31 protein-coding genes (1 of these 31 running past the window's edge) are annotated in these 40,717 nt (G+C 68.4%); 21 read left to right on the forward strand and 10 right to left on the reverse strand.

Going from position 1 to position 40,717, the window contains the following annotated elements; genetic code table 11:
- From A9Z05_RS37145 to A9Z05_RS04120, 4 genes are all read right to left on the reverse strand, one after another.
- On the reverse strand, positions 1-72 hold the beginning of the coding sequence (locus A9Z05_RS37145; protein WP_124503071.1) for a hypothetical protein. It extends 132 nt beyond the left edge of the window; the window shows 72 of its 204 coding nt (coding positions 1-72); its start codon is at positions 70-72; its stop codon lies beyond the left edge, outside the window.
- Positions 69-533, reverse strand: a complete 465-nt coding sequence (locus tag A9Z05_RS04110) for an Lrp/AsnC family transcriptional regulator (RefSeq protein WP_012336653.1) — start codon at positions 531-533, stop codon at positions 69-71. Before A9Z05_RS04110 ends, A9Z05_RS37145 begins: the two co-directional genes overlap by 4 nt.
- A 135-nt stretch (positions 534-668) precedes the next feature.
- Complete coding sequence (locus tag A9Z05_RS04115) at positions 669-1,616, reverse strand: DUF4880 domain-containing protein (protein WP_069616983.1); 948 nt, start codon at positions 1,614-1,616, stop codon at positions 669-671.
- Positions 1,617-1,798: 182 nt separating this feature from the next.
- Positions 1,799-3,001 (reverse strand): sugar transporter, encoded by a 1,203-nt coding sequence (locus A9Z05_RS04120; RefSeq protein ID WP_069616984.1) that lies wholly within the window; start codon positions 2,999-3,001, stop codon positions 1,799-1,801.
- Between the two features lie 200 nt (positions 3,002-3,201).
- Between A9Z05_RS04120 and A9Z05_RS04125 the strand changes: the two genes are divergently transcribed.
- The 7 genes from A9Z05_RS04125 to A9Z05_RS04150 all read left to right on the forward strand — a co-directional run bounded on the left by A9Z05_RS04125 (position 3,202) and on the right by A9Z05_RS04150 (position 11,072).
- Complete coding sequence (locus A9Z05_RS04125) at positions 3,202-3,876, forward strand: HAD family hydrolase (protein ID WP_050013954.1); 675 nt, start codon at positions 3,202-3,204, stop codon at positions 3,874-3,876.
- Positions 3,877-4,455: 579 nt separating this feature from the next.
- Positions 4,456-5,418 (forward strand): cyclopropane-fatty-acyl-phospholipid synthase family protein, encoded by a 963-nt coding sequence (locus A9Z05_RS04130; protein ID WP_069617021.1) that lies wholly within the window; start codon positions 4,456-4,458, stop codon positions 5,416-5,418.
- A 13-nt stretch (positions 5,419-5,431) separates the two neighbouring features.
- Positions 5,432-6,526 carry a methyltransferase type 12 gene (locus tag A9Z05_RS04135; RefSeq protein ID WP_069616985.1) on the forward strand — a complete coding sequence of 365 codons (1,095 nt, stop codon included), beginning with the start codon at positions 5,432-5,434 and terminating at the stop codon, positions 6,524-6,526.
- Positions 6,527-6,538: 12 nt separating this feature from the next.
- Entirely contained in the window at positions 6,539-7,594 is a 1,056-nt protein-coding gene (locus tag A9Z05_RS04140) for a Rieske 2Fe-2S domain-containing protein (RefSeq protein ID WP_069616986.1), read from the forward strand.
- A complete protein-coding gene (locus A9Z05_RS04145) occupies positions 7,591-8,643 on the forward strand; it encodes a Rieske (2Fe-2S) protein (RefSeq protein WP_069616987.1) in 1,053 nt (350 codons plus the stop codon). Before A9Z05_RS04140 ends, A9Z05_RS04145 begins: the two co-directional genes overlap by 4 nt.
- A 555-nt stretch (positions 8,644-9,198) precedes the next feature.
- Positions 9,199-10,665, forward strand: coding sequence for a DUF6402 family protein (locus A9Z05_RS34025; RefSeq protein WP_256121836.1), 1,467 nt, complete (start codon positions 9,199-9,201; stop codon positions 10,663-10,665).
- Positions 10,641-11,072 carry a hypothetical protein gene (locus tag A9Z05_RS04150; protein ID WP_069616988.1) on the forward strand — a complete coding sequence of 144 codons (432 nt, stop codon included), beginning with the start codon at positions 10,641-10,643 and terminating at the stop codon, positions 11,070-11,072. The genes A9Z05_RS34025 and A9Z05_RS04150 overlap by 25 nt, the downstream gene beginning before the upstream one ends.
- A gap of 30 nt (positions 11,073-11,102) precedes the next feature.
- Here A9Z05_RS04150 and A9Z05_RS04155 read toward each other — a convergent pair whose 3' ends face one another.
- Together A9Z05_RS04155 and A9Z05_RS04160 are read right to left on the reverse strand one after the other, a co-directional pair.
- Positions 11,103-11,810, reverse strand: a complete 708-nt coding sequence (locus tag A9Z05_RS04155; protein WP_069616989.1) for a succinate dehydrogenase/fumarate reductase iron-sulfur subunit — start codon at positions 11,808-11,810, stop codon at positions 11,103-11,105.
- Positions 11,811-11,901: 91 nt separating this feature from the next.
- The gene (locus A9Z05_RS04160) at positions 11,902-12,144 is read right to left on the reverse strand and encodes a DUF6566 family protein (protein WP_069616990.1); all 243 of its coding nucleotides are present in this window, start codon (positions 12,142-12,144) and stop codon (positions 11,902-11,904) included.
- 176 nt (positions 12,145-12,320) lie between these two features.
- On the opposite strand from A9Z05_RS04160, the gene A9Z05_RS04165 reads away from it, so the two are divergent.
- The 14 genes from A9Z05_RS04165 to A9Z05_RS04235 all read left to right on the forward strand — a co-directional run bounded on the left by A9Z05_RS04165 (position 12,321) and on the right by A9Z05_RS04235 (position 38,526).
- Positions 12,321-13,016, forward strand: coding sequence for an MgtC/SapB family protein (locus A9Z05_RS04165; RefSeq protein ID WP_041492325.1), 696 nt, complete (start codon positions 12,321-12,323; stop codon positions 13,014-13,016).
- A complete protein-coding gene (locus tag A9Z05_RS04170; RefSeq protein WP_069616991.1) occupies positions 13,013-13,351 on the forward strand; it encodes a hypothetical protein in 339 nt (112 codons plus the stop codon). Before A9Z05_RS04165 ends, A9Z05_RS04170 begins: the two co-directional genes overlap by 4 nt.
- Positions 13,348-15,546 (forward strand): VTT domain-containing protein, encoded by a 2,199-nt coding sequence (locus tag A9Z05_RS04175; RefSeq protein ID WP_069616992.1) that lies wholly within the window; start codon positions 13,348-13,350, stop codon positions 15,544-15,546. The genes A9Z05_RS04170 and A9Z05_RS04175 overlap by 4 nt, the downstream gene beginning before the upstream one ends.
- Entirely contained in the window at positions 15,537-16,328 is a 792-nt protein-coding gene (locus tag A9Z05_RS04180; RefSeq protein WP_069616993.1) for an endonuclease/exonuclease/phosphatase family protein, read from the forward strand. The genes A9Z05_RS04175 and A9Z05_RS04180 overlap by 10 nt, the downstream gene beginning before the upstream one ends.
- Before the next feature lie 29 nt (positions 16,329-16,357).
- Positions 16,358-16,846, forward strand: coding sequence for a phage protein NinX family protein (locus tag A9Z05_RS04185; protein WP_069616994.1), 489 nt, complete (start codon positions 16,358-16,360; stop codon positions 16,844-16,846).
- 147 nt (positions 16,847-16,993) lie between these two features.
- A complete protein-coding gene (locus A9Z05_RS04190) occupies positions 16,994-20,386 on the forward strand; it encodes a maltotransferase domain-containing protein (protein WP_069616995.1) in 3,393 nt (1,130 codons plus the stop codon).
- Entirely contained in the window at positions 20,386-23,796 is a 3,411-nt protein-coding gene (gene treS / locus A9Z05_RS04195; RefSeq protein ID WP_069617022.1) for a maltose alpha-D-glucosyltransferase, read from the forward strand. Before A9Z05_RS04190 ends, treS begins: the two co-directional genes overlap by 1 nt.
- Positions 23,793-26,003: a 1,4-alpha-glucan branching protein GlgB gene (gene glgB, locus A9Z05_RS04200; RefSeq protein WP_069616996.1), complete on the forward strand. Its 2,211-nt coding sequence runs from the start codon at positions 23,793-23,795 to the stop codon at positions 26,001-26,003. Before treS ends, glgB begins: the two co-directional genes overlap by 4 nt.
- Before the next feature lie 32 nt (positions 26,004-26,035).
- Positions 26,036-28,150, forward strand: a complete 2,115-nt coding sequence (gene glgX / locus A9Z05_RS04205) for a glycogen debranching protein GlgX (RefSeq protein ID WP_069616997.1) — start codon at positions 26,036-26,038, stop codon at positions 28,148-28,150.
- A gap of 9 nt (positions 28,151-28,159) precedes the next feature.
- Entirely contained in the window at positions 28,160-30,031 is a 1,872-nt protein-coding gene (treZ, locus tag A9Z05_RS04210; protein WP_069616998.1) for a malto-oligosyltrehalose trehalohydrolase, read from the forward strand.
- The gene (gene malQ / locus A9Z05_RS04215) at positions 30,028-32,247 is read left to right on the forward strand and encodes a 4-alpha-glucanotransferase (RefSeq protein WP_069616999.1); all 2,220 of its coding nucleotides are present in this window, start codon (positions 30,028-30,030) and stop codon (positions 32,245-32,247) included. The genes treZ and malQ overlap by 4 nt, the downstream gene beginning before the upstream one ends.
- On the forward strand, positions 32,244-35,036 hold the full coding sequence (gene treY, locus A9Z05_RS04220) for a malto-oligosyltrehalose synthase (protein ID WP_069617000.1): 2,793 nt from the start codon (positions 32,244-32,246) through the stop codon (positions 35,034-35,036). Before malQ ends, treY begins: the two co-directional genes overlap by 4 nt.
- A 235-nt stretch (positions 35,037-35,271) precedes the next feature.
- Positions 35,272-36,885 (forward strand): Fic family protein, encoded by a 1,614-nt coding sequence (locus A9Z05_RS04225; RefSeq protein ID WP_069617001.1) that lies wholly within the window; start codon positions 35,272-35,274, stop codon positions 36,883-36,885.
- Between the two features lie 390 nt (positions 36,886-37,275).
- Positions 37,276-38,526, forward strand: a complete 1,251-nt coding sequence (locus A9Z05_RS04235; protein WP_069617003.1) for a phosphatidylserine decarboxylase family protein — start codon at positions 37,276-37,278, stop codon at positions 38,524-38,526.
- A gap of 22 nt (positions 38,527-38,548) precedes the next feature.
- Here A9Z05_RS04235 and A9Z05_RS04240 read toward each other — a convergent pair whose 3' ends face one another.
- The 4 genes from A9Z05_RS04240 to A9Z05_RS04255 form a co-directional block, all read right to left on the reverse strand.
- The gene (locus A9Z05_RS04240) at positions 38,549-38,776 is read right to left on the reverse strand and encodes a hypothetical protein (RefSeq protein ID WP_069617004.1); all 228 of its coding nucleotides are present in this window, start codon (positions 38,774-38,776) and stop codon (positions 38,549-38,551) included.
- 315 nt (positions 38,777-39,091) lie between these two features.
- The gene (locus A9Z05_RS04245) at positions 39,092-39,421 is read right to left on the reverse strand and encodes a DUF1488 domain-containing protein (RefSeq protein ID WP_069617005.1); all 330 of its coding nucleotides are present in this window, start codon (positions 39,419-39,421) and stop codon (positions 39,092-39,094) included.
- A 4-nt stretch (positions 39,422-39,425) separates the two neighbouring features.
- Complete coding sequence (locus A9Z05_RS04250) at positions 39,426-39,974, reverse strand: type 1 glutamine amidotransferase domain-containing protein (protein WP_069617006.1); 549 nt, start codon at positions 39,972-39,974, stop codon at positions 39,426-39,428.
- 272 nt (positions 39,975-40,246) lie between these two features.
- Positions 40,247-40,615: a DUF3022 domain-containing protein gene (locus A9Z05_RS04255; RefSeq protein WP_069617007.1), complete on the reverse strand. Its 369-nt coding sequence runs from the start codon at positions 40,613-40,615 to the stop codon at positions 40,247-40,249.
- Positions 40,616-40,717 lie beyond the last annotated feature (102 nt).

Genomic DNA, 40,717 nt, shown 5'->3' on the forward strand with positions numbered 1-40,717 from the left:
GGTTTCCGCCGCGCCGGTGAAATTCCGTCCTTCTCCGTCCTTGTCGATAAATTGCTCAGCCCGCGCGGTCACAGCATGTAATCGAGCGGTAATACGGTGGTCTGCTTAATGGTCTCCATCGCGAAGCTCGAACTGACGTCGAAGATATCGACCGCCCCAATCAAACGCCTGTATACGCTGTCGTACGCGTCGATATGCGGCACCACCACCTTGAGCATGTAGTCGATGTGCCCGCTCATGCGATGAACCTCCACCACCTCGGGAATCGTCGCCACCACGTCGCAGAAACGCCGCAACCACGCGGCGGTATGTTCCGCGGTCTTGATTTCCACCAGCACGGTCACGCCCACGTTGAGCTTCTTCGCGTCCAGAAGCGCCACGCGACGCGCGATCACGCCGTCCTGCTCGAGCTTCTGAATGCGTCGCCAGCATGGCGTCGTCGAAAGGTTCACGCGGTCGGCGATCTCCGCCACCGAGAGCGTGCTGTCCTGCTGCAGCACGGACAATATGGACTTGTCGATAGCGTCGAACACACTTCCTCCACTCGAGTGCACGGGTTGATGTCGAGCGATTCGATGCGCTCTTATTTACCTTGTGCAACGAGCGGCGAAAAGTGACACCGCAAATCGAAAAAAATTCGGAGGGGGGCTGGAGCGGCAGCTGCGGTTTCAGGCAGGTGTGGCGACGGCGAGCATCTTGCCGTACAGATTCAGGGAAAACCCGAGGCTTTCGGCCAGTTGCCGGAGTGCGGCCGGCGCGTCGTCGAGCGGAAAGACGCCGCTCACGCGGCGCGACAGCGCGGCCTCCGGGAAACGGATATAGCCGCCGAAGTAACGGCCCAGGGTTTCGATCACGTCCGGCACCGCGCGGTCGAGCACGACCAGCGTGCCGCGTGTCCACGAGAAGATGTCGGCCGACGTTTCGGGCATGCGGGCGATCTGTCCGCCCGACAGGGACCATGCCGATCCATCGGGTACCCGCAAGCGGCGCCCGCGACGCACGGCGAGCACCGCGTCGCCGCCTTGCACGGCCACGACGGTATGCAGGCGCAGAACGTCCACGCTCACGCGCGCCCGCTCGGTGCGAACCACGCCGTCGCGGGTGGTCACGACGACAGGCTGATAGCCTGCGCGATTCGGATCGGTTGCAACCTGGCCGGCGGCCAGATAGAGGTCGGCTTGCTCACGTGCATGGGTATACACCCGCGTGGCCGCGCCGGCCGTGACCGAAACATTGCCGTCGAACTGAACTCTTTGTGGGACCACATCGCCATTGTGGTAGTCCGCGTCGAGCGAAAACGTCGAAATGAGCTGGCGCGTGCCGATCCCGGCGAGCACGATGCCGCCCAGGCCCGCGCCGGCTTTCAGCCAGCGTCTGCGATGATGCGACGGCTCATCGAGCGCCCGCCGCACCGCCGCACTCGACGTGCCCTGCAACGGGCCGAGCCTGCCGAGCCGCTGCTGCAGCCGCGCCCACGCTTCTTCGTGAGCCGGATCCGCGCGCCGCCATGCCAGGAATGCATCGCGCTCGTCCGGCGAAAGCTCGCCGGAGCGCAGCCTCACTTCCCAGTCAATCGCCTCTTGCGCCACTGGATCGAGCGTGGAGTTACCGTTCATGAGCGTCAATCAATCGAGGGCGAACGGCCGTGCCGCACACGCGGCCCGTTGCCGAGCCGCTAATTCCGGAACACGGGTTTCGCGCGGAGCATAACATGCCGCATTCAGCGCGTCGCAACGAACGATGCGGCGAAATACGCGTGGATCAGGTGCGTAATCTCTGGCCTCGCGGCGCGGCGGCCTCAACGCACGGTGGCCGCGACCGCCGCTTCCCGTTTCGCGTGCAGGCGCAACGCGGCCCACGCGATCCCGGCCGCGAAGATCGCGACCACGCCGCCGAACGTGCCGATCCACGGCAACCCGAAGTCGCTCGCGATATGGTTGCCGAGCAGCGCGCCGGCGCCGATCCCGACGTTGTACAGCCCGGAGTAGATCGACACGGCCAGGTCGGTCGCCTCCGGCGCAAGCTTCAGCACCCACGCCTGCATCGCCAGCCCGAAACAGACGATCGCGCCGCCCCACACCAGCGTATGCACGGACAGCGTGACGATGTTCAGTGCGCTCGGAAACAGGATCAGCAGGCAGCCCGACAGCGCGACGATCGACGCCAGCAGGAAATCGTCGGGCCGGTGCGGATAGACGCGATTGAAGCAGACCGCGGCCGGCAGGCCGGCGACGCCGAACAGGATCAGCACGTACGTGATCCGGCTGTTGCTCGCATGGTTGACGCTCTGCACGAACGGTTCGATATACGTGTACGACGTGAAGTGCGCGGACACGACGAGCACGGTGATCGTGTACAGCGCGACCAGCGCCGGCTTGCGCAGGAACACCCCGATGCTGCTCAGCGACCCGGCGCCCTGGCTCGGCAGCAACGGCAACGTGGCGCGCAGCAACAGCAGCGTGACGCCCGCCGCGCCCGCGATGATCAGGAACGTGACGCGCCAGCCGAACGCCTCGCCGATCACGCGGCCGAGCGGAATCCCGGCCACCATCGCGATCGCGGAGCCCATCGCGATCAGGCTGAGCGCGCGGCTCTTGCGGTCGCTCGGCGCGAGCCGCACCGCGAGCGGGATCGAAATCGACCAGAACACCGCATGCGCGCACGCGATGCCGAGCCGGCCGATCATCAACAGCGTGAAATTCCACGCGACGCCGGTCACGACATGGCTGCCGACGAACACCAGCAGCGCGACGCTCAATAGCTTGCGGCGCTCGACGTGCCGCGTGACGAAGGTCAGCGGCAGCGACACGACCGCGACGGCCCACGCGTAGATCGTCAGCATCAGGCCGACGTCGGTCGGCTGCATGTGCAGGCTGTCGCCGATCGCGCTCAGCAGCGCGACGGGCACGAATTCGGTGGTATTGAAGATGAAGGCGGAAAGCGCGAGGGCCAGAACGCCCGACCACGATTGTTCGGAACTGACGGCGTCGGAGGTTGCCATACGGGGATTCGACGAAGGTTGGGCGCGCGGGCGGCCCGCCCGGCGCATCGGCGCGATTGTACCAGCGCCGTTCGACACGCTGCCGCCAGGCGCGGCGCGTGCGGTGCGGGACATGGCGGTGACACGGCCGCGCGCCGATAATGTGACGAACCGGGTTTTGCCGACGATTTGCCCGAAAACTATCGGGCCAGGAGATTTACATGCGCATTGAAACGTCATTTCTGTTCGATCTCGACGGCACGCTCGTCGACAGCGTCTATCAGCACGTACTCGCGTGGAAGGAAGCGCTCGATGCCGAAGGCATCGAACTGTCGGTGTGGCGCATCCATCGCAAGATCGGGATGAGCGGCGGCCTGTTCCTGAATCAGTTGTTGCGCGAGACGGACGGCGACATCGACGCCGACCGTGTCGAGCGGCTCGCGCGGCTGCACGCGGCCGCGTACCAGCGGCTGCGCGCGCAGGTCCGGCCGCTGCCGGGCGCGCGCGAGTTGCTGGCCGCGCTGTCGAACGCCGGCATTCGCTGGGCGATCGCGACCAGCGGGCGGATGGAAACCGCGGCGATCAATCTCGAGGCGCTCGGCGTCGATCCGGCGAAGAACGTCGTCGTCACGCGCGATCAGGTGAAGTATGCAAAGCCGGACCCCGACCTGTTCCTGACCGCCGCCGCGAAACTGAACGTGCCGATCGAGCATACGGTGGTCGTCGGCGACAGCATCTGGGACATGCTCGCCGCGAGCCGCTGCCGCGCGCTGGGAGTCGGGCTGCTGGCCGGCGGGTACGGCAGCGACGAACTGGAACGCGCGGGCGCGCTGCGCGTGTACGACGATCCGGCGGATCTGCTGTGGCATCTCGACGAGATTGCCGCGCGACCGTAGGCGCCGGGGGGCACGCCCGGCTTCGTCCGGCCGGGCAGCCGCGCGTGATCGTTCGCGGCGCGGCTGCCTGTTTCGATTCATCGAATCGAAACAATCCGGATTGCCATTGACGATCGCGATTTAAAATATTTTTTACCGATGCTTGTTTTCCCGTGTTTTTAAAACAGCCGGGAAGATTCTTGAAAAAACGAATCACCTCTCATATAACAAATACACCTCGCCTCCGGTTCACGATCGCAGTATCCGGATCGTGAAAGTGCGAGTGCCATACGGAGCCGAACCGCCCAGCCGGCGCAACCCCGCGTAGCCAGAAATTCTGTGCATGATATGGGGTCTGCATCGCGATACTGCGTCGCGGCGCCCTTTTCGCCATTTATTCGGGGCCCTATAAATGCGCACGGATCTTTCGCCTTCATAACGCTTCGACAGAAGCATTACATCGATTCATTCAATCGCACGAGCGCACGTATCGGCCGCGGAGCATTTTCGCGCCGGCGTTTCGTGACGGCGTGCGCTGCCGCTCGATCGGCGGGCATTGTTTTGTCCGGCTTGACGGAAATGGACGACGCGAGGATTTCGATGAATCAGATCAGCGAACAGGCAATCGCCGGCATGCGCGCGCCGCATCCGGAGCCCACCCTGCCTATCCGCGTGCTGCATGGCGAGACGGTGAGCGACTACGAGCAGAAAGTGCAGGCGACCTACGCCGGCAGTCCGGACGACTGGCGCAAGGCGATCGGCGAGTACCTGTTGTTCCAGTTCGGCGTCTACGACGATCCGCGCTCCACGCCGCCGATCTCGCTCGATGAATCGGGCATTCGCTACTTCGAACGTCAGCTTCGCCTCGCGGGCTTCGACGACCCCGTTCCCGCACGCGTCGAGCGCATTCTCGACATCGGCTGCGGCTGGGGCTACATCCTCAAGTATCTGGCGGGCCGCTTCCCCGGTTGCATGCGCCTAGACGGTATCAACGTCAGTCGCGAGCAACTCGAGTACTGCGCACGCTTTCATGCGCGGCACGGGCTCGCTGGACGCATCAACCTCTATCAGTGCAACGCGCAGGACGTCGACCGACTGCCCGATCCCGCGGCGCAGTACGATCTCGTGATCATTCGCGGCGTGATCTCGCATTTCCCGAACACGCTGTACGAAAAGGCCATGCGCGCACTGCATGCGCGCGTGCGCGGCGGCGGCTCGGTGATCATCTCCGATAACCTGTACAACGTCGCACTGAGCGAGTACGAGTCCGACACGCCGGACGAGATCGACCGGATCGCGTGCAAGCACCGGAAGACGCCCGACTATTTCAGACAGGTGCTGATCGACGCCGGGTTCGCGATCCGCGACATGCGCGTGCTGCCGTCGAACATCGACGTTGCGCGCTGGCTGATGGACGCCAAGGCCAACATCGACCGCCATTTTCCGCACCGCGCGCCGGACACGCTGGAGGAATTGCGCGTGCTCGCCGAAAACTGGTCCGTCGCGCTGATCAAGAACAAGGTGTCGACCTACAGCATCGTCGCGGTCAAACCGGACGCGTAACCCGGAGATCCGCATGCAAGCATCCGGAACGCCACACGCCGCCAGCGCTGCGCCGAGCACGACGCAAACGCTGGTGCTGCCGCTGCCGCGTCTGTCGCTGCCCGTCGCGCGGCACCCGCAGTACGAAGCGATCGAGCAGCAACTCGCGATCGACGACTATCCATACATCCTGCGGCACTATCGCAGCGACGCGGCGGCGCGCCGTTTTCTCGCGCAGCGCATTCCCGCGTATGGCAGCCTGTGCTATCCGAATGCGCGGCCCGATCGCGCGTACACGATCCATCGCATGATGAACGTCACGACGCTGATGGACGACGCCTTCACGCATCTGGCGCGCACCGGCGACCAGGCGGGGCTCGACGCGTTGCGCGATCATTTCCTTGCGGCCGTCGACGGCACGCCGCCGCCGGCCGATGTGCCCGCCGCTCGACTGCTGCACGACACGCTGCGCGCGATGCACGCCCGGTGCGACGCGCGCCCGGCCTTTTGGCAGCGGTTCGTCGAATGCGTCCGCGCGCAGATCCGCACGCAGGCCGATCCGACGGCGACCGACGCATCGCGCCTGTCGCTCGCCGACTATCTGGCGTTTCGTCGGGTCGAGGGCTTCGGCCACTGGATCACGCTGCTCACCGAATACGCGCTCGACGTCGACATGGGGCAGCGCCTCGCGCAACACGCGGCCCTGGCCGACGCGCGGGACAAGACGATCGATTCGGTGATCCTCGTCAACGACCTGTTTTCGTTTCGCAAGGAACGCTCCGCGCACGAGCGATTCAATGCCGTCTGGATCCTGATGCGCGTCGAGCAGTTGAACGTCCAGGCGGCGCTCGACCGGCTGGCAGCGCTCTGCACGTCGAACGAGCGCCGCCTGATCGACGCGCGCGAAGCGGTCGCGACCGGCGTGCTGGCGGACGACCCCGACACGCAGGCCTACGTGACGGAACTGGGCTACATGAGTGCGGGCAACGCGGAATTTCACGCGTTCAGCACCCGCTACCACGGCGACGATCTCGGCGGCGGCCGCTTCGCCGGCGGCGAAATCGCGATGACGGCGCTGCCGACACTCGAGGAAATCGCGGCGGCCGACCGGCAGGCTTCGCACCGGTGACTGGAGACGCGCATGCACGCATCGATCCCTGTTGTGCCCGAACCCGCCGCCGCTTCGCGACATCGCTATCCGGACGGCTGGTTCGCGCTGGCCTACAGCCGCGACGTCAAACGCGGCGCACTGGTCGTCACGCGCTTCATGGGCGAGGACGTCGTGCTCTATCGGACGGCATCCGGCCTGATTCGCGCGATCGCGCCACATTGTCCGCACCTCGGCGCGCATCTCGGGCATGGCGGCGTCGTGCGCGGCGAGGAGATCGTGTGCCCGTTCCATCACCTCGCATTCGCGCCGGACGGCACCTGCGTGCGCGCCGGGCGGGACGGCAAGCCACCCGCCGCCAGGCTGCGGCAGCGCCACGTGCGCGAATGGAACGGGCTCGTGCTCGCGTGGCACGACCGTGCGGGCGCGCCGCCATCGTGGTCGCTGCCCGAACTGGACCTCGACGGCTATTCGCGGCCGCGCGGCGCATGCCATACGTTGAACGGCAGCCTGCAGAATCCGGCCGAGAACGGCGTCGACGTCAACCATTTCAGCCCGGTGCACGGGTGGTCGAATCCGGTGCTCGAGCCGCCGCAAGCCGATGGCCACCGGATGACGATGCGCTCGACGCTCGTGCTGCTCGGCCAACGGCTGCTGCTGGACATCACGATGCACGGCCTGGGCTGCATGGCCGCGCGCATGGAACTGCCGGACCTCGGGCTGCACGCGCGGGTCGTGCTGTTCCCGACGCAGATCGAACCCGATCGCTGGACCTGTCGCGAATTCGTCGCGCTGCGCGTCGAACGCGTGTCGGCGTGGCCGTCGCCGCTGCGCCGGGCCGTGCACGAGATACTCGTGAGCGCCGCGTACCGATTGTGGTTCGTGCCGCAATTCAAACGCGACCTGCTCATCTGGGATCACCGCGACTACGACGCGCGCCCGACGCTGATGGCGGGCGAGATGCCGATCATGACGTTCCGGCGCTGGGCCGCGCAGTTCTATCCGGCGGCCGGCGGCAACGGGATCGACGGACAAGGCGACGTCGTGCCCGCAGCCCCCGCGCACGCCGATCGGGAGTTCGCGCGATGAGTGCCATGCCGATGCAGGCGCGCGCGATGCATGCAACCGGCCCGGTCGACGAAACCGCGCCGCTGCCCTATCCGGACGGATGGTTCGCGCTGTGTTTCAGCCGCGAGCTGAAGCCCGGCGCCGTGCTCGCGACGCCATTCATGGGACGCGATGTCGTGCTGTACCGGACGGCATCCGGCGTCGCGTGCGCGGCCGACGCGTATTGCCCGCACCAGGGCGCGCATCTGGGCCACGGCGGCACGGTCGACGGCGAGCAGATCGTCTGTCCGTTCCATCACTACGCGTATGGCCCCGACGGCCGGCGCACCGGCACCGGTTGCACGAAAGGCGGCCAGGCGCTGACGCTTCGCACCCGGCATGTGCGCGAGTGGAACGGCTTCGTGTTCGTGTGGCAGAACGCCGATGGCCTCGCGCCGACGTGGGAACTGCCGGAAGTCGACATGACAGGCTTCTCGGCGCCCGTCGGTCAGGCTTTCACGCTGCGCGGCGTGATGCAGAACCTGCCGGAAAACGGCTACGATCTCGAGCATTTCGGCGCACTGCACCGCTGGAAGGACATGAAGCCGCATGCGCCGGTGATCGACGGCCCGCGCATTTCGATGCAGGTGGACATGGCATGGAAGAACATCAAATGGAGCACGCTGATCGGCGTTCATGGCCTCGGCTGCGTGTCGTCCGACCATGAAATGAAGGCGATCGGCCTCGAAGCGAAGATCTTCGCGTGCGGCGTACAGATCGCGCCGCTGCGCTGGACCTTCCGGGACGGCATCTCGTTCCGCTTTTCGTGGCTGTCGCGATGGCCGGCCCCGTTGCAGCGGATCGTCTACGCCGCGCTCGGCCGGTTGCTGCACCGACTGTGGCTGGTGCCGGTGTTCAAGGAAGACATCATGGTGTGGAGCAATCGCGACTACACGGGCTACGGTACGCCGGTCGCAGGCGACGGGCCGTATCCGGTGTTTCAGCGATGGGCGCGGCAGTTCTATCCGGGCGAGGGTCGGCCGGCGGCGCAGCGGTGCGACACGCGTGTGGACGCGTTCGCCGAGAAATAGCGGGAGCCGGCGGTTGCGTCACTGACGAACTGGAACGCTCCAGCGCACTCCGCATGTACGACGCTCTGACTCCGCGGCATCTGGCACTTCGCACACCTCCAGATAGCGCAACCGGCGTGCAGGCGTCAAGAATGACCCGCCATATCCGTAAAAAATCGACATCGGGCCTCGCGGCCGGCGCAAAGAGCGGGACGCGTACAACGCCAGAATCGACGCTGGCTGCGACCCGCGCCTGTACGTTTTCCCGTGTTTTCAAGTCGCCAACGAATAACGCTCGTGCGTGAATATCTTTTGACCAGTAAATTTCCGCAATCCGATAACCTTAATTTTAAATTATCGAACAGACACGCCCCCTTAATTATTAAATTCAATTACAAGAACATTCCCCCAGAGGCCTGTTCCCGCACTTCTGCATCCGCGTAGACTAAACCGGTTTCGATGAAAGAATACCCGCACCCACCTGCAAGTTAACTTGGAACTCGGCAGGCTGTAGCAGAAGGCGGAAGCGCCGAGGCAGCAGGAATATGCGGCCGCCGTAGCCGATATCGAGGCCGTATGGAGCGGGACACGCCACTTGGCTTGATTTGCTCTTCGCCTCGGGCGGAAGCCGTGTCCGTGTCTTTTCGACCGTCGAGTACGCAGGCTGATGTAACAGTTGTTTTCATTGTTGCCGCTCCATTTTTTGAATATTTATTAATTTGGCACCATCTTATTTCAAAAATTACTATCAAAAACCCTATGCAGGAAATCAAAAAAGTTCCGTATTATGTAATAAAAACATCATCGATTCCATTCTCAATGCCAAAGTGGAAGGAATATGCTGGCACCAACGGATGTGTTCCCTTGAATACACCGTACGGGATTTGCATGGACAAGCTTGCTCCGGGCGAAGCCAAACCCTTCAAGCCTCCTGAGCCCGAACCAGCAAAGCCTGGGACGATGAAAGCGCCAGCGCCGGCAAAGCCACCTCCACCCAAGCAAGCGTCATCTAGCAAGTCGTCCGAACCAGCCGACGCGGAAGATTGCGAGAGTCCACCTCCCTTCGATCTGCTGGATGTTCCGGAGGCTATGGACCGAATGAAATGGCCTGTTGCGGCCAAGCTCGCCAGACGATGGTTCGGGGGCCCCAAGCATGTTTGGGACAACAGCTTCAAAACGGACCAGCCGTTTGACAATACCACTGTCACCCTTGATTGGGCCCTCAAGTTCGGGAAGGTCAAAGAGCGATACGAGGAGCTTATCTCGAAAAATATTTACAACGAAAATGCCATGGCAAGGTTGAGAGAACTGCTACGGCATGTGGTGAAAGAAAAGTTCGCATCTTCGGTAGCCTTCGATTTTAAGACGGTCGGCGACAAAGGCAATCCCGTCGAGTTTTGCAGGAAGTGGCAATTTCAACTCGTCAATGTTTCGAGCTTTGATACGACGGGAGGTCTCCCGTATGCGCCGACAGATTTGACTGCCGCTCTGGCTAACTTCAACATCTATGCCGCCATCGGGCGCGTGGAGTTTTCTGGAGACAGATATTACAAATACGACAATCATAACCAGACCAAATCCTATTGCACCGACTTGATCGCGTCCATAACACACGTTTACGCCTACATAAAAGACAGTTACTCCTTCAATGACGGGAAGTCCCCATCGAGCAGCCAATATTTGGGGCACTGGAATAAAAATGGCATGATCATCACGAACGGAGGACGAATCAGGGAGCTTCTATATCGAACCGGCGTCAGCTCGAACCTTGGAGACTCTCTCGAAATTGATTCGAGAATTAAATGGAAATATCTGATCGGTGATTTTCTGGATAAACCCATAGATACCCGGAAAGGCCTAGCCAAGAAATTCAGAGCCTGTGATGTACACTATCCTGTTTTCAACAAAACCTACAACGATTGGAGAATCAAGCATAATCGCGGAGAGGATTTCGTGATATATTCTCAATTTCGATATCTCAAGTTGACAAACCCCATTAAATTGAGCTTGGGCGAAATATGCAGGCCACCAGAAAAAATCTAATCGCGCTCGCGCTCATTTTGGCGCTGGCGATCCCGTCTATAGCGTTTCGGAAATCATATGGGGGTTGCGAAAACTATACCCAGGCGCTTAACGGGGGAACGAAAGAGTTCGAGGGCGAGAAATACAAAATCGAGCTGTGTGGCGCACGTCGCTCCTTTGGCGACGGCGACGAAATTCGGCTCCGGGTGATAGGCCCGGCCGGGGACGTGCTGGCGGAGCGGTATTTTGCGGTGCGCACGATCAACGATGCAGCCCCTCGGGAACTGGAGTACGGCGACGACACTATTTTCTACTACGACCAATCGAAGTCGTCTCCATTACGGTTCATCGCCATGCCGCCATCCAGGATGGACGGGTGGACGGCGCGAATACCGTTGCTGCAACGGCTTATCGCATCATTTTTATAATTTCGAGAGCAAGCAATCAGACGCCCTGCGTCACACCGTCCGCCTGACCAGCATCGTCCGGATCTCCGAAATCGCCTTCGTCGGATTCAGCCCCTTCGGGCACACGTCCGTGCAGTTCATGATCGTCCGGCAGCGGAACAGCCGGTACGGATCCTCCAGATCGTCGAGCCGTTCGGCCGTCGCCAGATCGCGCGAATCGGCGATGAAGCGGTACGCCTGCAGCAGCCCGGCCGGCCCGACGAACTTGTCCGGATTCCACCAGTAGCTCGGGCACGACGTCGAACAGCACGCGCACAGAATGCATTCGTACAGCCCATCGAGCTGGTCGCGCTCTTCCGGCGATTGCAGCCGCTCGCGCGCGGGCGGCGTCGTGTCGTTGATCAGGTAGGGCCGGATCGAGTGGTACTGGTTGAAGAAGTCGGTCATGTCGACGATCAGGTCGCGCACCACCGGCAGCCCGGGCAACGGCCGCAGCACGATCTCGCGCGGCAGCGTCTGCATGTTGGTCAGGCACGCGAGGCCGTTCTTGCCGTTGATGTTCATCGCGTCCGACCCGCAGATCCCGTCGCGGCAGGAACGCCGATACGACAGCGTCTCGTCGTCGCGCTTCACGCGCCCGAGCACGTCGAGCAGCATGCGGTCGTCCGGGTTCACGTCGATCTCGTAGCGCTGCATGTAAGGCGCCGTGTCGCGGTCGGGGTCGTAGCGGTAGATATGCAGGGTGCGCGGATCGCTCATCGGTTCCTCCCGGCGCGAGCCGGCATGGGTGGGTTCAAGGGATGCTGCGGGACGACTGTCGCGGCCAACGGCGCCGCAAGCGCCACGCCGGTCAGTCGTCGTCCACGCGCTTGTCGATCAGATAGCGGCCGCGCTCGAGCCCCGCACGCAGCGCCTCGACCTCGGTCAGCCATTCGGGGCCGGCGGCCTCCGGTACCATCAGCTCGATGCGCGCGCCGTTGACGTACACCTGTACCTCGTCGCGCCATGCGCCGCGCTCGTTGGGTCGCGCCCATACCAGGATTTCGTGGCCGCGATACGGGTCCCGAACCTGTGCGTCCTGTTGATGTGCCACGGTGGCCTCCTGTCTTATCTGCGATGGCGATGAAAAAAATGCGCACCGCATGATCGCCGTGCGCGCCGCCGGCCTCGCGCGCACGCGCCGTGCCCGGCCGGCACGCTGCTTGCGTCCCTTTTCCGCATCGAACCGTTACCGGCCCGCATCGCGAAGCGCCGGAAGGGATGCACATCATGATCGGCCACCTCGAATTGCTTGGACGCCTGCTGCTGGCCGCGCTGCTCGGCAGCGTGATCGGGCTCGAACGCGAACGCCTGAACTGGGCCGCGGGGCTACGCACGCACATGCTGGTGTGCGTGGGCTCCGCGCTCGTGATGCTGGTGTCGACGTTCGGCTTCGAGGACGTGCGCGGGCAAAACGGCGTCGTGCTCGATCCGTCGCGGGTCGCCGCGCAGGTCGTGTCCGGCATCGGCTTTCTCGGCGCGGGCTCGATCCTGCTGCGCGGCGAAGTGGTGCGCGGGCTGACGACGGCCGCGAGCCTGTGGGCGGTGGCCGGCGTCGGGCTCGCCGCGGGCGGCGGCATGGTGGTTGCATCGGTCGGCGCGACGGCGATCGTGCTCGCGATCCTCGCGGGCGTGAAGCCGCTTGAGCGCCGCTTCATCGCGCAGCGCCAGCAGCGCACGCTGCTGCTCGTGGCCGAACGCGGCGGCCTGACGCTCGGCACGCTGCACGAGGCGCTCGGCCCCGGCCGCGTTCGCGTGAAACGGTTCATCGTCCAGCAGTCGGACGACGATCCGGACACCGACGACATCTCCGTCTCGTTCTCGCGCACGAGCGGGCCGGAATTTGCGGCGATCTGCGAAACGCTGCAAAACATCGCGTGCGTCCGGACCTGTCAACCCGACACCTCGTCAAGGAGTTTCGTGTGACTCAGACCGACCTGCTCTCCTATCTCGTGACGAGCCAGCTCGCCGCCCGCATGCGCAGCGGCGCGTGGCTCACGACCAGCCAGCTGGTCGGCGCGTTGCGCGCGTGGCTCGCGTGCCGACACGCCGAATGCGAGTGGCTCGACCGGATCAGGATCGCGCACGCGTCGGCGACGATCGCGCAGGAGATCTACGACATCGCGATCACGCACGGCGATCCGCACAGCGGCGAGCGCGTGCGGCTCGACGCGGATTCGCCGGAATTGCAGGCGCTGCGCGCACGCTGCGACGCGCTGTTGCAGCGGATCGACGGCGGCCGGGACGTCGGCGCACGATGATCGTGCCGGACCGCGTGCCGCGCGCCGACGATCGGCGCGTCGATACCGCGCCGGCGGACGGCCCTTCGCGGCACGGCCTGCTCGAACAGGGGCGCAACTGCGACACGATCCGCCATGCCGACCGATTCGCGATGCTGGTCGACGGCGACGCGTATTTCTCGACGCTGCGCGCCGCGCTGCTGCGTGCGCGCCATACGGTGTTCATCGTCGGCTGGGACGTGGACAGCCGGATGCGGCTCGCGCCGGGCGGCGCCGACGACACGCTGCCCGACACGCTCGCGGCCTTCCTGCACGCGCTCGCGTCCGCCCGCCACAACCTGCGCATCTACGTGCTCGCGTGGGATTTCGCGATGATCTATGCGCTGGAGCGCGACTGGCCGCCCGTGTATCGGGCCGGCTGGCAGGCACATCGGGGCATCCGGTTCCGGCTCGACGACGCGCACCCGCGCGGCGCGTCGCATCACCAGAAGCTCGTCGTGATCGACGACCGGCTCGCGTTCGTCGGCGGCCTCGACCTGACGCGCGCCCGCTGGGACACGCCCGCGCATGCGGCCGACGACCCGCGCCGCCGCGACGAGCACGGCATGCCGTACGGCCCGTTCCACGACGTGCACGCGATGTTCGACGGCGACGCGGCCGCCGCGATCGGCGAACAGGCGCGAGCCCGCTGGCTGCAGGCGTGCGGGCGCCCGATCGCGATCCGCGCGCAGCGGCATCTCGACCGGCCGGACGACCCCGATCCGTGGCCGCCCGACGCGCGCGTCGACGTGCGCGACGTGCGGCTCGGCATCGCGTACACCGCACCGCGCCACGGCGGCCGCGAACCGATCACGCAGGTGCGTGCGCTCGTCGAGGACACGATCCGCGCCGCGGAGCGGCACCTGTATGTCGAAAACCAGTACTTCACCGCGGCGGTGGTGCGCGAAGCGTTGTCGGAACGCCTCGCCGACGCGCACGGGCCGGACGTGACGGTCGTCGCGCCGCGCGTGCAGAGCGGCTGGCTGCAGGAAGCGACGATGGGCGTGCTGCGCGCGCGGCTGCACGCGACGCTCGCGTCGGCCGACCGCTTCGATCGCTACCGGCTGTTGTATCCGCACGTCGACGGGCTCGGCGACGGGTGCGTGAACGTGCACAGCAAGGTCGCGATCGTCGACGACGAATGCATCGTGATCGGCAGCGCGAACCTGAACAACCGCTCGATGCTGCTCGACACCGAATGCTGCATCGCGCTGGTCGCGGGCGGCGATGCCCGCGTCCGCGCGACGATCGCCGGCATGCGCGAGCGGCTGCTGGCCGAGCACCTCGGCACGACGCCCGCGGCGGTGGCCGACGCATTCGCGTGCGGAGAACGGCCGAACGTCGTACTCGACCGGCTGCGCGCGAAGCCGGGCCGCACGCTGCGCACGCTCGACCCGGCCGTGTCGCCGCAATTCGAGGCGCTCGTGCCGGTCAGCGCGCGGCTCGACCCCGAGCAGCCGATCGAGCCCGACCGATTCGTCCGCGAATTCGTGCCGCACGAGCAGCATCGCTCGCTCACCGCGCGCTTTTTCGTGCTGGGCGCGGTGGTGCTCGCGATCGCCGCGCTGGCGCTTGCGTGGCGCTTCACGCCGCTGGGCGCGCACCTGAACGTCGCGTCGCTGTCGCGCGCGGTGGCCGGCATCGCGCGGCTGCCGGCCGCGCCGGTGCTGCTGCTCGCGGCCTACGTGATCGCCGCGACCTTCGCGGTGCCGATCACGCTGCTGATTGCCGCGACGGGGCTCGTGTTCGGCGCGTGGCCGGGCTTCGCGTATGCGGGCGTCGGCTCGATGGCCGCAGCCGCCGCGACCTACGCGCTCGGCCGCTGGCTCGGGCGCGACGCGGTGCGCCGGCTGGCCGGCCCGCGCGCGAACCGGCTGAGCGAGCACATCGGCCGGCGCGGCGTGGTCGCGATGGCCGTGCTGCGGCTGCTGCCGATCGCGCCGTTCACCGTCGTGAACCTCGTCGCCGGCGCGTCGCACATCGGGCTGCGCGACTACCTGATCGGCACCGCGCTCGGGATGCTGCCCGGCATCGTGCTGACGGTCACGTTCGCGCACCAGTTGACCGCCGCGCTCAGCCACCCGGGGCCCGGCGCGTTCGCGTGGCTCGCGGCGATCGGCCTCGCGCTGGTCGGCGTGTCGATCCTGCTCGTGAGGGTGCTGCGACGATGGCGCTGAGCAAAGGTCCGGCCCCGCCGCCGCACGTCGTCACCGCCGACGCGGCGCCCGCCGCCGCGCCGGGCGGGCGCGACCTGCGGATCGCGACCTACAACATTCACGGCGGCTACGGCGCCTGGCCGGCGCGCGCGGTCGACCGGATCGCGGCGGTGATCGACGAACTCGATGCGGACGTGATCGCGCTGCAGGAAGTGCCGCTCGGCGGCACGCGTGCGCCCGACGTGCTCGCGCACCTGCGCGACGCGACCGGCATGCATGCGGTGGCCGGCGCGACGATCGATACGCCGGAGCGCCGCTACGGCAACGCGGTGCTGTCACGCTGCCCGATCCGCGCGGCGCGCACGCTCGACCTGTCGTTCCATCCGCGCGAGCCGCGCGGCGCGCTCGACGCCGACATCGATTGCAGCGCGGGCCCGATCCGCGTGGTCGCGACGCATCTCGGGCTGTCGGCCAGCGAACGGAGCGCGCAGGTGCAGCGGCTGCTCGCGGCGTTCGATACGGGCGCGATGCCGGTGATCCTGCTCGGCGACATCAACGAATGGTTCGTGCGCGGCCGCGCGCTGCAGGCGCTCGTCACGCGGTTCCGGCGCGCGCCGGCGCCGCGCACGTTCCCGACCGTGTGCCCGGTGTTCTCGCTGGACCGGATCTGGATTCATCCGGGCGAGCTACTGGTCGACGTGGCGGTGCATCGCAGCGCGCGGGCGCGGCACGCGTCCGACCACTATCCGCTGGTGGCCCGGATGCGCGCGACGCCGGCGACGGGCACGGTGCTTGCGCGGTAAGCCGTTTTTCGATCCGACGGAGGCAGCTCATGCGAACCGACGCACTCGACGGAAAGGATCTCGACTACTGGTGTGCACGCGCGTTGTGCGCCGACGACGAAGACACGCTGCGCTTCACGGCCGTCGCGCCGACCGTCGTCGTGACGGCCGCGTGCGACGCGTTCCGGCACCTCGACGCGCCGTTTGCGCCTTCGGCATCGTGGGCCGATGCGGGCACGGTGCTTGAACGCGTGGAGGACCTGCGAATCGCCCGCCACGGCGACGACGTCGAATGCGACGCAACCTTCGTCGACGGGCCGTCGACGTGCGGCGCCCACGGCCGCGATGCGCGCGTGGCACTGCTGCGCGCGTTCGTGCGCGCGCGCTTCGGCGACGAGGTGGACGAGCCGCCGCCGTTTCCGCACCGGATCGAACATGGGGCGGTGGTGCGGTATGACCCGGGTGTGCCGATTCCGACGTCAGATGACGATCCGGCGACGGGAGACAGTTCGGATATCCGCTCGGTACCACGCATGTAGATCATGCGCGAGTCCGGCGGTCATGTAAAAACGACAGGCCCTTTCCGGCCGGCTTTCCGCACACGCCGTGCCCGCAGGGAATCGCGCAGCAGGCACGCAGGTTGCGACGCACCGACGGTTACCGCTCGCCGCCGCCCGCCCCACGCCATGGACTCCACACCGCCGTTCGCTCCACACCTCTACTTCTGCGACGCCCGCCTCGTCGGGCCGCTCGACGCATGGCCGCAGACCTTCGCGCATATCGCCGGGATGGGCTTCGATCACGTGCTGGTCGGTGCGTTCTGGGCCGCGAGCGTCGCCGGCTTTCCGCGCCACGTGGCCGATTTCCGGCGGCCGGCCCAGTCGTTCGCGACACGCGCGAGCGCGCTCGAAACCTTCTCGCGCCTCGCGCAACTGGCGAAGGGCCACGGGCTGCGCCTGCTGCTCGAAGTCGTGCCCGATCGCATCGCGCGCGAGAACCCGCTGCGCGCCGAGCATCCTGACTGGTACGTCGAGCGCACGCACGACGACGCGTTGATCGACCCGCGCGGCACCGCGCACGCGCTGGACATCGCGCATGCGAACGCCGGCGACGAAGCGGTGCGCGACGCGCTGTCGGCATGGTGGTGCGCGCATCTCGCGACGTTCGCCGACGCGGGCGCGGCCGGCTTCCTGATCGACGCGCCGCATCATCTGCCGGCCGACTGGTGGCCGGGCTGGCGCGCGGCGCTGCGCCGTGCGCGCCCGGACGTCGCGGTGCTCGCGGGTGTACCCGGCCATGCGCGCGACGCGCTCGTGCAGCTCGAAGCCGCCGGGTTCGACGCGGTGTTTTCATCGGTGCGCTGGTGGGATCTGCGCGCGCCGTGGTTCGCGGACGAACACCGGCTGCTGCGGCGCATCGGCGCGCCGATCGCATTTCCCGATGCGCCCGATGGCCCGCGTCTCGCCGACGACTGGCCCGACGCGCCGGACGATACCGTCGCCCGCGCGTATCGGCGCGCGCTGTGGACGGCGGCGGCCGTCGGCACCGGCTGGCTCGTGCCGATGGGTTTCGAACGCGGCGTGACAGTGCCGCTGATGGCGCGCGACGCGGATGCCGTGCGCTACCGCGCCGCATTCGAGCACGCGCGTTTCGACCTGTCGGGCGCGCTCGCCGATGCGAACGCGTGGCGCCGCGCGACACCCGTCGCGGCGGCGCGCGGCGAGATCGTGCAACTGAGCGCGCCGGGCGCGGGCGCGACCGCGCTGCTGCGCGGCACCGGCCCGTCGCTCGAACACGACGACGCGGCGTTGCTGATCGCCTTGAATCCCGATCTCGACGCGCCCGCCACGATCGACCCCGCGACGATCCTGCCCGGCGTACCGGGCGGCTTCACGCGCGTCGCCACGCAGGACGGCGCGCACACGCAACCGCCGGCCGCGCTCGAGCCGTTCACGCTCGCGCCCGGCGCGTACGCGCTGCTGCATGCGTGGCGGGCGCCACCCGTCACGGCGCGCGCCGACGCCGCCCGCGAGCGCACCGCGCTGTCGGCGGCGCTCGCGGCCGACCGGATCGCGATCGAGCGCGTCGAACCGTCGGTCGACGACGGCCGCTTCGCGATCAAGCGCGTGATCGGCGAGCCGCTCGTCGTGAGCGCATCGATCTTCACGGACGGGCACGCGCATCTGGCGGCCGTGCTGCAGTGGCGCGCCGCCGATGGCGACGAATGGCGCGAAGTGCCGTTCGAAGCCGAGCCGAACGACCGCTGGCGCGCCTGCGTCACGCTCGACCGGCTCGGCCGCCATGAATTCCGCGTGGTCGCGTGGCGCGACGACTGGGCGTCGCTCGTCACCGACATCGCGAAGAAGCGCGCGGCCGGCCAGGACGTGACGCTGGAGGTGCGCGAAGCGCAACTGCTGCTCGCGACCGCGCTGAAGCGCGCCGAGCCGGCCGATCCACGCGCGCTCGCGCAGATGAAACGGCTCATCGAGGCGCTCAAGGACGCGTCGCCCGACGACCGCCTCGCACTGATCGGCGGGCCCGCGCTCGCCGACGCGTTCGCGGCGCTGCGCTACCGCCCGTTCGTCACGCACGACGCGACGGTCTACCCGGTCGACGTCGAACGCCGCAAGGCGCGTTTCTCGAGCTGGTACGAGATGTTTCCGCGCTCGGCCAGCGACGATCCGCACCGGCACGGCACGTTCGACGACGTGATCGCGCATTTGCCGCGCATCCGCGACATGGGTTTCGACGTACTGTATTTCCCGCCGATCCACCCGATCGGCACGTCCGCGCGCAAGGGTCGCAACAACAGCCTGAGCGCCGGCCCCGACGACGTCGGCAGCCCGTACGCGATCGGCTCGCCCGACGGCGGCCACACGGCCGTGCATCCGCAGCTCGGCACGCTCGACTCGTTCCGCGCGCTGGTCGACGCCGCGCGCGGGCACGGGCTCGAGATCGCGCTCGATTTCGCGATCCAGTGCTCGCCCGACCATCCGTGGCTCTCGGCGCATCCGGGCTGGTTCGCGTGGCGGCCCGACGGCTCGCTGCGCTTCGCGGAAAATCCGCCGAAGCGCTATCAGGACATCGTGAACCCCGATTTCTACGCGCCGGACGCGCTGCCCGACCTGTGGCTCGCGCTACGCGACGCGGTGCTGTTCTGGGTCGATGCGGGCGTGCGGATTTTCCGCGTCGACAACCCGCACACGAAGCCGCTGCCGTTCTGGGCGTGGATGATCGACGAGGTGCGCGGCCGGCATCCGGACGTCGTGTTCCTGTCCGAGGCGTTCACCCGGCCGGGGATGATGTACCGGCTCGCGAAGGTCGGCTTCTCGCAGTCGTACACGTACTTCACGTGGCGCGAGTCGAAGCGCGACTTCATCGACTACCTGACCGAGCTGACGGCCGGGCCCGCGCGCGAATTCTTCCGGCCGAACTTCTTCGTCAACACGCCCGACATCAACCCGCGCCACCTGCAGAACGCGCCGCGCTCGCAGTTCGTGATCCGCGCGGCACTCGCGGCGACGCTGGCCGGCTCGTGGGGCCTGTACTCGGGCTTCGAGCTCGGCGAATCGGCGCCGCTGCCGGACAGCGAGGAATACGCGGATGCGGAGAAATACGAGCTGCGCGCGCGCGACTGGAGCAAGGCCGCGCACATCGGCACGGAAATCGCGCGGCTGAACCGCGCGCGGCGCGATCACCCGGCGCTGCAGACGCATCTCGGTCTCACGTTCGTCGACGCGGACAACGACTCCGTGCTCGTGTTCATGAAGGCGACGCCCGCGTTCGACAGCGTGGTGATCGTCGCGATCAGTCTCGACCCGTGGCATCCGCAGGCCGCGAACTTCACGCTCGACGCGGCGCTGTGGCGCGGCCTCGGGCTCGCCGACGGCGAACCGCTCGATGCGCTCGAACAGGACGCCGCGCACGCGCAAACCTGGCGCGGCCATCGCCAGTACGTGTCGCTCGATCCGCACGTGCGGCCGTACGCAATCTGGCGGCTCGCGCCGTCTCCGGGCGCCACGCGGGCGGCGGCGCCCGAACCGGATCCCGCCCGCCGCCCTTCGGGAGCGCATGCATGATGAAACGCGAAGATTCCCTCGACGACGTGCGCCGCGCGCAATTCCCGTCGCTCGCGCCGGCCGGCACGCCGCGCCGGCGCCGTGCGCGCCGCCGCGAACCCGCGCTCTGTGCGGACGATCCGCTGTGGTACAAGGATGCGATCATCTACCAGGTGCACGTGAAGTCGTTCTTCGACTCGAACAACGACGGCATCGGCGATTTCCCCGGCCTGATCGCGAAGCTCGACTACATCGCCGAACTCGGCGTCGACACGATCTGGCTGCTGCCCTTCTATCCGTCGCCGCGCCGCGACGACGGCTACGACATCGCCGACTACCGCGACGTGCATCCCGACTACGGCACGCTGGCCGACGTACGGCGCTTCATCCGCGAAGCGCATGCGCGCGGCATCCGCGTGATCGCCGAACTGGTGATCAACCACACGTCGGACCAGCACCCGTGGTTCCAGCGCGCCCGCCGCGCGAAGCCGGGCTCCACGCATCGCGACTACTACGTGTGGTCCGACACCGACACGAAATACACGGGCACGCGGATCATCTTCCTGGATACCGAAACGTCGAACTGGACGCACGACCCGGTGGCCGGCCAGTACTACTGGCACCGCTTCTATTCGCACCAGCCGGACCTGAACTTCGACAACCCGGCCGTCGTGCGCGAAGTGATCCAGGTGATGCGCTTCTGGCTCGATCTCGGCATCGACGGGCTGCGGCTCGACGCGGTGCCGTACCTGGTCGAACGCGAAGGCACGAACAACGAGAACCTGCCGGAGACGCACGCGATCCTGAAGCGGATCCGCGCGACGATCGACGCCGAGTATCCGAACCGGATGCTGCTCGCGGAAGCGAACCAGTGGCCGGAAGACGTGCAGGAGTACTTCGGCAACGAGGACGAATGCCACATGGCGTTCCACTTTCCGTTGATGCCGCGCATCTACATGTCGATCGCGAGCGAGGACCGCTTTCCGATCCTCGACATCATGCGGCAAACGCCGGCGCTCGCGCCGAGCAACCAGTGGGCGGTATTCCTGCGCAACCACGACGAGCTGACGCTCGAGATGGTCACCGATTCGGAGCGCGACCTGCTGTGGCAGACCTATGCGAGCGACCGCCGCGCGCGGCTGAACCTCGGCATCCGGCGCCGGCTCGCGCCGCTGATGGAGCGCGACCGGCGCCGCATCGAGCTGATCAATTCGCTGCTGCTGTCGATGCCCGGCACGCCGGTGATCTACTACGGCGACGAGCTCGGGATGGGCGACAACATCCACCTCGGCGATCGCGACGGCGTGCGCACGCCGATGCAGTGGTCGTCGGACCGCAACGGCGGCTTCTCGCGCGCCGATCCCGAACTCCTGGTGCTGCCGCCGGTGATGGGCTCGCTGTACGGCTATGACGCGATCAACGTCGAGGCGCAGACGCGCGACCCGCATTCGCTGCTGAACTGGACGCGGCGCATCCTCGCGACGCGCCGCGCGTCGCAGGCGTTCGGGCGCGGCACGATCCGCTTCCTGCGCCCGGAGAACCGCAAGGTGCTCGCGTACCTGCGCGAGCTGGACGGCCACGAGCCGGTGCTGTGCGTCGCGAACCTGTCGCGCGCGTCGCAGGCGGTCGAGCTCGACCTGTCCGAATTCGCGGGGCGCGTGCCGATCGAGATGACGTCCGATTCGCCGTTTCCGCCGATCGGCCAGCTCCCGTATCTCCTCACCTTCCCGCCCTACGGGTTCCTGTGGTTCGTGCTCGCCGAGCACGGCCGCGAGCCGTCGTGGCGGCAACCGCACGCGGAGCCGCTGCCCGAATACGTGACGCTCGTGATGCGGCGCGGCGATACGCGGCCGGACGTATCGCAACTGCATGCGCTCGCGCACGATGCGCTCGCATCGTGGCTCGCGCGGCGGCGCTGGTTCGCGTCGAAGGATCGCAAGATCGGCGACGCGTGGCTGAACGTCGTCACGCCGATTCCGGACGAGCCGTTCCAGTACGCGGAGGCGTGGGTGTCGGCGAGCGACGGCGGCGTCGAACGCTACGTGGTGCCGCTCGCGACCGCGTGGGGCGGCGAGACGTCCCATCCGCTGTTCGCGCAACTGGCGCTCGCGCGCGTGCGGCGCGGCCATACGGTCGGCTACCTGACCGACGCGTTCGCGCTGCCGGCGTTCGCGCGCGGGATGCTGCGCAAGCTGCGCGACGGCGCGACGGTGCCGATGTCCGACGGCGGCCAACTCACCTTTCTGCCGGAGGACGCGCTCGCCGGGCTGGACCCGGGCGACGACGCGGAAGTGCGCTGGCTCGCGGCCGAGCAGAGCAACAGCTCGCTCGTGATCGGCGACGCGATCGTGCTGAAGCTGGTGCGCAAGGTCGCGCACGGCATTCATCCGGAAGCCGAAATGAGCCGGCACCTGACGCGCATCGGCTATGCGAACACCGCGACGCTCGCCGGCGAAGTCGTGCACGTCGATCCGGACGGCACGCCGCACACGGTCGCGATCCTGCAACGCTATGTCGACAACCAGGGCGACGCGTGGACGCGTTCGTTCGATTTCCTGCGGCGCGCGATCGACGAACTCGCGCTACCGGCCGCGGACGAAGGCGAGGCCGCCGAAACGGGCGAGGAGCCCGATGCGCTGCTCGGCTACGCGGCGTTCGCGGGCATCATCGGCACGCGGCTCGGCCAGTTGCACGTCGCGCTCGCGCAGCCGTCCGACGATCCCGCGTTCGCGCCGGAACGCGCGACGCCCGAACACGTCGACGGCTGGTGCGTGGACGCGATCGCGTCGTTCGAGCGCGCGCTCGACGTGCTGCGCACGCGGCTCGATGCGCTCGATCCGGCCACCCGCGCGTCGGCCGACGCGCTGCTCGCGTCGCGCGACGCGGCCGTCGAGGCGCTCGGCGAACTCGTGCCGCGCACGCTCGATGCGCAATGCACGCGGATTCACGGCGATTTCCATCTGGGCCAGGTGCTCGACGTGCAGGGCGACGCGCTGCTGATCGACTTCGAAGGCGAACCGGCGCGCGCGCTCGAGCGGCGTCGCGCGAAATCGCATCCGCTGCGCGACGTGGCCGGCCTGCTGCGCTCGCTGTCGTACGTGAGCGCGACCGCGCAATTCGCGATCGAAAAAGCGCCGCCGCAAGCGGCCGGCCGCAAGCGCGCGCTGTTCGACCGCTTCGGGCAGGCGGCCGCCGACCGCTTCGTCGAATGCTATCGCGCGGCGGCCGACCTCGCGCCCGCGCGTTTCGTCGATCCGCACTACGCGGATCGCCTGCTCGCGCTGTTCCTGATCGACAAGGCGTCGTACGAGCTGTGCTACGAAGCCGCGAACCGGCCCGACTGGCTGAGCGTGCCGGTCGGCGGGCTCGCGGCGCTGGTCGACCGGCTGCTCGGCGACGGCGTGCTGCCCGACGACGGAGGAAACCCATGACCGACACGCTGTTCGAACGCGCCGATATCGATGCGCTGCTCGCCGGCCGCCATCCCGACCCGTTCGCTTGCCTCGGCCCGCACGAACAGGCCGACCAGGTCGTCGTGCGGGCGCTGCTGCCCGGTGCCGAGCGCGTGCGCGCGCTGTCGCCGGACGGCGCCGAACTCGGCGCGCTCGCGTGCGTCGACCGCGCCGGCTGCTTCGCGGGGACAATCGCGCGCAACGGCGGCACGCCGCACTATTTGCTCGCGATCGACTGGCCGAACGCACATCAGGTGACCGACGACGCGTATGCGTTCGGCACGCTGCTCGACGAAGCGGCGCTTGCGCGCTTCTCGGCCGGCGACCCCGAAGCCGTGCTCGACTGCCTCGGCGCGACGCCGGTGCGCATCGACGATACCGACGGCGTGCGTTTCGCGGTCTGGGCGCCGAACGCGCAGCGCGTATCGGTGGTCGGCGATTTCAACGGATGGGACGGGCGCCGCCATCCGATGCGGCTGCGGCGGCCGTCGGGCGTGTGGGAACTGTTCGTGCCGGGCATCGGCCCGGGCGAACGCTACAAGTACGAGCTGCGCGCGGCCGACGGGCGCGTGCTGCCGCACAAGGCCGATCCGTGCGCGCGGGCGACCGAGGCGCCGCCGCGCACGGCGTCGGTGGTCGCCGACGTCGCGGCGCTCCACGCGTTCGCATGGCACGACGACGGCTGGATGCATGCGCGGCCGCGCCACGACGACCGCTACCGCGTGCCGTGGTCGATCTACGAGGTCCATCCGGAATCGTGGCAGCGCATCCCCGAACAGATGGACCGCAGCGCGACGTGGGACGAGCTCGCCGAGCGGCTGATTCCGTACGTGAAGGGAATGGGCTTCACGCACGTCGAATTCATGCCGATCGCCGAATACCCGTTCGGCGGCTCGTGGGGCTACCAGCCGCTCGCGCAGTTCGCGCCGTCCGCGCGCTTCGGGCCGGTCGACGGTTTCGCGCGCTTCGTCGATCGCGCGCATGCGGCCGGCATCGGCGTGCTCGTCGACTGGGTGCCCGCGCATTTTCCGAACGATGCGCACGGGCTCGCGCAATTCGACGGCAGCGCGCTGTACGAGCATGCCGATCCGCGCGAGGGCATGCATCCCGACTGGAACACCTGCGTGTTCAACGTCGGGCGCACCGAGGTCAGCGCATTCCTGGTGGCGTCGGCGCTCGCGTGGGCGCGCCGCTATCACGTCGACGGCATCCGCGTCGACGCGGTCGCGTCGATGCTGTACCGCGACTATTCGCGCAAGGAAGGCGAATGGGTGCCGAACGTATACGGCGGCCGCGAGAACCTCGAATCGGTCGCGTTCCTGCGCCGGCTGAACGACACGCTGCACGGTGATGCCGCGCCGGCCGGCGTCGTCACCGTCGCGGAGGAATCGACCGCGTGGCCGGGCGTCACCGCGCCGACCGCCGACGGCGGGCTCGGCTTCGACTTCAAGTGGAACATGGGCTGGATGCACGACACGCTCGCGTACCTGCACGAAGACCCGATCCACCGCCGCTATCACCACGACCGGATGACGTTCGGGCTCGTGTACGCGTTCTCGGAACGCTTCGTGCTGCCGCTGTCGCACGACGAGGTCGTGCACGGCAAGGGCTCGCTCGTCGCGAAGATGCCCGGCGACGCGTGGCAGCGGCTCGCGACGCTGCGCGCGTATTTCGGGTTCATGTGGGCGCATCCCGGCAAGAAGCTGCTGTTCATGGGCAGCGAATTCGCGCAATGGGCGGAGTTCGCGCACGATGCGACGCCGCACTGGGACTTGCTCGACGCGCCCGCGCATCGCGGCGTGCAGCGGCTCGTGCGCGACCTGAACCGCACGTATGCGGCCGAACCGGCGCTGCATGCGCTCGACTGCCACGCGGCCGGCTTCTCCTGGCTGATCGGCGACGACCGCGACAACAGCGTGTTCGCATTCGCGCGCCGCGACGACGCGGGGCATCTGGTCGTCGCGGTCTGCAACTTCACGCCCGTGCCTCGCGCCGGGTATCGGCTCGGGCTGCCCGCGCCGGGTCATTGGCGAGAACTGATGAACACCGATGCCGCGTCGTACGGCGGCACCAACGCCGGCAACGACGGCGCCGTGTGGGCCGAAGCCGTGCCCGCGCACGGCGAGGCGTGGTCGGCGACCTTGCGCCTGCCGCCGCTCGCGACGCTGTGGTTGACACCTGCCTGACTGCTCCCGCCCTCGACACGGAGATACGCCCCATGCCGACCGCCCTGCCCGACCGTCTCGAACCCGGCCGCAGCTATCCGCTCGGCGCGACCTGGGACGGCCTCGGGACCAACTTCGCGGTGTTTTCCGCGCACGCGCACCGGATTCAGCTGTGCGTGTTCGATCCGACCGGCCGCAAGGAACTCGCGCGCCTCGACCTGCCCGAATGCACCGACGAGGTGTGGCACGGCTACCTGCCGAACGCGCATCCGGGCACCGTGTACGGGTTCCGCGCGGACGGCCCGTACCAGCCGCAGCACGGCCATCGCTTCAATCCGACCAAGCTGCTGCTCGACCCGTACGCACGCAAGCTGGTCGGCCAGTTCCGCTGGTCGGACGCACTGTTCGGCTATCGCGTGCATTCGAACCGGTCCGACCTGTCGATGGACCGCCGCGATTCGGCGCCGGCAATGCCGAAAGCCGTGGTCGTCGACGAGGCGTTCGACTGGAGCAACGACCGCCGCCCGAACGTGCCGTGGCGCAGCACCGTGATCTACGAGACCCACGTGCGCGGCGCGTCGATGCGCCGCGCCGGGTTGCGCCCGCCGGAGCGCGGCACGTTCGCGTCGCTCGCGCATCCGGCGTTCGTCGATCACCTGCTGTCGATCGGCGTGACGACGGTCGAGCTGCTGCCGATCCACGCGTTCCTGCAGCAGCGCGAACTCGTGAAGCGCGGGCTGCGCAACTACTGGGGCTACGACACGGCCGCGTTCTTCGCGCCGGAGCCGTCGTATCTGACGACGCGGCGGCTCGACGAAATGCGCATCGCGGTGCGCCAGCTCCATGCGGCCGGCATCGAGGTCGTGCTCGACGTCGTCTACAACCACACGTGCGAAGGCAACCAGCTCGGGCCCACGCTGTCGTGGCGCGGCCTCGACAACGCGAGCTATTACCGGCTGCGGCCCGACGATCCGCGTTACCACGTCGACGAAACCGGCTGCGGCAACACGCTGAACATGTCGCATCCGCGCGTCGTGCAGATGGTGATGGATTCGCTGCGCTACTGGGCGAGCGCGTTCAACATCGACGGCTTCCGCTTCGATCTCGGCGTGACGCTCGGCCGCGAGGATCACGGCTTCGAGCCCGGCGCGGGGTTCTTCGACGCGTTGCGGCAGGACCCGGTGCTCGCGCAGCGCAAGCTGATCACCGAGCCGTGGGATCTCGGCCCCGGCGGCTATCAGCTCGGCCGCCATCCGCCCGGCTTCGCCGAATGGAACGACCGGTTTCGCGACACCGTGCGGCGCTTCTGGCGCGGCGACGCGGGGCAGCGCCCGGAACTGGCCGCGCGCCTGTCGGGCTCGGCCGACCTGTTCAATCACGGGCGGCGCCGCACGTGGGCATCGGTCAATTTCGTCACCGCGCACGACGGCTTCACGCTGGCCGACCTCGTGTCGTATGCGGGCAAGCACAACGACGCGAACGGCGAAGACAACCGCGACGGCCGCGACGACAACTGCAGCGCGAACTGGGGCGCCGAAGGGCCGACCGACGACGCGGCGATCCGCGACGTGCGCCGGCGCGTCGCGCGCTCGATGCTCGCGACGCTGTTTACCGCGCTCGGCACGCCGATGCTCGTGGCCGGCGACGAATTCGGCCGCACGCAGCAGGGCAACAACAACGCGTATTGCCAGGATAACGAACTGTCGTGGCTCGACTGGGACCTGGCGCACAGCGACGAAGGCGTGCAGATGACCCGCTTCGTGTCGCGGCTCGCCGCGCTGCGGCGCATGTATCCGGTGATGTCGGCGCCGCGTTATCCGTCGGGCGACCGCGACGGCGCACCGGGCATGCGCGAGATCGGCTGGTTCGACGAACGCGGCGACGCGCTGACCGTCCCCGCGTGGGAAGACGGCGAACGCCGCGCGCTGACGATGCGGCGCGTCGGCACCGGCCGCACCGGACGCACCGAAGCATTGCTCGTGATGCTGAACGCGTCGGCCGAGACCATCACGTTCATGCCGCCCGCGCCCGTGCTCGATTACCGGATCCTGCTCGACACCGCGACGCCCGACGCCGGCCCGCGCTCGTGGCCGCAAGCCGGGCTCGACGTCGCCGCGCATGCGGCCGTGATCGCGGTCGCGGCCGTGCCACCCGACCTGTCTTCGTGAGGAGCCGCCATGACGTCCCGTTCCGCCCATCCGCCCGGCACGCACGCGTACGCGTCGTCGTTCGGCGCGACCTGCATCGATGCGGACCGCACGCGCTTCCGGCTGTGGGCGCCCGCGAGCCGCACGGCCGCCGTCGAACTGCAGGACGCAGGCGGCCGTGCAATCCCGATGACGCCGGCCGGCGACGGCTGGTTCGAGACGGTCGCGCCGTGCGGCCCCGGCACGCTGTACCGTTACCTGCTCGACGACGCGCTCGCGGTGGCCGATCCCGCGTCGCGCTTCCAGCCGTATGACGTGCTGGGCCCGAGCCAGGTCGTCGATCCGGCCGCGTACCGCTGGCGCAACGACGCGTGGCGTGGCCGTCCGTGGCACGAGACGGTGCTGTACGAGCTGCACGTCGGCGCATGCGGCGGCTACGCGGCCGTCGAGCGGCGGCTGCCGGCGATCGCCGAACTCGGCGTGACCGCGGTCGAGCTGATGCCCGTCAATGCATTCCCCGGCGCGCGCAACTGGGGCTACGACGGCGTGCTGCCGTTCGCGCCCGACGCGTCGTACGGGCGGCCCGAGGAACTGAAATCGCTGGTCGACACCGCGCACGGGCTCGGGATGCAGGTGTTCCTCGACGTCGTGTACAACCACTTCGGCCCCGAAGGCAACCTGCTGCCGCGCTACGCGCCGGACTTCTTCCGCTCGGACCGGCAGACCGCGTGGGGGCCGGCGATCGACTTCTCCCGCCCGCAGACGAGCACGTTCTTCATCGACAACGCGCTGTACTGGCTCGACGAATACCGTTTCGACGGGCTGCGCATCGACGCCGCGCATGCGATCGACGACGACGCGTGGCTGCGCGAACTCGCGCGCCGTGTGCGCGCGCACGCGGGCGACGCACGCCACGTGCATCTCGTGCTGGAGAACGAGCGCAATACCGCGAGCCTGCTCGGCCCCGACGGCTTCGACGCGCAATGGAACGACGACTTCCACAACAGCGCGCACGTGCTGCTGACCGGCGAGCGCGACGGCTACTACCGCGCGTACGCGGATGCCCCGCTGCGTCATTTCGCGCGCACGCTCGGCGAAGGCTTCGCGTACCAGGGCGAACCGTCGCCGCTGCACGACGGCGCGGCGCGCGGCGAGCCGAGCGCGCACCTGCCGCCGACCGCGTTCGTCGTGTTCCTGCAGAACCACGACCAGATCGGCAACCGCGCGTTCGGCGAACGGCTGCGCGCGCTCGCGAACGACGACGCGGTGCGCGCGGCCACCGCGCTGATGCTGCTCGCGCCGTCGATCCCGCTGCTGTTCATGGGCGAGGAAGACGGCAGCACGCAGCCGTTCCAGTTCTTCACCGACTATCGCGGCGCGCTCGCCGACGCGGTGCGCGAAGGCCGGCGTCGCGAATTCGCCGCGTTTCCCGCGTTCGCCGACGCCGCGCATCGCGACGCGATTCCCGACCCGAACGACATCGCGACGTTCGTGCGCTCGTCGTCGCACCATCCACCCGACGAGTCGTGGCCCGACGCGGCCGCGTGGCGGCGCTTCTACCGCAGCGCGCTGGCCGTGCGCGCGGCGCTCGTGACGCCGCACCTGGCCGATGCGCGCTCGCTCGGCGTCGACCTGCTCGCGGGCGACGGCGACCCGCCCGCGCTGGTCGCGCGCTGGCGCCTCGGCGACGGCAGCACGCTGACGATCGCGCTGAATCTCGGCTCGCACGACGCGACGCTGCCCGCGCTGCCGGTCGGCAAGATCGTGTTCGAGACGCCGCCGCGTGCGCGCGACCGGCTGCCCGGCGGGCACGTGCCGCCGCGCGCGTGCGTCGCGTGGCGCGACGGTGCGGTCAACCACGATGCGCGGCAGCACCGCGCGAACGGACGGAGCCCGTCATGACGACTGACGTCCCGATCGCGGCGCTCGCCCGCGCGGCCGGCCTGGAACCCGACTGGACCGACGCGGGCGGCGTCGCGCGACGCGTGGCCGACGACGCGCTCGTCGCGCTCGTCGATGCGCTCGGCTGGCCATGCGGCACCGCGATCCAGCGGGTCGACAGCGCGGCGGCGCTCGCCGATGCGAAGGCGTCCTCGCCGCGCGTCGTGACCGGCGACGCCGGCCAGCCGCTGACGCTGCCCGCGACCGTCGCGGCGCCGGGCGCGCGCTTCCGGATCTCGCTCGAAACCGGCGGGCACGTGGACGGTCGCGTGGGCGGCACGGGCGAACACGGCACGCTGCCGCCGCTCGCGATGCCCGGCTATCACGCGCTCGACATCGGCGAGCAGCGTATCGGGCTCGCGATCGCGCCGCCGCGGGCGCTACCGTTCGACGCGATCGCGCGCGCCCATGACGCGAACCGCCGCTGGGGCATCGCGGCGCAGCTCTACAGCCTGCGCCGCACCGGCGACGACGGCGCGGGCGACTACACGGCGCTCGCGCGGCTCGCCGCGCAGGCGGCGCGCCACGGCGCGCAGGCGGTGGCGATCAGCCCGACGCACGCCGGCTATCCGGCGCTTCCCGCGCACGACAGCCCGTATTCGCCGTCGTCGCGACGCTGGCACAACGTCGCTTATCTCGACAGCGACGCGGTGCCGGGCGCCGAAGCCGCGCATCGCGCGTCCGCCGGCGCGGCCGATGCCGCGCTGATCGACTGGCCTCGCGTGCTGCCCGCGAAGCTGCGCCGTCTGCGTGCGTGCTTCGACGCATGGCGCGCCAGCGACGACCCGTCGCGCGATACGTACCAGCGTTTTCGTGCGGCGGGCGGCGCGGCGCTCGACGCGCATGCGCGCTTCGACGCGCTGCAGGCGTTCTGCATCGAGCACGGGATCGGCGCGGACTGGCGGCAGTGGCCCGCGCAATGGCGCATGCCGGGATCGGCGGAAGTCGACGCGTTCGCGCACGCGCATGCCGACACGATCGCGTTCCACACGTTCCTGCAATGGTGCGCGTCGTGCGCGCTCGGCGACGCGCAGCACGCGGCGCGCGGCGCGGGCATGGCGACCGGGCTGATCGCCGATCTCGCGGTCGGCTCCGATCAGGCCGGCAGCGACGCGTGGGCGCACGGCACGACGCTGCTGCGCGGCGTATCGCTCGGCGCGCCGCCCGACCTGTTCAATGCGGCCGGCCAGGCATGGGGCGTGACGACGTGGACGCCCGACGCGCTGCGCGCGGACGGCTTCATGCCGTTCATCGAGCTGCTGCGCGCGGCGTTCGCGCATGCGGGCGGCATCCGCATCGATCACGTGCTCGGCTTCGCGCGGATGTGGATCGTGCCGGACGGCGGCTCGCCGCGCAGCGGCGCGTACCTGCGCTATCCGCTCGACGATCTGGTGCGGCTCGTCGCGCTCGAAGCCGCCCGCCATCGCGCGATCGCGATCGGCGAGGATCTCGGCACCGTGCCGGCCGGGTTGCGCGAACGGCTCGGCGCGCAAGGTGTCGCGGGCATGCGCGTGCTGTGGTTCGAGCGCGACGCGAATGGCGCGTTCCGGCCGCCGTCCGCGTGGGATCGGGACGCGATCGCGATGACGTCGACGCACGATTTGCCGACCGTGGCCGGCTGGTGGCGCGGCGTCGATCTCGGGTGGCGGCGCGTCGCGGCCGAGGCCGACGCCGCGAAGCGGCGTGACGAAGCGCAACCGCGCGATGTCGCCGCCCCGGCGCCGGACGATGCGAGCGCGCACGATTCGGACGAGATCGTGCAAAGCATGGCGTTCGGACACGACACCGTGCCGCGCACCGATTCGAATCACGCGACGCCTCCCCCGCCTGAACTGCTGGCCGCTCATGCGGAACGCGCGACCGAGCGCGCCGCGCTGTGGCACGCGCTGCAGCACGCTGGCTGCGCGCCGGCCGGCGCCGCGGTGCCGCCGGCCGACATGCCGCCGGTGAACGGGATCCTGGCCTACGTCGCGAGCAGCCCGTCGCCGCTCGCGCTGCTGCCGCTCGAGGATCTGCTCGCGCTCGACGCGCAGCCGAACCTGCCGGGGCCGCCATGCGGCCATCCGAACTGGCGGCAGCGGTTGCCGCGCACGATCGACGCGTTGTTCGACGCCGACGTGCGCGCGCGCATCGCCGCCGTCGTGCAGGCGCGCCGCACGGGGAGGCACGGCCCATGACCCCACGCGCGACGCTGCGACTGCAGCTGCATGCGGGCTTCACGTTCGACGACGCGGCTGCGCACGCCGACTACTTCGCGCGGCTCGGCGTCAGCCACCTGTACCTGTCGCCGGTGTCGACGGCCGAGCCCGGCTCGCTGCACGGCTACGACAGTGTCGACTATGGCGCGCTCAGCGTGGAACTCGGCGGCGAAGCCGGCTTCATGCGGCTCGTCGATGCGCTGCGCGCCCGCGGCCTCGGCATCGTCATCGACATCGTGCCGAACCACATGGGCGTCGGCGGCTCGTCGAACGGCTGGTGGAACGACGTGCTCGAATGGGGGCCGGCGAGCCCCTACGCGCGCTATTTCGACATCGACTGGCATCCGCCCGACGCGGCGCTCGACGGCAAGGTGCTGCTCCCGTGCCTCGGCGCGCCGTACGGCGAGGCGCTCGCGGCCGGCGACATCACGCTGCGCGCCGATGCGGCCGCGGGCCGCTTCTACATCGCGTGCCCGGGGCGGCGGCTGCCGGTTGCCGCCGCCACCTATGCGGACATTCTTCGCATCGCGAATCGCGCGGACCTGAACGCGCTCGCGGAGCGCTTCGACGTCGCGCCGGTCCGCGACAGCGCGCGGCTGGCCGCCGCCCATGCGGCGCTGCGCGACCATGCGGCCGCGCACGGCCCGCATGCGCTCGACGCGGTATTGCGCGGCGCCGATCCGCGCCGCGCACGCTCGCGCGCGTGCCTGCATCACTTGCTCGAACGCCAGCACTACCGGCTCGCCTGGTGGCGCACGGCCGCCGACGAACTGAACTGGCGGCGCTTCTTCGACATCGCGACGCTCGCGGCCGTGCGCGTCGAAGACGAGGCGGTGTTCGACGCCGTGCATGCGCTGCCGCTGCGCCTCCATGCGGCCGGGCTCGTCGACGGCGTGCGCGTCGATCACGTCGATGGCCTCGCCGATCCGCGCGCGTATTGCCGCCGGTTGCACGCGCGGCTCGCCGCGCAGCGCGACGCGCGGCCATACATCGTCGTCGAGAAGATCCTCGCGCCCGGCGAAGCGCTGCGCAGCGACTGGGCCGTCGACGGCACCACCGGCTACGACTTCATGAACGACGTCGGCGCGCTGCTGCACGACCCGGCCGGCGCCGAGCCGCTCGCCGCGCACTGGGCGGCCGTATCGGGTTCCGCGCGCACGTTCGCGCAGGAAGCGCTCGACGGCAAGCGGCGCGTGCTGATGCGCCAGCTCGCCGTCGAGCATGCACGGGTCGCGCGGTTGCTGCACGGAATCGCACGGACGTCGCCCGCGACGCGCGACGTCAGCCTGATCGCGATCCGGCGCGTGCTCGGCGAACTCGCAATCCGGCTGCCCGTGTACCGGATGTATCCGGCGCGGGGCGCCGAACCGGCCGACACCGACCTCCGCGTGCTCGCGCACGCGTACGACGGTGCTTACGCGGCGGTCGATCCGGCCGACCGGTTCGCGCTCGAGCACGTCGCCGCGTGGCTCGGCTTGCCGGTGGTGCGCGTGCCGCGCGTGGACGCCGATGCACTGGTCGCGGCGCGTGTCGCGTTCGCGCAGCTCACCGCGCCGCTGGCCGCGAAGGGCGTCGAGGATACGGCCAACTATCGCTACGGCCGGCTGCTGTCGCGCAACGAGGTCGGCGCCGACGCCAGCGACTTCAGCCTGTCGCGCGGCGCGTTCCATGCACGCAACCGGCGCCGTGCGCGCACCGTGCCGCATGGGCTCCTCGCGACGGCCACGCACGACCACAAGCGCGGCGAGGACGCGCGGGCGCGGCTCGCGGTGCTCAGCGAAGTGCCCGATGTGTGGCGCGCGGTGTCGCTCGACTGGTCGGCGCTGAACCTGCCGCATCGCGGCGGTGCGCACCGCGACCTCGCGTGGACGCCGGGCCCGGCCGCCGAGGCGATGCTGGTCCAGACGCTCGTCGGCTGCTGGCCGCCGGCGCTCGCCCCCGACGATGCGGCCGGCCTCGACGCGCTCGCGACGCGCGTCGTGCAATGGCAGACGAAGGCGCTGCGCGAGGCGAAGCAGTACACCGACTGGCTCGCGCCCGAGCCGGACTACGAGCAAGGTTGCGAAGCATTCGTCCGCGCGATCCTGACGCCGCGCGGCGCGGGCGATTTTGCGCATCGGCTGCATGCGTTCGTCGCACGGATCGCGCCGGCCGGCGTCGTCAACAGCCTGACCCAAACGGCGCTGCGGATCGCGTCGCCCGGCGTGCCCGATCTCTATCAAGGTACCGAGTCATGGGATCACTCGCTCGTCGACCCGGACAACCGGCGCGACGTGCCGTTCGCGACGCTGGCGACCGTATCGGTCGACGGCCCGGTGGCGTCGTATCTGCCGGTGTGGCCCGATGCGCGGGTGAAGCGCGCGCTGATCGAGCGGATGCTGGCGCTGCGTGCGCGATGGCCGGCGACGTTTGCGCACGGTGCGTACGTGCCGCTGCGGGTGCGTGGGAAGCTCGCGCGGCACGCGGTGGCGTTCGCGCGCTGCGATGACGCGGCTACCGTGGTGGTGATCGCAACTCGGCTCGCGTGCCGGTTGCTCGGCGAAGCGCCCGCGTTGCCGCGCGTGGAGCCTGCGCAGTGGGGCGACACGGCGGTCGTGCTGCCGCGCGGCGTCGAAGGACCGTGGATCGACGGGTTGAATGCGCGCGACGCGATCGATGCGCCGGAAGGGGTGCTGGCGGTTGATCGCTGCCTGGCCGAGTTGCCCGTGGCGGTGCTGGTTGCTGGACGGTCGAATCAGGATCGTCCCGGACACGCTCGCGCCCGGTAGCCCCCTCGGTCGTCGCCACCTAAGGAATGGAGACTCATAGCCCACTTAAAGGGGTCGAAACAATTTCGGACGGATGTCGTGTCCACACCGCCCGTCTGTGGCTCGGGGATAATCGAATTTATGCAAAACAGGCCGCGTATAATCGTTTTTGTACATCCGTAATCGATTTGCGCACAAAACCGACGTTTCTAATCGATTTTGAGCAGAGCCTGAGCCGACTGACAGGAGCCTCCCCATGCCCGAATTGCCCGACGATCCGATTGGCGGCGCGTGGTTAATCGCGAACTGCGACGTTGCGCCCATGGCTCGGCCTCCCGTACTCAGTCGCATCGGGAGCCGACGAGCCACCGAAATCGTCGACGGCTATCGACTCGAAACCTACCCGGAACTCATGCGTCCGTCGGATGACTTCGCCGCCCATCTCCAGTTTCATCTGCGTCACGAGATCCCGCAACTGGAGCTTCTCACGCGCTTGTTCAAGAAATCGGGCCCCAGTGCCATCCAGGCGTGGATCGACGCCGAGCCGACCGGTCAGTATGCCCGTCGCGCCGCTTTTCTTTACGAATGGCTCATCGATGACCACCTGAGTGTTCCCGAGCGACTGGGCGGCAACTACGTCGACGTCCTCGACGACACCAAGATCGTCACCTCGTCCCGCAACCACGTTCTGAGAAATGCCCGGTGGCGGGTGAACGACAACCTGCCGGGTACGCGCTACTTCTGCCCGACGCTCGTCAAGACTGCAGCTTTCATGGAGGCCGCCGCGCTTGACGTGCCGCGTCTCTTCGCCGATCTGGCAAAGGAGTTCGGCGAGGATTTGCTGATGCGTGCGGCAACCTGGATGACATTGCGGGAAAGCAAGGCCAGTTTTGCCATCGAGGGAGAGGCTGACCACACCACTCGTATCCAGCGCTTCGCCGACGTCATGGCCCGACGTACCGCTCAGGGCGAACAACCGTTGACAGATGCCGCCGCTGCCGAACTGCAGCGGGAAATCCTCGGCGAGCGAACCACGCTCACGCATTTCGGCTTCCGGCAATCGCCCGTATTCGTCGGAGAGACCATACGCTTTAGCGAAGTCGTCCGCTACGTGGCGCCTGGACAAGACGATGTTCCCGCAATGCTCGACGGACTTCGCGCATTCCTGGAGCGCACTACCGGGCAATCCCCGGTGCTGCGCAGCACGGTCGCAGCCTTCGGTTTCGTCTATGTTCATCCATTAGCGGACGGAAACGGCCGCGTCCATCGCTTCCTGATCAACGATGTCCTGCGCCGGGACGGCGCCATTCCCGCGCCGGTGATCCTTCCCGTTTCCGCGGTGATCATGGACGACGCCGGCGAACGTCGTGGATACGACAGCGTACTGGATCAGGCGTCCGTACTCCTGATGGAACAAGTGCGCGACAACATATCGTTCACAGCGGCCCAGACGTCTTATCCGGACGGTGTCGTATCCAATTTCGCGTTTGACGGCGCCGAACGGGCAAGGCCTCTATGGCGGTATCCGGATCTGAGTCCGCATGTGCAATATCTGGCCAACATCATCCGGCGCACGCTAACCGAACACATGCGCGAGGAGTCGCGCTATTTGCGAAGCCACACGCTGGCTCGGCAGGCGCTCAAGGAAATCGTCGAAATGCCGGATCATCAAGCCGACCGGGTACTACGATCGCTCGAGCAAAACAACGGACAACTCAGCAACGTCCTCGCGAAGGAAATGCCTGTCCTGCAACGACCCGGTATTTGGCCCGCTATCGTTGATGCGGTTTCTGCGGCATTTCGCGACGGTGAATCGGTCGATGTCGCGATTGCCGACCGTTACCGGCCCGAACGGCCGGCGGGCCAGTAAATACCCGACCTCACGACCACTCTTCCGGCGGCATCTCGCCGCGATCGTCCTCCCACAGCGGTTTCCCCGCGTCTTCTTCACGGCTCGGTGTCACCGGCCCGTTTCCGCTTGCGCTGCGATCACCGCGCTCGCCGCGCCGCGCGCCGTCGCGCGGCGCCGCCGCATGCGGTCGTGCTCGCACACGCGTCGGCGTCACGGTTCGCTGCCCGCTGCGGCGACGCCCGTCCGTCGATTCCGCATCGTTCGTCTGTCGTGCATTCGAAGCCGTAGCCATATTTCTCTCCTGAGTCATTGGAAAAAACGGTCGCCCACGCGCAGCAATTTCGGTGCCGCGCGCCGGGCAAGCGTCTTGCTCCATCGCTTCGCCCCCTAACCATTTCGGAGGAGACGATGCCGACGAATCGCAACGCGCCGCCCGCCACACGCCGCCGCCTCGGCGGATGGATGGCCAGCGAGGAAGCGCACATGGCCGCGTTCCGCGAAAAAATCGCGAACGAGGCACGCGCGCATGCCGGCGAGCGCCTGCGCACGCCGGCCGTGCAGGAACTCGCGCGGCTGTTCGACGACAACGCGGTGCTGCGCATGAGCCTGACGCGCGCGATCGACGAAGCGCTCGAATCGGGATACCGGCTCGGCTACGCATCGATCGGCGAGCTGATGACCGTGCTCGACCATCTGATGACGTACACGCCGCCGTTCAGCGAGGACAGCCTGATCGTGTGCCCGCTGAACGCGTTCTTCGACTGGCCGATGTGCATGCCGTCGGGCCACGCGGTGTTTCGCGACGCGGCCGTCAATACGCAGTTGAAGCGCGTATTGAACGCATGGTGCGACTTCCTCGGCGGCCCGCATTCGCGTGCGCATCTCGACACGTCGCCGCCCGACGGCTGGTTCTGCGACGAAGCGCGCAAGCGCCTCGGGCTGTCGCAGTTCCAGTATCGCGAAGACCAGCCGCACGGGGGCTTCGATTCGTGGAACGACTTCTTCACGCGGCGCTTTCGCGACGGCGCGCGTCCAGTCGCTGCGCCCGACGATCCGCACGTGATCGTCAGCGCGTGCGAGGCCTCGCCGTATCACACCGAAACGAACGTGAAGCTGCGCGACAACTTCTGGATCAAGGCGCAGCCGTACTCGCTGCGCGACCTCTTCACGCCCGCGTGGCTGTCGCTCGCCGAGCGATTCGTCGGCGGCGACGTCTACCAGGCCTACCTCAGCGCGTACAACTACCATCGCTGGCATGCGCCGGTGCGTGGGGTGGTCACCCACGCGTATCGCGTAGACGGCGCCTATTATTCGGTCGCCGAAGCGGAAGGCCCGGACCCGGCCGGGCTCAACGACTCGCAGGGCTACATGACGACGGTCGCCGCGCGCGCGGTGGTCGCGATCTCGAGCGACGATCCCGGCATCGGCACGGTAGCCGCCGTGTTCGTCGGGATGGGCGACGTGTCGTCGTGCGTGATCGACGTCATGCCGGGGCAGCGCGTCGACAAGGGCGACGAGATCGGCTATTTCCAGTTCGGCGGCTCGACCTACTGTCTGCTCTTCGAGGCCGGCGTGATCGATCGCTTCCTGTACGCGCCGCCGTTCGAAGGCCAGCCGCCCGTCGTGCAGGTCAATGCGCCCGTCGCGATCGCGCGGTGAGCGGCGCGTGCGGCCCGGTGCGTCACGCTTCCGTGGTGTCGAACCGGGCCCCGTCATGCCGCTGCACGCAGCGCAGGACCGACAGTCCGTCGGCGGTCAGCGCCGGGCGGTGTGCGCCCGATGCGTCGTCATGCTGCAGCACGATCAACTGTTGCTCGACAAGCGCGACAACGTCGTCGCGGTCGATCTGGATCTGTTCCGGTGCGTGATGCGCCAGGAACAGCGCGGCAAATTCATGGGCGGTCAGCATGCTCGTTTCCCCGTTGGCGGCGACGCGCGACGCGACACCGGCGTCGCATCGGCAGCCGGCGCGAAGCGTGCGCCGGCGACGTTACGGGCATGCAGGGACCGTGCCAACAGTGGGCATTCAACCGGTGGTCGTGCGACGCCCGCGCCGCGCGATCTGGCACCGCACGGCGCGTTCGAGCCGCTGCAAAGTTTTCAACGGCATGTAATGGGTAACGACAAGCAACCGGGCGGCAACGGCGGGCGCCGGATACCTCCGATGAAACCCGCCTGACGCAGGCCGGTTGCGGGCCGCGCGCGTGGCGGAATGCGACCCCGCTCAGGGCTCCCGCGAGCGAAACAACCCCGCTCGCGCACGCCCGCCCGGCGCACGGAAATACCCGCTGTGCAGCACCACGTCGTGGTTGCCGCTCGCCAGCACGTCCGCGCACGCGGCTTCGATACGCGCACGGCCGCGCTCGAACGCGTCGCGCAGGTCGGCCTCCAGCGCGGAGTGCGCGCCAAAATGATCTTCCAGCGCCTCCACCGTAATCGCGCAGGCCTGCGGCGCCCCGTCCACGTCGACGACGAAGCGCAACTGCAGCGCCGCGCCGTCGAACGTCGGCGGTTCGTCGGTCAGCGTCACGGAGCGTGGGGAATCTGCCGGCATCGGCTCATACCCTCCGCGCCGCGAGACGCTCGACCAGCGCGCCGTTGAACGCGGGCAGATCGGCCGGCTTGCGGCTCGTGATCAGGTTGCCGTCGCGCACGACTTCCTCGTCGACCCACTTGCCGCCCGCGTGACGGATGTCGTCCTGCAGGCTCGGCCAGCTCGTCATCGTCTTGCCCTCGACGAGCCCGGCCGACACCAGCAGCCAGCCGCCGTGGCAGATCGCCGCGATCGGCTTGCCGGCGCCGACGGCCGCCGTCACGAATTCGCGCGCGGCCGGCACCATCCGGATCGCATCGCCGTTGATGACGCCGCCCGGCAGCACGACCGCGTCGTAATCGCCTTCGCGCGCATCGTCGAACGTGCGGTCGACCTTCACGCGCTCGCCCTTGTCGACGTGCCGGAAACCCTGGATCTCGCCGCGCTGCTGCGAAATCACGTCCACCTGCGCGCCTTCTGCCGCGAGCGCGCGCTGCGGTTCGACCAGCTCGGCTTCCTCGAAGCCGTCGACCGCGAGAATCGCTACCTTGCAATGATCCAACCTGCCGCTCATGAATGCCTCCGTGGATAGGGATAGGGATGGAGGTGGCACACGTCGTGCCGTTGCCCGTCACGCAGCAATCGCCGTTCCGCCGCGGGAGCCTTCGCCCGTCGGCCCCGCCGTTCCGTGCGTCGCGCGGGACAACGGGGGAACGACCCGCGATCGATGGCGGCCACCCGCGAATGGCGGGATCGGTCGCTGTACGTCGCCGCGCGCCCGGCTGCAAAGATTTCAACGGGATGTAATGCGACGCCGTGGCGCCCCCGTACGCCGATCCGGCGCGATTACTGCAGATGACGCGCGGCGTCGAGCATCGCGTCGGTCAGCTCGACCGTCAGCGTCAGGTGTTCGTCGCCGGTATCGGGCAATTGCTCGAGCGTCTGCTGCACGGCGTCGTGCAGCATCGCGTGCACGCGCATCCGTGCGCCTTCGTCGAGATCCGCGTAGCGTTCCATCGTCGAGCATTCGAGCGCGAGCACGACCGAGTGCCGGGCCGCCTCCGGCGGCGCCTCGACGGCGTTCGCCCACGCCGCGTGGAACATGACCCTGCCCGTTTCGACGTCCACGTGGACCGTCGTGTCGAGATCGTCCACGTCGCTTGCATCGCCGTCGATCTCGTCCTGCTCCAGGAAAATCCGGGAATTCGATTGCATGATGTCCTCCTGCGTGGTGGCGGCGCGCCCATCCGGGGAAACCGCGCCGCCATCGCGCCGTGCCGGCCGCGCCGGCACGACACCGTCAATAACCGCTGGAAC

Source organism: Burkholderia sp. A2, assembly GCF_001729305.1.
Lineage (GTDB): Bacteria > Pseudomonadota > Gammaproteobacteria > Burkholderiales > Burkholderiaceae > Burkholderia > Burkholderia sola.

What these genes read in the sequence shown, in the direction of transcription:
- glgB (WP_069616996.1), top strand. Translation starts at nt 23,793, where the DNA reads ATGACCGACACGCTGTTCGAACGCGCCGATATCGATGCGCTGCTCGCC.
- A9Z05_RS04145 (WP_069616987.1), top strand. Translation starts at nt 7,591, where the DNA reads ATGAGTGCCATGCCGATGCAGGCGCGCGCGATGCATGCAACCGGCCCG.
- A9Z05_RS04155 (WP_069616989.1), bottom strand. Translation starts at nt 11,810, where the DNA reads ATGAGCGATCCGCGCACCCTGCATATCTACCGCTACGACCCCGACCGC.
- A9Z05_RS04130 (WP_069617021.1), top strand. Translation starts at nt 4,456, where the DNA reads ATGAATCAGATCAGCGAACAGGCAATCGCCGGCATGCGCGCGCCGCAT.
- A9Z05_RS04255 (WP_069617007.1), bottom strand. Translation starts at nt 40,615, where the DNA reads ATGCAATCGAATTCCCGGATTTTCCTGGAGCAGGACGAGATCGACGGC.
- A9Z05_RS04240 (WP_069617004.1), bottom strand. Translation starts at nt 38,776, where the DNA reads ATGCTGACCGCCCATGAATTTGCCGCGCTGTTCCTGGCGCATCACGCA.
- A9Z05_RS04115 (WP_069616983.1), bottom strand. Translation starts at nt 1,616, where the DNA reads ATGAACGGTAACTCCACGCTCGATCCAGTGGCGCAAGAGGCGATTGAC.
- A9Z05_RS04135 (WP_069616985.1), top strand. Translation starts at nt 5,432, where the DNA reads ATGCAAGCATCCGGAACGCCACACGCCGCCAGCGCTGCGCCGAGCACG.
- A9Z05_RS04165 (WP_041492325.1), top strand. Translation starts at nt 12,321, where the DNA reads ATGATCGGCCACCTCGAATTGCTTGGACGCCTGCTGCTGGCCGCGCTG.
- malQ (WP_069616999.1), top strand. Translation starts at nt 30,028, where the DNA reads ATGACGACTGACGTCCCGATCGCGGCGCTCGCCCGCGCGGCCGGCCTG.
- A9Z05_RS04185 (WP_069616994.1), top strand. Translation starts at nt 16,358, where the DNA reads ATGCGAACCGACGCACTCGACGGAAAGGATCTCGACTACTGGTGTGCA.
- A9Z05_RS04190 (WP_069616995.1), top strand. Translation starts at nt 16,994, where the DNA reads ATGGACTCCACACCGCCGTTCGCTCCACACCTCTACTTCTGCGACGCC.
- A9Z05_RS04250 (WP_069617006.1), bottom strand. Translation starts at nt 39,974, where the DNA reads ATGAGCGGCAGGTTGGATCATTGCAAGGTAGCGATTCTCGCGGTCGAC.
- A9Z05_RS04180 (WP_069616993.1), top strand. Translation starts at nt 15,537, where the DNA reads ATGGCGCTGAGCAAAGGTCCGGCCCCGCCGCCGCACGTCGTCACCGCC.
- treY (WP_069617000.1), top strand. Translation starts at nt 32,244, where the DNA reads ATGACCCCACGCGCGACGCTGCGACTGCAGCTGCATGCGGGCTTCACG.
- treS (WP_069617022.1), top strand. Translation starts at nt 20,386, where the DNA reads ATGAAACGCGAAGATTCCCTCGACGACGTGCGCCGCGCGCAATTCCCG.
- A9Z05_RS04125 (WP_050013954.1), top strand. Translation starts at nt 3,202, where the DNA reads ATGCGCATTGAAACGTCATTTCTGTTCGATCTCGACGGCACGCTCGTC.
- A9Z05_RS04245 (WP_069617005.1), bottom strand. Translation starts at nt 39,421, where the DNA reads ATGCCGGCAGATTCCCCACGCTCCGTGACGCTGACCGACGAACCGCCG.
- A9Z05_RS34025 (WP_256121836.1), top strand. Translation starts at nt 9,199, where the DNA reads ATGGAGCGGGACACGCCACTTGGCTTGATTTGCTCTTCGCCTCGGGCG.
- A9Z05_RS04235 (WP_069617003.1), top strand. Translation starts at nt 37,276, where the DNA reads ATGCCGACGAATCGCAACGCGCCGCCCGCCACACGCCGCCGCCTCGGC.
- A9Z05_RS04120 (WP_069616984.1), bottom strand. Translation starts at nt 3,001, where the DNA reads ATGGCAACCTCCGACGCCGTCAGTTCCGAACAATCGTGGTCGGGCGTT.
- A9Z05_RS04150 (WP_069616988.1), top strand. Translation starts at nt 10,641, where the DNA reads ATGCAGGCCACCAGAAAAAATCTAATCGCGCTCGCGCTCATTTTGGCG.
- glgX (WP_069616997.1), top strand. Translation starts at nt 26,036, where the DNA reads ATGCCGACCGCCCTGCCCGACCGTCTCGAACCCGGCCGCAGCTATCCG.
- treZ (WP_069616998.1), top strand. Translation starts at nt 28,160, where the DNA reads ATGACGTCCCGTTCCGCCCATCCGCCCGGCACGCACGCGTACGCGTCG.
- A9Z05_RS04225 (WP_069617001.1), top strand. Translation starts at nt 35,272, where the DNA reads ATGCCCGAATTGCCCGACGATCCGATTGGCGGCGCGTGGTTAATCGCG.
- A9Z05_RS04175 (WP_069616992.1), top strand. Translation starts at nt 13,348, where the DNA reads ATGATCGTGCCGGACCGCGTGCCGCGCGCCGACGATCGGCGCGTCGAT.
- A9Z05_RS04140 (WP_069616986.1), top strand. Translation starts at nt 6,539, where the DNA reads ATGCACGCATCGATCCCTGTTGTGCCCGAACCCGCCGCCGCTTCGCGA.